Source organism: Pseudofrankia coriaricola, assembly GCF_032027725.1.
Lineage (GTDB): Bacteria > Actinomycetota > Actinomycetes > Frankiales > Frankiaceae > Pseudofrankia.
This window is the reverse complement of record NZ_JASNFO010000034.1, coordinates 1-57,671: the sequence shown is the minus strand read 5'-3', so window position 1 is coordinate 57,671 and position 57,671 is coordinate 1. Positions and strand designations below refer to the sequence as shown.

Here is a 57,671-nt window from a genome sequence, read left to right as displayed (position 1 = left end):
TCACCTCGGTGCTCGAAGGTGTCATCAACAGCGGCACCGCGACCGGCAACGGCCGCATCGGCCGGCCGGCCGCCGGCAAGACCGGGACCGCCGAGGACTTCAGCACGGCCTCGTTCGTAGGCTTCGTCCCCCAGTTGGCCACCGCGGTCACCGTCGCCGACCCGCGGGGCCCGTCGACGCACCACCTGACCAACGTGCTCGGCTACGCACACGTCTACGGCGGCGACCTGCCGACGAAGATCTGGGCGCGGACGATGACCCGGACCCTCGACGGCATGAAGCTGCCGGTCGAACAGCTACCGCCCCCGGACAACACCCAACCGGTGGTCCCGATGGCGCTGGTGCCGGACGTGACGGGCCAGTCCGTCGCCGCCGCCGCCAACATCCTGCAACAGGCCGGCTTCGCCGCCGCGGTCGCCGGCGACCCGAACGGCGTAGTAATCGCGCAGTCCCCACCCAGCGGATCAAAGGTCCCCATCAACCAGCCGGTCACGCTCTACGCCTCGGGCGGCATCATCGCCCAGTCCACCCCCATAAACCCAGGCAACGGCGACGGCAACGGCAACGGCGACGGCCGCAACGGCCCCTTCGGTGGCCCGTTCAACCGCTAGCAACCCGCCCCCGCACCCACACGTGCTCCAGGTCCCCCGCGGACCCCACACCACGTCCGCAAACGATGCGCGCAGCGCGAGCCCGGGCAGTTGTCTCTCTGGAAAGCTGCCCACCGGTCAGCGCCCAGAACGGGAAGCCCGAAAACGATGCGCGCAGCGCGAGCCCGGCCAGCACCCAGAACGGAAGCCCGAAAACGATGCGCGCAGCGCGAGCGGGGGGTGTCGGGGGCGGAGCCCCCTGACTGTGGGGGTTCCAGGGGGTCATCCCCCTGGGCAGACATTGCGGGCCCCCCGGGAAGCTGACCAACGGTCAGCGACCAGGAGGACCCGCCACGGTCGGGGTGGCGGGATTCGAACCCACGGCCTCTTCGTCCCGAACGAAGCGCGCTACCAAGCTGCGCCACACCCCGGCGCTCAACGATGGTCAGCATACCCGACAGGCGCGGGGCTGCGGCGATCCGGTCGCGGAGAATCCGTCCGACGTGATCTGTGGGGTCGCCACCGGTGGATCGGTGACGCGCTAGCTGGCGGGGACCAGAGTGAGCAGGGTCGCTTCCGGGCGGCAGCCGAGGCGGATCGGTGCGAACGGGGAGGTGCCGAGACCGGCCGAGACGTGCAGCCAGGAGGAGCGGACGGTGCCGGTTTCGGGTGCGACGTGCCAGCGGGACAGGCCGCGGGCGCGTCCGCGGTCCAGGCCGCAGTTGGTGACCAGGGCGCCGACGAACGGCAGGCGGATCTGGCCGCCGTGGGTGTGGCCCGACAGCGTCAGTTGGACACCGTCGGCGGTGAACGCGTCGAGTACTCGGGGCTCGGGGGTGTGCGAGAGGCCGAGAGCCAGGTCGACGCCGTTCTCGGGTGGTGCGGAGACGAGGTCGGCCCGGTCGCGGCGCAGCCGGGCGTCGTCGACGCCGCGTACGTCCAGCCGCAGGCCGCCGACCGCGAGGACCTCGTGAACATGTGTCATGTCGCGCCAGCCTGAGTCCAGGGTGAGGTCCTTCGCGAACCCAGGCCAGTCCAGAGCAGGTCCTTTGGGCGCAGCCTCGTCGGGGCCGAGGATGTAGTGGTGTGGGCTGCGCGGGCGCGGGACGTGGTAGTCGTTGTTGCCGGGGACGAAGACGCCCGGGAACCCGTACAGCGGTGCGAGGGCCTGGCGCAGCGGTCCGGACGCGTCGGCATGGGAGAGCACGTCGCCGGTCAGCGCGACCAGGTCGGGCACTACGCGGGCCAGTTCGCCGAGCCAGTGCAGTTTGCCGGTCTGGCGCGGTAGTACGTGCAGGTCGGACAGGTGCAGGATTCGCAGCGGCGTGGAGTCCGGCGCGAGCACCGGTACCTCCCGCCGGGTCAACGTGTAGGAGCCGCGCTCGTACAGCCCGTACCCGACCGTGGCAGCGCCAGCCGTTCCAAGCGCGGCCACGGCCCGGAGCGCCAAGGCTCGCCCTCCTGGCATGTCCCCTCGCATTGGTCCAGTCTGACCCCTCGCGACCGACAGGAGAGCCAAGGCGACATCTGGCATGGGGACAAGGCCCCGCCGCGCCCACCTTCTGGCCGGCCGCGGCGAGAATGCAGATGACCGAACCACTTGACAAGACCTAGGCTGCGATGACCATGAGCACTCTGAAAGAGCGACTGCGCGCCGACCTGACCACGGCGATGAAGGCCCGGGACGAGCTGCGGACGTCCACGCTGCGGCTTGCGCTCTCGGCGGTCAAGGAGGCGGAGGTCTCGGGCAAGGCGGCGCACGAGCTCTCCGAGGCCGAGGTCGAGAAGGTCCTGACCCGGGAGGTGCGCAAGCGCCGCGAGGCGTCCGATGCCTACGCCGCGGCCGGCCGCGCCGAGCAGGCCGCCAGGGAGGGCTCGGAGGGCGACGTGCTCGCCGACTACCTGCCCAAGCCTCTCGGCGACGACGAGCTCGCCGCGATCGTCGAGAAGGCGCTGGCCGAGGGCGGTTTCGCGGGGCCGAAGGCGATTGGCCCCGCGATGAAGGCCGTCCAGGCCGTGGTCGCCGGCCGCGCCGACGGCGGCAAGGTCGCCGCCCTGGTCAAGTCCCGCCTCGCCGCGTAGGCCGGGTCGGCGCGGCGTCGGGACCCGGCGGGCATGGACGACTACGAGGCCTCCCGTCCCTGCCAGGTCAGCGGCCGCGCCCCGCCCGGCGCAAGCTCCCGATGCAGGTCGTGTGCAGGTCGTGTGCAGGTCGTGTGCCGGGCAGTCGACCGTCGGCGGCGGTCAGTCCGGGTGGCGGGGCGGGTTGGCCGAAGGGCGGACGAGGCCGGTCTCGTAGGCGAAGACGACGGCCTGGACGCGGTCGCGCAGTTCCAGCTTGGCGAGAATGCGGCCGACGTGGGTCTTGACTGTCGCCTCGGAGAGCACGAGGCGAGCGGCGATTTCCGCGTTCGACAGGCCGGCGGCGACCTCGCCGAGAACGTCGCGCTCCCGGTCGGTGAGGCGGGCTACCCGGTCGGCGCCAGCGGCGCGGGCGCCGGATGCCGACCGGTTTCCGCCTGCGCCGGTGTTTCCGCCGCCGTCGGCCTCCGGTTCCGGCAGGCGGTGCGCGAACGCGTCGAGCAGCCGTCGGGTGACGTTCGGCGCGACGACGGCATCGCCGGCGGCGACCGTGCGGATCGCGGCGAGCAGGTCCCCCGGCGGCACGTCCTTGAGCAGGAAACCGCTCGCCCCCGCCCGTAGGCCCGCCAGCACGTACTGGTCCAGGTCGAACGTCGTCAGAATGAGCACGCGCGACGCACCGTCGGTGGCCACGATGCGCTTGGTCGCCTCGATGCCGTCGACGCGGGGCATCCGCACGTCCATCAATACGACGTCGGGCGCCAACTGCGCGGCGAGCTGCGCGGCCGCGGCGCCGTCGCCAGCCTCGCCGACCACGGTGATGTCCGGCTGCGAATCGAGCACCATCCGGAAACCCATCCGCAGCAGCGGCTGGTCGTCGGCCAGCAGGACTCGGATCGTCATCGCGGCTGCTTCTGCCGGGGGGCCTCCGCCCACGCGAGGCTTCGCCATGGTCGCGCGGGCTTCGGCTGCTTCTGCCGGGGGGCCTCCGCCCACGCGGGGCTTCGCCATGGTCGCGCGGGCTTCGGCTGGGCGCCGGGGACCTGGCGGGTAGCGGGCATCATCGCCATCCTTGCATTCGAGAGATTCTGGGTGGGCGAAGTGGTGTTCAGGGCGCGGAGGGCTCCGACGCGACGCGGGCCGCGCCGAGAGTGGATTCGTTGCTCGCGGCCCAAGGCGCGGCGCTCGCCGGTTGGTGCGCCGCCGGGGCGTTGATCCGAGCGGCGACGCGCCATCCGTCGCCTTTCCCGGCGATCGGCCCGGCGACCAGGTGGCCGTCGTGCAGCGCGGCACGTTCCCGCATGCCCTGGATGCCGCGGCCATAGGGGTTCGCCGGTTCCGGCACGTCCGATGGGCCCGGAGAGCGGCGGTCTCGCGCCGGGTCCGCGGTGCCGGCGGCCAGGTCGGGAACGCTGTCGGTGATCTCTATGTCGACCCCGCCGGGGTCGAAACTTAGCCGCACGAGCGCGCGAGACCGCGGCGCCGCGTGCTTGAGGACGTTGGTCAGCGCTTCCTGGACGATCCGGAAGACCGTGAGTTCCGCATCCGCGGGCAGGTCGTGCCGCTCGCCGGCGATGAGAAACCCGACCGTGCGCCCGGCGTGGCGAACCTGGTTGACGAGCCGGTCGAGGTCGGCGATACGCGGTTGCGGGGCCGTCGCCGACTCGTCGGGGAGCCGGCCGGAGACCGCGGCGTCGCCGCCAGCCCACCCGTTGCCGACGTCGCCGACGTCGCCGACGTCGAACGGCTCGTACACCGCGGCGGGGCGGGCGGCGCCGACGGGAGCGACGCCATGGCCCGGCGCGCTCGTGTGGACGGGCGGTAGTTTGGCGAGTCCGCTGTTGTCCCGCAGAACGCCGAGAAGACTGCGCATCTGTGCGAGCGCCTCCCGCCCAGTCGACGACACGGACTCGACCGCCCGCGCCGCCCGCAGCGCCCGATCATCGTTAGACGCTCGATCCACCCTGGCGGGGTCCGCCATGGATGTGCCAGTGCCGGTGCCCGCCGTCGGACCCGCGTCGGTCCGGTCGCCGCCGGCGAGCTCCGACGCGCGCGGACCCGGCATCGCCGGACCGCCCGATGCGGAGGTCGGAGAGTCGGATCCCGACGCCGTCGGGTCCGAGCCGGCCGCGTGGGACGCGACCAGGTCGCGCAGGGTGTAGCTCGCGCCGTCCGCAAGCGCGATCATGACGGACAGGTTGTGCGCGACGATGTCATGCATCTCCCGCGCGATGCGGGCACGTTCGCCCGCCGCCGCGAGCAGGGCCTGCTGGTCACGCTCGCGTTCGGCCCGTTCGGCGCGGTCGGCGATGGAGGCGACGTACGCGCGCCGGGTGTTGGCGTTGACGCCGAGAACTCCCGCCGCGATGGCGGCCGGCAGGAAGAGCAGCATGACGCCGATCCGGTCGACGTCACGGACGTGGGGAAGCCGGAGACTGAACCAGACGATCCAGACCGTGATGATCAGCGCGGCCCCGGCCATCGCGCGCCGCTGGGACCATTTCGCCACGGTGTAGAACGCGATCAGCATCGACGAGAACGTGCCGAAGGACGGCACCCACAGCAGGATCTGTGCATAGGACGCCGCCGCGCAGACGATGAGCGCACTGACCGGGTACCGACGCCGCAGGCAGAGCGGTGCCGCCGCCGCGCAGGTGAGCAACACCATTCTGGCCGACGGGCCGCTTGACAGCGTGAGCGGTACCAGCGCAAAGAGGCAGACCGTCAGCGCGAGAGCGGTGTCGACGAGAACGGGATGGGCGCGCAGGGTGCGGCCGATCCGGCCGTACCGCATCCGGCCGAACACAACGCCGGGCACGTCGGGCACATTCGGCGGGCTGGGCCGGCTCGTCCCGCGGCTCGACGTCGCCATGAGCCTCATAGTGCCCCCTCCGGGCCGATTGGGGGATGCCGAGACAGGACCCCACGAAGCCCCCGGGGCGTGCGATGACGACCTGGCGGGCGTCGCCTCGCACGCCCCGAGGGCGCCGTGGAGAAGCGGGCGGATCAGACGTCGCGCCGGGTGAGGACGTAGGCCGAGGCCGCGCCCAGGACGGCGATGTAGAGGCACAGCATCACGAACGCCCTGCCCGGGGAGACCAGGTCGGTGAGGCGGGCGGGGCTCGTCGACGAGATCGCGTTGCCGAGGAGCGCGGGCAGGTACCGCTGCGCCGACTCCAACCGCTCGCCGAACATCGAGAAGATGAGCGGGAGACCGAGCACCGCGCCGAGCAGCGCCGTCACCGCGCCGGCCGTGTGGCGGATCAGCGCGCCGAGGGTGAGCCCGAGCAGCGCGATGGCGGTCAGGTAGAACGCGGCGCCCAGGATCGCGCGCGCCGCGCCGTCGCTGCTGAGGGAGACGCCGACGTCGTGCGATCCGAGGATGGCCTGGCCGATGAGGAAGGACACCAGCGACGCGACGAGCATCGCCACGAACGTGACACCGGCGAGGACGGCGGCCTTCGCCCACAGCACCGGCAGCCGCCGCGGCACCAGGCCGAGCGTCGCGCGGATCATGCCGGTCGCGTACTCGCCGGTCATGGTCAGCACCCCGAGGACGCCGACCGCCACCTGGGCCAGCAGGAGGCCGGCAAGGGACTGGTACACCGGGTCCTGGCTGCCAGCCTGGACGTCCGCGACGGTCCAGTTCTCCGACGCGGAGACGCATAGCGGGAGGGCGAGCCCGATGAGCAGCAGGACAGCCAGCCCCATCGTCCACTGGGTGGAGCGGAGCGACCGGAGCTTCGTCCATTCGGACCGCATCACCCGCGCCTGCGTCACGTCACCCGCGATGGCGCCGCTCGGGGCGTCGCCCGCCCTCGCCGCGGCGGACCCTCGTCTGGACCGGGCCGACGCCCCGCGCTCCAGCGTGGCCGTTCCCGGCTGTCGGCTGGATGCCGCCGCGGCCGGGGTCGGCAGGGCGGACGCGGCGGGGGCGCGGTCACGGGACTGGCGGTCGTGCGTCTCGTTCATCGGGTTCCCTCGCTGGTCGCGGGCGCCGCGGTGTTGAACTCGACCGCGTCGCGGGTGATGTCCATGAACGCCTCCTCCAGGGAGGCCAGGCGTGGCGTGAGCTCGTACAGCGCGATCCCGTACGCACGGGCCAGCTCGCCGATCCGTTCCGACGGCAGGCCCGCCACCTCGATGGCGTCCGCCTCCGAGCCGGGTGCGCCCTCGAAAGTGCTGGCGGCCGCGGCGGAGCTCGCGCCGGCGAGGGCGGCCGAGTAGGTGACCGTCGCGCCCTCGCGGGCGGCCAGCTCGGCGAGCTCGCCGGCCTGCGGGGACCGGACGTGCACCCGGTTGCCGGAGGCGCCGCGGACGAACTCCTCGACCGACGTCTCCTGGATGAGTCGGCCGCGGCCGACCACGATCAGGTTGGTCGCGGTCATCGCCATCTCGCTCATCAGGTGCGAGGAGAGCAGGATGGTGCGGCCCTCGGCGGCAAGCCCGCGCAGCAGGTCGCGGATCCAGCGGACACCCTCCGGGTCGAGCCCGTTGACCGGCTCGTCGAGGACGAGCGTCCCGGGGTCGCCCAGCATCGCGGAGGCGATCCCCAGCCGCTGGCCCATGCCGAGCGAGAAGCCGCCGGCCCGCTTGCGAGCCACGTCCCGTAGCCCGACCAGATCGATGACCTCGTCGACGCGGCGGCGCGGGATGCCGTGTGTGTGCGCGAGGGCGAGCAGGTGGTCCTGGGCCGAGCGTCCCGTGTGGATCGCCCTGGATTCCAGGAGCGCGCCGACGTGACGCGCCGGCGACGCCAGGTCGCGGTAGCGGCGGCCGTCGACGAGCACCGTGCCGCGGGTCGGCCGGTCCAGGCCGAGAATCATCCGCATCGTCGTCGACTTGCCGGCGCCGTTCGGCCCGAGGAACCCGGTGACGACACCGGGCCTGACCGTGAAAGAAAGGTTGTCGACGGCGACCTTCCCGCCGTAGCGCTTGGTGAGCCCGCGCGCCTCGATCATCGTCTACCTCACGTCTGTCGTCGTTTTCCGCGCCGGTCGCGTTCCGGATGGTCGGCTGCCGGCTGGACACCTCAGAACGTTAGGGATCTTTGGGCTCGCCGCCGACGCCCGTGCGGCCGATCTTTGCCCGCCGCGCCATACGGCTGAAGGCGTAGGCATACGCCTTGAGAGGTACGCGGACAGGCTCGCGGCTCGCGTCGACGAGCCGAAGGAAACTCGGGCGCCGAAAGGCGGCCGCTCCGGGCATGAGCCGGCCTGACGCCAATCAGTCGGGCGGCCGCGGTCCGGGATAGTGTTGTGGACCAGCAGCGACAGCCGGAGGAGGTGAGACCCGTCAACGCCAGAAAAGGCTTGGTGCGTTCGCCTCACGGCCACGCCGTTCGTAGGTAACGGTGGCCGCGCGAGCGCCCTTCGGTGCTCCGAAAGGCTTCTGATGTCGCTTTCTCCCTCCCGCGGGCTGAGCCCGTCGAGTGACGGGTCATCCCTCGGCAACCACACGTCCTTCGACGAGGCCGGCGCGGCGTCCGGCATCGTCGCGACGCTGCGGGCCGCCGGTTGTGTCTTCGCGGAGGATGAGGCGGCGCTGCTCGTCGCGTCCGCCGACGGCCCGGCCGGTCTCGCCGACATGGTCGCCCGGCGGTCCGCCGGCATCCCGCTCGAGCACGTTCTCGGGTGGGCCGAGTTCGGCGGCCACCGGATCGTCGTCGAGGACGGCGTCTTCGTCCCTCGCCGCCGCACCGAGTTCCTCGTCGAGCTGGCGACCGGCCTCGCCAGGCAGGCTGTCACCGGCCGCGCCGCGCGCGCCGCTCGCGCGGTGGTCGTGGACCTGTGCTGCGGCTCGGGCGCCCTCGGCGCCGTCGTCGCGGCTGGCCTCGGCGTGGCCAGCGCCGGGATCGAACGCGAGGACGCCTCGCTGCCGCATCCGGTGCCGCTGCCGCATCCGGTGCCGCCGCCGCGTCCGGTGCCGCTCGATCCAGAGAGCGCGGCCACACCGCCGCCCGCTCGCCAGGTCGAGCTGCACGCCGCCGACATCGACGGGGCGGCGGTGCGCTGCGCCCGGCGCAACGTCGTACCCGTCGGCGGCCAGGTCCATGAAGGCGATCTGTACGACGCGTTGCCCGCCGAACTGCGCGGACGCGTCGACGTCCTGATCGCCAACGCGCCCTATGTGCCTACCGACGAGATCGGGCTGATGCCGCCGGAGGCACGGGTGCACGAGCCGCTCGTCGCGCTGGATGGCGGCCCGGACGGACTCGATGTCCTGCGGCGGGTGCTCGCCGGCGCGGGTGCCTGGCTCGCGCCGGGCGGCCACCTGCTCGTCGAGACCAGCGTCGACCAGGCACCCGTCGTGGCGGACGTCGCCGGCCGGTATGGCCTGACGGCATGCGTCGAACGTTCCGAGGAACACGAAGCCACCGTCCTCGTCGTGGGCAGGCCCCTCATGCGGCGAGGCGGAGTGGCCGCAACGTGACGTTCACCGGCATGGCTTGACCCAGAATGCCGCTGGTGGGTTGTATCGGGCCACCATGGCAGGGCGCAGGCGCGATACTCCGGTTTCGCCCGCGCCAAGGTCCAGATCGGACCGTGTTCGCGCACGCGCCGACCCGGCCGCAGACGGCGCCGGCCCGGGCGAGGACCAGGGAATCCGGCTGGTCGGGGTTACTCGCCGCTACGGCGACGTCGCCGCGGTCGAGCGGGTGGACCTGGCCGTTCCGCCCGGGCGGCGGCTCGCGGTCGTTGGGCCGAGCGGCTGCGGAAAGTCCACGCTGCTCGGGCTGATCAGCGGGCTGGACGAGCCGGACGAGGGCGTGATCGACGTGCTCGGCGCCATCGGTCCCGCGGCCCGGCTGGCCCGGTGCGCCCTGATGCCGCAGCGGGACCTGCTGCTGCCCTGGCGCTCGGCGCTCGCCAACGCGGCCGTGTCGCTGGAGAACCGGGGAATGTCGCGCCGTGCGGCGCGGGCGGCGGTTCGGCCGCTGTTCGCCCGCTTCGGCCTGGCAGGGGCCGAGGACTTCCTCCCCCGGCAGCTTTCCGGCGGCATGCGCCAACGCGTGGCGTTTCTGCGCACGTTTGTCGCGGGCAAGGAGGTCCTGCTGCTCGACGAGCCGTTCGGCGCGCTGGACGCGATCACCCGGGCGGAGGCGCAGGAGTGGCTGCGCGCCACCCTGGAGGCCGAGCCGCGCACGGTCGTGCTGGTGACCCACGACGTGGAGGAGGCGCTGCTGCTCGGCCATGAGGTCGTCGTCCTGGCGGCCCGTCCCGGCCGGGTGGCGGCCCGCGTCGCCGTAGACCTCCCCGCGGTTGGCTCCCGCCGTGAGCTGCTCGCCACCGCCGAGTTCGTCGGGCTGCGCGACGAGGTCCTCGCCGCGCTGGAACAGGGGTCATCGGCGTCGGTCGAGCCGGGGCACCTGTGACACCTCGTCCGGCCCGCCGGCGCGGCGCCTGGGGCCTTCGTCGCTGGGGCCCGCCCGCGGTGGTGCTCGTCGCGATCGCCGTCGCGTGGGAGCTGGCGACGGCCGTCCTGGGCGTTGAGGACTACATCCTGCCGGCGCCGAGCGCCGTGGCCCATGCGCTGGTGGACCGCTGGGACTCGACGCTGGCGAGCGCCACCTGGGTGACGCTGACGGAGGTGGTCACGGGGTTCGCCATCGCGGTCGGCGCCGGGCTGCTGATCGCCTGTGCGCTGCATTTCTCGCGGACAGCCCGGTCGGCGCTCTACCCCTGGCTGATCGGCTCGCAGACCGTGCCCGTTGTCGTGATCGCGCCGGTTCTGGCGATCATCTTCGGCTATTCGCTGACGCCGAAGCTCATCCTGGTCGCGCTGCTCTGCTTCTTCCCGATCGTCGTGGCCACCCTTGACGGCCTGTCGGCCGTCGATGACGACCTCAGGCGGATGATGCGCACCCTCTACGGCACCCGCTGGTCGATCTTCTGGCGGGTCGAGCTCCCGACGGCGCTTCCGTCGCTGTTCACCGGGCTGCGGCTGTCCGCCGCGTATGCGTCGACGGCCGCGGTGTTCGGCGAGTACTCGGGCTCGTCCGACGGTCTCGGGCACGTGATGCGCCAGGCCGTCCCACAGTTGCAGAGCGCGCTGGTCTTCGCCGCGATCCTCCTGCTGTCCGCCATGTCCGTCGCCTTGTTCGTTCTGGTCACCGCCTTGGAGACGGTGCTGGTCGGCTGGGCTCACGAAGGGAAGAGCACCAACAGATGAGAGCTGACCGATCGACATTCGGCATCGGCATCGGCTCCGCGCTGATGGCGGGAGTACTCGTCCTGTCCGCGTGCGGTGGTGGCGACCAGGGCACGAGCGGCGCACCCGGCGGCGAGAAGTCCCGGAAGACGACCGTCCTGCTGGACTGGGATCCCAACCCGGACCACGTCGCGCTCTACACGGCCCGCGACGCCGGCTACTTCCAGGCGGCCGGCCTCGACGTCACCCTCCAGCCGCCGTCCGACCCGTCGGACCCCACGAAGCTGGTCAGCACCGGCAAGATCGATCTGGGTATCTCCTACGAGCCGGAGACCGTCATCGCCGGCTCACAGGGCCTGGACGTGGTCGCCGTCGGCGCCCTGGTGCCCACCGCCCTGACCTCGGTCATGGCCACGGGCAAGTCCCGGGTGCGCGCCATCGCGGACCTCGCCGGCGCGAAGGTCGCCACCGCGGGCCTGGCCACCCAGGACGCGTTCCTGACGACGATTCTCGCCAGCAACCATGTCGACGGCGGCTCCGTGACGAAGGTCGACGTCGGCCAGGACCTGCTCGCCGCGATGGTGACCGGCAACGTCGACGCGACCCTCGGCGGGTTCCGCAACGTCGAGGCCGTCCAGCTGGCGGCCGAGGGCCTGGACCCGACGGTCATCCCGGTGACCGAGGCCGGCGTGCCGGACTATGCCGAGCTCGTCGTCATCGCCCAGGCCAGCCGGCTGAAGAGTGACCCCGCCTATCAGCGACTGGTGCGCGACTTCCTCGGCGCGCTGTCACGTGGCAACGCCGCCGTGCTGGCCGACCCGGCCGCCGCCGCGAAGACGATCGCCACGGTGGCCGACGGCTACGACCCGGCGATCCTGCCGAAGATGGTCGACGCGACCGTGCCGCTACTGCGAAACGCCGCCGGCTTCGGCCGCCAGGACACCGCGGCCTGGCAGTCGTTCGCCGACTGGATGTCCGCCGAACACCTCATCGACAAGCCCGTGAAGGCCGCCGACGTCGTCACCAACGCCTATCTCCCCGCCAGCTGACCCGGCGGCGGGGAGGCCGGCTGCCTGGTTCCTGCCACCCGCGTCGTGACCGGACGGCCGCCGGGGCGGGAGGGATCAGGCTGGCCGGGGGTTTTCGTAGGGGCCGAGGACCAGCCTGGTGACGTCCTCCAGCTGGCGGACGAGGTCGGGGAAGGTGAGGCGGCCGGCGGTCCAGGCGCCGAGGCCGGAGGCGAGAGTGGCGTTGAGGGCGATCATGGCGGGTCGGGCGACGTCGGGTGGCACGTCCTCCATGAGCGCCGTGAGGACGGCGCGGTTGTTGTCGCCGACGCCGGCGAGTTCCTCGCTCGCGAACGGGTCGCTGGAGCCTTCCACATGGGTGACAAGGCGCGCGAAGTTCGGGTGCCGCTGAAAGGCCCGCAGCTCGCGGTGCAGGAACGCGGTGACGCGGGTGCAGACGCCGGCCGGCGGGATGCCACTGTTGCCGCCGCCACGGGACTGGTCGCGGGAGACCTCGGTGCGTACCCGGTCGGTGAGCCGGCGCTGCCAGTCGGCCCAGGCAGCGGCGAGAAGGTGGTCCTTCGAGGAGAAGTAGCGGTAGGCCGTGCCGAGCGCGACCCCGGAGCGCTCGGCGACGTCCCGCATCTGCAACTGGTCCGGCGGCACCTGGTCGATCATCTCGATGACCGCGTCCGTGAGCCGGCGCCGGCGGGCCAGCTGAGCCGGCGTCATCGTGCTGACCGGTTGCGGCAGCGTCTCCTCTTTTGCCACCTTCCCAGGCTACCTGGAAGCGGGTTCCATTTCGTATACCATTTTTGATCTTGTCCTATGCACCCAGTCGTGCCCGATGCGGGCAAGACCAGGGTTGTGGCTGAAACATCGTTCTATCGGAATGGCCGGTGACGCCGGCCCGGCGGTGAATGACGCCGTCCGGCGGCGCCGTGGGACGTCGCCGGCCGGCTGTCGCGGTCAGCCGCGGGGGAGACCGAGGACGCGCTCGGCGATGACGTTGAGCTGGATCTCGATGGTCCCGCCGCCGATCAGGTGCGGCGGAACGCTCAGGTACTGGTGCACCGCCGCGGCGCCCGGGCCGTCGGCGCTGGCCGCGGCCGGGCCGAACCACCGGATCGTGCGCGTCGCGACGTCGGTGTTCAGGAAACTTGCCGCGACCTTCGCGACGCTCGCCTCGGCGCCGGGACGCAGCCCGGACAGTGTGCGCAACGTCCCGCGCAGGCTCATCGCGGACAGCGCGTACGCATGGGCGTACAGCGCGCCGATATCCCGGCGGACGTCGTCGGCCCGCGCGGCGAGCTCGCCCGAGGCGGCCATCGCGGGCATGTCCAGCCGCAGCTCGCGCATCCCGCCCATGGCGACCCGCTCGTTGCCGAGCGTGGTGCGCGCCAGCGCCCAGCCCTTGTCGACCTCGCCCACCAGCCGGTCGTCGGGCACGAGGACGTCGCCCAAGAACACCTCGTTGAACAGGTAGTGACCGTTGGCCTCGCGCAGCGGGCGTACCTCGATGCCGGGCGTCCGCATGTCGAGCAGGAAGTACGAGATGCCCCTGTGCTTGGGTGCGTCCTGGTTGGTCCGGGCGAGCAGGACTCCGTAGTGGGCCCGGTCGGCCATGGAGTTCCAGACCTTCTGGCCGTTGATCCGCCAGCCACCCTCGACCTTCTCCGCCCGGGTCGACAGTGCCGCGAGGTCGGAGCCGGCGCCCGGCTCGCTGAACAGCTGGCACCAGGTGATCTCGCCGCGCAGAGTGGCGGGGATGAGCGTCCGCTTCTGCTCCTCCGTGCCGTGCGCGAGGACCGTCGGCATCGCCCATTCACCGATGACGGTCTTCGGCTGGGCCACGCCGGACCGCTCGTACTCCTGCTGGATGACGATCTGCTCGACGGGGCTGGCCGCGAGGCCGTAGGGGCGTGGGTAGTGCGGCAGCACCAGCCCTTCGTCGGCCAGCCGGCTCTGGCGTTCGCCGTCGGGCAGCGCCGCCACCTCGTTGAGGATCCCGGCGATCCGCGCGCGGAACGCCGGGTCCTCCTCAGGGAGCTCGAGGTCGAAGTCGCGGGTCAGGCCGGAGGAGGCGCGAGAATGCTCCTCCGTCGCGTCTTCGGAGGCCTCAAGGGAGGCAGAGCCGGAGGAGGCGACCAGTTCGCCGAGGCGGTGCTCGAACGCGGCGACCGGGCCGAGCAGGCTCTCCAGCGTCATGGCGCGCCGCCAGTACAGGTGGGTGTCGTGCTCCCACGTGTAGCCGATGCCGCCGAGCAGCGTGACGGTCTCCAGCCCGAGCTCGGTCGCGCCCGCGAGGCACAGGATCGCCGCCTCGGCCGCGGCGAGCGCGAGCTGCTCGTCGCCCTGCTCGACGGCGCGGGCCGCGTCCCAGGCGGCGGCGGTCATCGTCTCGGTTCTCACCAGCATCCGGGCGGCGCGGTGCTTGACGGCCTGGAACGAGCCGACCGGACGGCCGAACTGCTCGCGTACCTTGACGTACTCGACGCCGGTGGTCAGCAGCCACCGGGCGATGCCGACGGCCTCGGCGGCGAACAGCACGGCGGCCAGGGTGCGTACCCGTTCCGTGCTGAGGGCGACGACCTGCTCGGCGCCGACGCCGACGGCGTCGAGGTGCACCCGCGCGACCCCGCGGGTCAGGTCCACCGCGTCGGCGGCCTCGACGCGGACGCCGGGCGTGGCGGCGTCGACGACGAACCACACCTCGCTGCCGGCGGCGGTGCCGCGGGCGGCGCCCGCGGCGCCCGCGCCGTCCTCGGTAACGCGCGCCCCTAGCAGGAGCAGCTCGGCGCCGGCCGCGCCCAGTACCGGGACCGTCGCGCCGGACACGGTATGGCCGCCGTCGGATCTCGGGGTGGCGCGGGGGCCGTCGGCGGTGAGCGCGCTGGCCGCCCGAGTACCGGCGGCCAGCGCGGGCAACGTCCGCTTGCGCACCTCGTCGCTCGCGTTCGCCGCCAGCAGCCCGCTGGTCAGGACCGACGGCAGCAGGTGCCCGGGCAGCAGGCCGCGGGCGGTCTCCTCCAGCGCGACGGCGAGCTCCAGGTACCCGGCGCCGGCGCCGCCGTGCTCCTCGGGCAGGTGCAGTGACGTCAGGCCGAGCTCGACCAGCCCGTCCCAGCCGGGGAACGGGGCGCCGGCTGCGTAGGCGTCGAGATCGGCGCGGATCGCGGTGGACGGGGCGTGGCGGGCGACGAAGCCCCGTATGGACGAGGCGAGCGCCTCATGGTCCTCGGTCAGGCCGATCGACACGACGACTCTCCTCGCAGTCTCAAGCTGGTCCGCCCGGCGCGCTGCGCCCTGGCGTGGGTATCAGGTCCGGCGGCGCGGGCACGGGCGTGGCACCGACCATGGCGGCCACCAGGCCCCACGTGCGGCGCGGCCGGCAGCCGCGCGGTCAGGCGTCGAGCCTGAGGACCTTGCGGGCGTTCTCGTGCAGGAACTTCGGCCAGACGTCATCGCGGAACGGCACGTTCGGCATGTCCGTCATGATCCGTTCGAGCGAGAGACCCATCGGGAAGTAGCCGGCGTAGAGGATCTTGCCGGCGCCGCGGGTGTTGGCGAAGTCGATGATCGCCTTCGGGTAGTGCTTGGGCGCGAACGCGGACGTCGAGTAGTACAGGTTCGGCCACTTGAGCAGCAGCTTCACCGCGAGGTCGGTCCACGGCTCGCAGCCATGCCGGGTGACGAAGACCAGGTCGGGGAAGTCGAACATCACCTGGTCGATCAGCTCGACCCGCTGCGGCTCGAACTTCAGCCGCGGGCCGGGGACGCCGGCGCAGCAGAACACCGCGATCCCCAGCTCCACGCACTTGGCGTAGGCCGGGTACATCTTCTCGTCGTTGATCGCGACCTGCGGGAACACGCCGGACGGGAACGCGCCCACCGCGCGGATGCCGAACTCCTCGTAGTCCCGCACGATCGAGCGGACGGTGCCCATCACGTCGTTCGGGTCGTTGAGGTTGCCGCTCGGCACGAACCGGTCCGGGAACTGCTTCAGCGCCAACCGCGCGGACTCGCCGGCGCAGCCGATCATGCCCTTCTCGATCCCGAACCGGTCCATCTCGCGCAGCGTCACGCTGACCGGGTCGTCCGTGGGCAGGTCGTGCGGGACGTTCTTGAACATGTACTGCGCCGGGAACTCGAACGCCTTGGACTCGGCGTCCTTGAGCTGGCGGCGGATGAAGTCGTACTGCGAGCTGCCCGGCTGCGGGAAACCGATCATCGTGTCGATGATCGGGACTCCGGTCGGAAAGGCCATCGCGCGTCCTCCACCCTGCTCTCGATCAGCTTTCTCGTCGCCCAGTCTGAAATCGGGTTTCACGAGAGTCAAGGTGTTCGGGTCGAAGCACCGCGTCCCTGGTGCTAGCGTCGTCGCTTCTGGTAGAAACGATGTTCTACCTGGTGCTGAGCTCGTGACGTTCAGCGGAAAGCAACCGAGCTGGGTGCGTAGGCGTGCCTCCGCGGAGGCCCCCATGGGCGCGGCGACGTGCTCTCTCCCGTAAGGTCCTGCCCCGGTCTGCGACGTTTGGGCGTTTCGCAACCGTGCTGGCCCGGAGGCGCGCCTCCGCGGAGGCCCGGCCACCGAGCGAAGCGAAGGTGGTTGGGCCGCAGCGGAGGTCGCCGGAGGGCAAGTTCGCGGAGGAGGCGGACCTCCCAGATCGACTCCGCAAGCTCCGTCGATCCGGCAGGGACCCCGCGGCGCGGAGGTCCCTTGGGAGCGAAGCGAGTAAGGGGCCGGAGCGCCGTGCCCGCACGGAGCGAACCAGAAACTCAGTAGGAGCGGGCCACCAGACAGACGAGGTCGTCGGCGTCGTCCGTGCCGTCCGGGAGGGTGCCGTCCGGGTTCTGGATGCAGCGGACGGTGAGGGCCTCGGCGGCCAGGCGCGCCTCGCCGTCCTCGCCGACCAGGCGCCACGGCAGGCGAGCGAAGCCGGTGGCGGCCGCCTCGACGGCCTCGTCCAGGGAGGTGACGTCCGTGGTGCGCGAGTCGCGCAGCGCCAGCGCCTGCTGGTAGAGGCTGTCCTGGACGTCGTCGAGCAGCGCCTGCACCCGGCCGGCCGCCTCCGACAGCGGCACGGTCGACTTCTCGCCGGTGTCGCGGCGAGCCAGGGTGGTATTTCCGGCGGCCAGGTCGCGCGGGCCGATCTCGACCCGGACCGGCACGCCCTTGAGCTCCCAGTCGGTGACCCGCCGGCCGAAGGACAGCCCCGGCCGGGCGTCCAGCGACGCCCGCACCCCGGCCGCCTTGAGCTCGGCCGTGATCTGGGCGGCCGCGGCGACGACCTTCTCGTCGTCGCGGACGGGCAGCACGACCACCTGGGTCGCCGCGAGCCGCGGCGGGATGCGCAGTCCCGCGTCATCGCCATGGGCCATGATCAGGCCGCCGACCATCCGGGTGGACGAGCCCCAGGACGTCGTCCAGGCCAGGTGGCGGGCGCCGTCGGCTCCGAGGTAGTCGATGTCGAAGGCGCGCGCGAAGTTCTGCCCGAGCTCGTGGCTGGTGGCCATCTGCAGCGCCTTGCCGTCGCCCATCATGCCCTCGCAGGTGAGGGTGTTGATCGCGCCGGCGAACCGCTCCTTGCGGGTCTTGCGTCCGACGAAGACCGGCAGCGCCAGGGTCGACACCATGAAGTCCTGGTAGACCTCGAGCGCGATCCGGCGGGCGTAGGCGGCGGCGTCGGCCTGGTCGGCGTGCGCGGTGTGGCCTTCCTGCCAGAGGAACTCGCTCGTGCGCAGGAAGAGGCGCGGGCGCAGCTCCCAGCGGACGACGTTCGCCCACTGGTTGAGCAGCAGCGGCAGGTCGCGGTAGCTCTGCGTCCACTTGGCCATGTACTCGCCGATGACCGTCTCGCTGGTCGGCCGGACGACGACCGGTTCCTCCAGCTCCTTGCCGCCGCCGTGGGTCACGACGGCGAGCTCGGGGCTGAACCCCTCGACGTGCTGGGCCTCCCGACGCAGGTAGCTCTCCGGGATGAACAACGGGAAGTAGGCGTTCACCGCGCCGGCGGCCTTGATCCGGGCGTCGACGTCGGCCTGCATCCGCTCCCAGATCGCGTAGCCGTACGGTCGAATCACCATGGACCCCCGGACCGGGCCGTTGTCGGCTAGCTCGGCCTTGGCGATCACGTCTTGATACCAGCGGGGGAAGTCCTCAGAACGAGGCGTCAGCACGGCCACGCCCCCACGATATTGCCCTGGGTAGCCATTCCGGCGGCTGCCCTCGTCAGCCGCGCAGGCGGCGGGGAGCCGGCACGGTCCCGCCGCCGCCGGCCGGGTCGTCTGGCCGGGTGGTCTGCCCGGGTTGTCTAGCTGGGCCGTCTGGCTGTCGGGGGGTGCCGGTTCCGGTCGTCGTCCCCCGCTCGGGCCTCCGCGGCCGTGGGATCGGCGCCGTGCGGCCAGACGGTGGCGCTGGCGGACGGGCGGGTGGGCTCGCGGAAGACGAGCAGGATCTCCATGCCGGCGTGGTGGCTCATCAGGGCGGTCGCGGGCGGCATGAGGACCATCGCCGCGGTGACTTCGGCGGCGGTCGCTCCGGGGGAGAGCAGCAGCCGGTGCTCGACCACGTTTCCGTTGTCGGTGCTGGTCACCTCTGCGAGCGAGCGGGGCAGCTCGGCGAGATGGCCTGGCTCCGGTGCGGGGTCCACGGCGTCGGAACCACCCTTGTCGCCAGATCCGCCCGGGTTGCCCGGGTTGGTCGCGTCAAAGTCACCGACGTCGATGGCGGTGTCCTCCATGCACTTCCTCCTTCTGTTCCTCTGCCTGCCCGCTGCCCGGCTGGCGCCAGCCGATGGCCGCGATCCGCGTCGTCGAGGCCAGGCGAACGTTCGTTCTGGGCCCCGGCTCCTGTGCCGGGGCGCGAGCGTGGCCGGGCCAGCCGTCACCCATCACCCATGGCTACAGGACGAATGCTGTCAGCAACCGCAGCCTTGCTGAACAGCAATCGGACGGGACGGACGAGGGGTGATGGGTGATGTCCGGACAGATGGGGCGTCGAGTAGCGCTTGACTCATGCTTGGTTTCTTTCCGTAGTTGAACGGCGATCTTCATGTTGGCCCTGTGGGTCGGAGGCGAGAACTACCAGATGGTGGTGGCTGTCGCTCTCGACCGGGAGTGAACAGATGGGGACGTGGAAGGCGCGAGCGCGGACGGCCGGCGTGAGTGTGGTCGTCACGTAGTCCGCCTGCACACCAACTGGTAGAAAACTGTCACGGTTCGTAGCGATTACTGGCGATCTTGGGTGGCTCGGCCCTGGATCAACTCAAACGGGTAGCTGTTCCGGTGTGTGTCCGGTTTGTGTTCGGGTTTGTTCATTTCCGGTTCACTGTGGGCCGCTTCGATGTTCCACCGGTGGTCCGGACGGGACCGCTGGGGGCAGGCGCCTCTGGGCGCCACAGAGAAGGGCTACTCGTGAAGGTAGGCAAGCGTCAGTCCGCCGCCGCCGGCATGGCCGTCGCGGCACTGCTCAGCGTCGCGGCGTGTGGTTCGGACGACAACAGCGACGAGCCGACCACTCCGGCCAGCGGGTCGGCGTCCGCGGGGGCCGCGTCGGCGATCGACTGCGCCACCGGGTCCATCAGCGGTGGCGGCTCGTCCGCGCAGAAGAACGCGATGGACGAGTGGATCAAGGCGTACCAGGACGCCTGCAGCGGCACGACCGTCGCCTACGCGTCGTCCAGCTCGGGTACCGGCCGCCAGTCGTTCATCGACAAGCAGGTCGACTTCGCGGGCTCCGACTCCGCGATCAAGGATGACCAGAAGACCGCCGCCGCGGCCCGTTGCACCGGCGGCGAGGTCGTTGACATCCCGATGGTGGTCGGCCCGATCGCGGTCGTCTACAACGTGTCTGGCGTGAGCGACCTCAAGCTGTCGCCGGGGACCGTCGCCAAGATCTTCTCGGGCGCGATCACCAAGTGGAACGACCCGGCCATCAAGGCTGACAACGGCAGCGCCTCTCTGCCGGACACGACCATCGCGTCGGTGCACCGCTCGGACAGCTCGGGCACCACGGACAACTTCACCAAGTTCCTGGCCGGTGCCGGCGGTTCGGACTGGACCTTCAGCAACGGCTCTGACTGGAAGGCTCCGGGCGGCCAGGGCTCCAAGGGCAGCGACGGCATCGCCTCCACGGTGAAGTCGACCCCGGGCGCGATCGGCTACGTCGAGCTGTCGTACGCCGAGAACTCGGGCCTGTCGACCGCCCAGCTGAAGAACGCGGCCGGCGAGTTCGTCGAGGTGAGCACGGACGGCGCCTCGAAGGGCATCTCCACCGCCACCACCGCCGCGGGCAACGACCTGGTCCTGAAGTTCGACTACACGACCGCGACCCCGGGTGCCTACCCGGCGTACCTGGTCTCGTACGAGATCGTCTGCACCAAGGGCCTCGACGCCACCAAGGCCGCCCTGGTGAAGTCCTTCCTGACCTACACCTCGTCCGAAGCGGGCCAAGCCTCGATCGCCGACCTGGGCTATGCGCCGCTGCCGAGCACGGTGGCCACCAAGGTCCAGGGCGTCGTCGCCACCCTCGGCTGATCTTCGGCCTTGAGGTGACCTCCGTCCGGATGCCCACGACCGCGCCGATGGTCGGTCTTTTACGGGGCTGGGGGGGGGCCCCGGGGGGGGGGGGGGGGGGGGGTTGTTTTGGGGGGGGGGGGGGGGGGGCCCCCCCCCCGCCCGCGGCTCGCCACGTTTGTCGGTCCCAGTCGACGTCTTGGACGCCTCCACGGTCCCGGCGACTCGGCCGGAACAGGCCGGTGAGTCTGAACCCGTGGTGGACGAGGCCCGTGTTTCGGGCGTGACACCGAGAGTCGGAACCAGATGACAAGTCTCGGAACCAGATGATCAGGAGGGGACGATGACCACGGAACCGGCTGCCCAGACGGCCGGCTCGGCGCCGTCCGAGCCAGGGGGGACTGGCGGCGGTGAGTCCCCTCCCAGTACAAGTACCAGTACCGGTCCACGCTCCAAGGCGAAGGTCAGCTTCGCCGACGCGACCTTCAAGAACGTGACGCGCCTCTGCGGCTTCCTGCTGCTGGCGCTCATGGCGGCGATCGCGCTCTTCCTCGTCCTCAAGGCGACGGACGCGCTGGGCGACAACAAGGCGAACTTCTTCACCACCGAGACGTGGTTCCCGAACGAGAGCGGCAACCCGCGGTTCGGCATCGCCGCGCTGCTGTTCGGCACGGTCGTCACGGCCGCGGTCGCGATGATCATCGCGGTGCCGGTGGCCGTCGGGATTGCCCTGTACATCACGAACTACGCGCCCCGCCGGGTCGGTGACGCGCTGGGCTACATCGTCGACCTGCTGGCGGCCGTGCCCAGCGTCATCTACGGCCTGTGGGGCTTGGCGATCCTGGCCCCGCACATGAACGGCACCCAGCTCTGGCTGAGCCAGTACCTTCCCTGGTTCCCGTGGACTCCGCTCGGTGGGGCCATCCTGGGTCTGGCCTTCGGTCTGATCCGCCGCGCCGCGCCCACGGGCAGCAGCTCCGTGGGTACGCCCATCACTCTGGGCGTGGTGCTTGGCGTCGTCGTGTCCCTGATCGCCGGAATCGCCGACGCGCCCGATGACATCGGCATCTTCAGCACCCCGAGCGGGCAGGTCGGCCGGTCGATCTTCGTGGCGGGCATCGTTCTCGCCATCATGGTCCTGCCGATCGTCGCGGCCATCTCGCGAGAGGTCTTCAAGCAGGTCCCGATCGCGCACAAGGAAGCGGCGTTCGCGCTTGGGGCGACCCGCTGGGAGATGATCCGCACCGCCGTGCTGCCCTACGGCAAGCCGGGCGTGATCAGCGCCTCGATGCTGGGCCTCGGCCGGGCGATGGGCGAGACCATCGCGGTCGCGCTGGTCCTGCCCGCGTCGTTCGGTATCTCGGTGCACTTCCTCGAGCCGGCCGGAAACACGATCGCCGCCAACATCGCGAACGGCTTCGGCGACTCCAACGACACCGGCCGCGGCGCGCTGATCGCGTCCGGTCTCGTGCTGTTCATCGTGACCATGCTGGTCAACATCGCCGCGCGGGCCATCATCGCCCGCCGGGCCGAGTTCTCTGGGGCCGCGTCATGAGCACCCTGACAGCGGCGCCCGAGGGCGCCCCCGTCACCGACAAGCTGCGCCTGCACGGCAACAAGTTGCCCGCCTTCGCGCTGCCGGTGATCGCCGTCGTGTCCGTCGGCGTCTCCCTGCTGCTGTACTTCGCCACCCCGATGGACAGCGAGATCCAGATCCTTCTGCTCTCGCTGCTGCTCTTCGCGGCCGGCCAGACGATCGCCTCCAGCCTGATCGAGGGTGGCCGGCGGGCCAGGGACCGGTTCGCGACGACGCTGCTCATCGGGGCCTTCCTGCTCGCGATGGTCCCGCTCGTCGCCGTACTGGTCACCGTGATCAGCAAGGGTGCCGCTCGCTTCGACTACGACTTCTTCACCCACTCGATGCGGGGCGTCAGCGCCCGTGACCACGGCGGTGGCGCCTACGCCGCGATCATCGGCACCCTGGAGCAGATCGCCCTCGCGAGCCTCATCGCGGTGCCGTTCGGCGTGCTGGTCTCCATCTACCTGGTCGAGTACGGCCGCGGCCGGATCAGCCGGACGATCAGCTTCTTCGTCGACGTGCTGACCGGCCTGCCGTCGATCATCGCCGGTCTGTTCATCTACGCCTTCTACCTGATCGTCCTGGGTGCTCCGCAGACCGGGTTCGCCGGCTCGCTGGCGTTGATCATTCTGATGATCCCGACGGTGGTCCGCTCCTCCGAGGAGATGCTCAAGCTGGTCCCGAACGAGCTGCGCGAGGCCAGCTTCGCGCTCGGGGTCGAGCGGTGGCGCACGATCCTGAAGGTTGTCATCCCGACGGCGCTGCCAGGCATTGTGACGGGCGTCATGTTGGCCATCGCCCGAGTGGCGGGTGAGACTGCGCCGCTGCTGCTTACGATCTTCGGAAACGACTCCATCAACAACGACCCCTTCTCGGGTCACCAGTCAGCGCTTCCGCTGTACATCTTCACCGAGGCCCAGAAGCCGCAGAGCTGGGCCGTTGACCGCGCCTGGTCGGCCGCGCTCACTCTGATCATCATTGTCATGCTGCTGAACCTGATCGCGCGCTTCATCGCGCGCCGGACCAAGGTCTGACCGGCTCGATGAGCAACGTCTCCGCAAACCGAATCACGAGCTCCGAGGTCGGCCAAGCCGACCTGGGAGGGACCCCGTTCGCGTCGACCGAGCCTCGACGGCTCAGGTAGCAGAGGTAGCAATGGCCACCCGAATCGACATCCAGGGGCTGAACGTCTTCTACGGCAAGTTCAAGGCCGTAGCGGGCGTGAACCTCGCCATCGAGCCGAAGAACGTCACCGCGTTCATCGGCCCCTCCGGCTGCGGCAAGTCCACCGTGCTGCGCACGCTGAACCGGATGCACGAGGTCATCCCGGGCGCGAGCGTCGAGGGCAAGGTCCTGCTGGACGGCGAGGACCTGTACGGGGCCGGGGTCGACCCGGTGAACGTGCGCCGCCAGGTCGGCATGGTCTTCCAGCGCCCGAACCCGTTCCCGACGATGTCCATCTACGAGAACGTCGTCGCCGGGCTGAAGCTCAACGGCACCCGCAAGAAGTCGCTGCTCGACACGCGGGTCGAGGAGTCGCTGCGCGGCGCCAACCTGTGGGAAGAGGTCAAGGACCGTCTCGGCCGGCCGGGTGCCGGCCTTTCCGGTGGCCAGCAGCAGCGGCTCTGCATCGCCCGCGCGATCGCGGTCGAGCCGCAGGTGCTGCTCATGGACGAGCCGTGCTCCGCGCTCGACCCGATCTCGACGCTGGCGATCGAGGACCTCATCGCGAAACTGAAGAGCAGCTACACGATCGTGATCGTCACCCACAACATGCAGCAGGCCTCCCGGGTGAGCGACGCGACCGCGTTCTTCTCGCTCGAGGCGACCGGCCAGCCCGGCAAGCTCATCGAGTACGACAAGACCACCAAGATCTTCACCAGCCCGACCGAGAAGCGGACCGAGGACTACATCTCCGGGCGGTTCGGCTGAGCATGCCCGCCGCGCCGGAGCCGGCCGACACGCGCCGGCCGGCGGCCACGGCGGCGAGTGCCCCCGCGGTGGCGGGGGCACTCGCCCCCGCCACCCCGCCGGGCCAATCGGTGCGGTTTACCGGCGCGGGTCATGTGACCCCGGCCGGGACGGCCGCGTCGCCCGGCCAGGCCGCTGGGCTGGTGCTCATCGCCGACGCCGACCCGGACGACGAGCTTGTCGCCGCCTTCGATGCCAGGGGCTTCAAGGTCCGGGTGGTCAGCGACGGGGCGCTAGCCCTCCTCGAGGCGGGCCGGCTTGGCCCGGACACGGTACTGGTGAGCGCCACGCTGCCGGTTCTCGACGGCATCGGCGTGGTCCGCGCACTGCGGGCGATGCGCGGCCGGGGCGAGATGACGATCCTGCTCGGGCTCGGTCCGGACGACCGCGCGCAGGCCGCGGCCGGGCTGGAAGCCGGCGCGAGCGCCTGCGTGGCCAAGCCGTACCTGGTAAGCGAGGTTCTGGCGCTGGCCGGCCCGCCGGCGGACGCGATCACGCCGGCCGCCGGCACGGTCCTGGCCGACGGCATGCACGCCGCCGGCCTGGGCGTCGCCAGCTGGGTCGGCGGCCGCGCGGGAGCCGGCCATGCTGGCGAGGTCGACCCGGAGGTGTTCCGGGTCGGCACGGTGACCCTCGACATCGGCGCGCACCAGGTGCGGGTCGACGGTGTGCCGGTGGCGGTGCCGCCTCGGGAGTTCCGGCTCCTGCGGGTGCTGCTTGAGCGCGCCGGCCGCGTGGTGCCGCGTGAGAGCCTGCTGGAGCTCGTCTGGGGTACCTCCCAGATGGACTCGAACACCCTCGCCGTCCACGTCCGCCGCCTGCGCCGTCGCCTCGGCGACACCGCCGAGACCCCCTGGTCGATCGAGAGCGTCCGCGGCGTCGGCTACCGCTACCGCCTGCCCTGACGATCCGTCCTCGTCTGCCCAGGAACGTCCGCCGAGAACTGTCAGACCGCCGCGATAGAAGTAGCGGGCAGACGGGACGAGTCGTCGGGCCGGCGGAGGTCGATGCGCGGTGGGTGCTGACAGTGCGAAGGGGCGCGACACGCGCCGGCGCGGTGTGGGGCGGGTGGTGCCGCCCGTCGGGCCACGGGCGCTGGCGAAGGTGCCTTTCGTGGAGCTGGCCGACGGCCGGCTGCGGGGAGTCGTGTCGAGCGGCTCGGACATCGAGCGGGTGTACGTCTCGTCGATCGTCGCGGGGACGCACGAGTACAGCTGCGGCACGAACAACAACCGTCCCTGCGGTGGGCTGACCGGCACCGGGCTGTGCAACCACCTGCGCGCGCTGGTCGACGCCGCGGTGCTCCAGTACGGCGGCGGGCGGGTGGCGCGGTACCTGCGCGTCGACGGAGCCGAGGACGCCATGTCCGCCGACGACGTCGTGTCGCGCATGCGGGGCCAGCGCGCGCGGCTCGAGGCGGCCTCCGTGTTCAGCGGCTTCCTGCGCCACCTCGGCTACCTGGAGCTGCCGGACGTCGCCCTGCCCGTCCCTGAGCTGGACTGGTTCCCGGCCGGACGGGCGGTCCTGTAGATGCTCGCCACGCAGCTCGACGCGCTCGCCGGCGCGGCCTCCGCCGGGGTCGCGGAGGCGTTCGCCCTGGTCGACGGTTTCGACGACGCCCTGGTGGAAGGCCTCGGGCGGCTCGACGCGGTCCGCGGTGACGCGCTCACCGCCCTGGCGGGCGCGGTGGCGGCGACGCCGATGGGTCCGGCCGTCCGCGACGCCGCCGAGAAGGTCCTGGCGGGCTCGGTCACCGATGAGGCGCTGGTCACGCTCGCCGGCGCGCGGGCCGCGGTGCTGGGCGCCGCGCACGACGCCGTGCTCGCCGGCTTCGACGGAGCTCTGGGCCGGGCCAGGCTGGACTGGGATCCGGCGGGGGAACCCGCCGCGGCGCCCCGGCCGCCGGGCCGCGAACCGGCGCTCGCCGGATGCCGCTCCTGGCTGCGCGAGCTGGCTGTCACCGGCTGGCGTGGTGTCGACGAGGACGTTGTCTCGTCGTCGGCCCAGGCGCGCCAGGCCGTGCTGGCCGAGCCGGGGCTGCGCCGGCTGGCGGTGCTGCTCGACGGGCTGGCCGCGGAGCTGCGCGCGTCCGGCCAGGCCGGGACGGCCTCCGGCCCGCCGGTCCGGCGCTGGGCCGATCTGTGGGCGCGCGCGCAGCTGCTGGCGTGGCGTGGCGACTGGTCACCGCCGGCCGGGCCAGCCGGCGGCCAGGGCGCGGGCCTGGTGTCCGGGCGGCTCCTGCCGCTGGGCGTGGAGGTGGCCGAGCATGACACCGCCGCGCGGGTCCAGGTGCACGCCGTCCTGGAACCTGCCGCGGAAGGCGGCGTGGACGGGCGGCCCCGGCTCGTGCGCACCGGTGTGACCGTCGCGAAGGTCGACACCCTGGTAGGGCCGGCGCTGTGGCGGCTGTTCGCGGACTACCCGGTGCTGCTGGGCGCACTCGCCGAGCATCGGGCGCTGGAGATCGCGGACATGGTGTCGCTGGGCAGCGGCGACCTGGTCTGGCGGGAGGACGCCGCCCGTCTCGGTGACTCCGCCGACCCGTTCGTCACCGCCCGGGTGCGGCTGGCGGAGGCGGTCGCGCCGGCGCCCGCGCCGCTCGACCGGCATCCGGTCCGGATCGCCGAGCCGGTTCTGGTCGAGGGGTACACGACCGCGTCGGACGAGGCCACCCAGACGCTGACGTTCGACCTGGCCGGGACGGCGCTGGTCGTCGAGGCCGACCCGACCGTGGACCCGGCGTCGAGCCTCGGCCCGCTGACGCCGGCCCTGCTGGCCGCCTCGTCGGCCTGCCTGGGGCTGCTGCGCTGGGACGACGGCCGGTGGTGGCTTCGGCCGCTGGCGGCTCAGGCCGTCGTCAAGAGGAAGCCGGTGACGGCGCACGCCGGCGACTGGGCGCTCGGCGCCACCGATCCGAAGATCGCGAAGGCACGGGCCAAGAACGGTGACGCCGTCGCCGTGCTGCGCGAGCGGGCCGGACGGTTGCTGCGCCGATGAACCCCGTCCCGAACATGACAGCCCAGGCCGAGGCCGAGGAAGCGGCCGCCGCGGCGCGCGAGAACCGTCGCCAGGTCCTGTACTGGCGGTTGCTGGCCCGGATCTTCGCCCCGGACGAGCAGCCGGCGTTGGAGTCGGCCAGCCTGGCCGTCGTCGAGGATCTCGGTCTGCCGGCGGCGCTGCTCGACCCGACCGTGTCCGTCGACACCATCGTCCAGCGTTTCCCCGCGCTCGCCGGACAGATCCAGGGCCTGCTAGAACGCCAGGGCACGACTGGCGATGAGCAGGGACCGCCGGGCAGCGGTGAGCCACACGCGGCCGACGCCGACGCTGACGCCGGCCCCAGTGCCGAGCCGCCTGGTGCCGACGCGGCGCCCGGACGCGGTGCCGTCGGTGGGGCCACCGTCGAGACCGGAGCGATCGTCGGCGAGGCGGAGGTGCGCAGCGCCGCGGTGATGTCGAAGCTGCTGCTGGGCGTGTTCGCGACCGGGTCGGGCGGCGTCACGGCCGCCCGGCTCGCCGGCTGGCAGAGCGATGCCGGCTGGCTCAGGCAGGCGCTCGGCGGACCGGGCGCCGGCGACGCGGCGGCCGGGCTGGGCGGCGTGCTCGGCGACATCGAGGCCGACCTCGTGCGCCGGATGCACCTGCGCGAGGTGCTGGCGAACAACGCCCTCGCCAGCCAGCTCACGCCGAGCATGTCCCTGATCGAGCAGCTGCTGCGTGACAAGAGCAACCTGTCGGGTGTCGCGCTGGCCAACGCGAAGTCCCTGATCCGCCGGTTCGTCGACGAGGTCGCCGAGGTGCTGCGCACCCAGGTGGAGAAGGCCAGCGTCGGGACGATCGACCGTTCGGTGCCGCCGAAGCGGGTGTACCGCAACCTGGACCTGAACCGCACGATCTGGCGGAACCTGACCAACTGGAACCCCGAGGACCAGCGCCTCTACGTCGACCGGCTGTACTACCGGCAGACCGCCCGGCGCACGACGCCCGCGCGGATGATCGTCGTGGTCGACCAGTCCGGGTCGATGGTCGACGCGATGGTGAACTGCACCATCCTGGCATCGATTTTCGCCGGCCTGCCCAAGGTCGACGTCCACCTGATCGCGTACGACACCCGCGCGCTCGACCTCACGCCCTGGGTGCACGACCCGTTCGAGGTCCTGCTGCGCACCAGCCTCGGGGGTGGCAACGACGGTCCGGTCGCGATGGCCATGGCCCGCCCCAAGATCGCCGATCCGCGGAACACGGTCATGGTGTGGATCTCGGACTTCTACGAGTTCGACCGGTCCCAGCCGTTGTTCGACGGCATCGAGGCGGTCCACCGGTCGGGCGTGCGGTTCATCCCGGTCGGTTCGGTGAACAGTTCCGGCCGCCAGAGCGTGAACCCCTGGTTCCGCGACCGGTTCAAGGACCTGGGCACGCCGGTGATCTCGGGTCATGTCCGCAAGCTCGTCGTCGAGCTGAAGAGCTTCCTCGCCTGAGACTGGCGCGTGACGGACGCTCCGCGCCCGCCACCGCGCCAGCCGTCGGGCGCGGAGCGCCCTCCCGCCTGTTCCGGCCCGACGCAGATGACGGTGGCCCGACCGGCCCCAGGTCGGCGAGGTGGTTGCGTCGGCATGGCGCTGATGCGCCGTCACCACCGGTGGCCGGGTCGCGCGAATGGCTCACCAGCTCAACGTCACATTCACATCATCCTGTATCCGAAGGCCGACACCTGTGGAGATCCGCGAATGACCGCCGAGATGCTGCGCGCCCCCGCCGAGGTCAAGTACGCCGACGAGCTGGACTGGCTGGAGTCCGTCGACGACGGGCCGAAGCCGTTCTCCTGGCGGCTCAGCCCGCGGATGGTCCGGCTGTTCATCCTCGGCTCCCAGCGCTCCGACGGCTCTGCCTCTTTCAGGGCCTCCGGAGGTGCGAGGGAGAAGCATCTTCGCACCTCCTTTGGCCTGGACCGCGGCGTCGACCAGAAGTGGTTCGGCGAGGCGAGCCTGGTCGAGCGCGCCATCGTGACGCTCGCGTCCGACCGTGGCCTGCTGCTGATCGGGGATCCGGGGACCGGCAAGAGCTGGCTCGCCGAGCTGCTCGCCGCGGCGATCAGCCGTGACTCGACGCTGGTCGTGCAGGGCACCGCCGGCACCACCGAGGACCACATCAAGTACTCGTGGAACGTCTCGATGGTGATCGCGCAGGGGCAGTCCAGGAAGTCGATGATCCCCTCGCCGATCATGACCGCCATGGAGCGCGGCATGATCGGTCGGTTCGAGGAGCTCACGCGGTCGACCAGTGACGTCCAGGACGCCCTGATCTCGATCCTGTCGGAGAAGTACGTCTCGATTCCCGAGCTCGACAGCGACAACACCGTGTTCGCCCAGCCCGGATTCTCGATCATCGCGACGGCGAACAGCCGCGACCGGGGTGTCAACGACCTCTCCTCGGCGCTCAAACGCCGGTTCAACTTCGTCCGGATCCCGGTGGTGACGAACAAGCGCAGCGAGGCCGACATCGTCCGGTTCCGCACCGCCGAGCTGCTGCGCCGCCACCAGATCGAGCTGGACGTCCCGCCCACGCTGCTCGACATCCTGCTGCAGAGCTTCGCCGACCTGCGGGCGACCGCGGCCTCGGCGACCAGCGACGACGAGAAGCTCGAATCGGCCCTCTCCACCGCCGAGCAGATCGGTGTGCTCGAGGACGCGATCCTGCACAGCCAGTTCTTCGGGGAGAGGGTGCTGGGCGCCGGCGCCCTCGCGGGCTCGCTGGTCGGCTCGCTCGCCCGCCGCAGCCCCGAGGATCTCGCCATCCTCAACAAGTACTGGCACGGTGTCGTCGAGCCGCGCAGCAAGAAGGACGGCGGGCTGTGGCCGGACTTCCTCGAGGGCGGCCGTCAGGCGATCGCGACTCTGTCGTGAGCCCGGCGCGCGTGAACGACGGACCGGCGAGCGGCCTCGACGCGGATCGCGCCCATGGGCCTACCAAGGTCACGACCGGCTCCAACGGCTCCACCGGAACCGACGGCCCGTTCGGCGTCCTTCGGGAAAGGCTCATCGACGCGGCGGCGGCGTTCGCGGCGGATTCCACAGCCCTCGCCGAGATCATGGCCGGCCTGGTGGATGACGTCGGCTGGGCGCTGCGCGAACCGCTCGAGATCTTCCCCGTCTGCCACCATTCGCCGGCGTCGGCGCTGGCGATGGCCGGCCGGTTGCGGGAGAAGCGGCCGAAGGTCATCTACCTGGAGCTGTGCGAGGATTTGCGGCCCCTGTTGGCTGAGCTGCGCAACTGCCGGCTGCCGGTGGCGCTGCAGGCGTTCGCCCATGACCTGGCCGGCTTCCCCGCCGGCTCGGGCCCGCTGAGCATCGTCGCGCCGATCACCGAGGCCTCCGCCGAGTACCAGGCCATCGCCTATGCGCTCGAGACGCCGGACGTCGAGCTGGTGCTCGTCGACTGGTCGGCCGACCACCTCTTCCAGTGGGAGGAACGCGTGTCGGCCGAGGCACCGGCCAGCTCGAGCCCGGCGCCGCGGGACGCGCCGGGCGGGGGCGCCGGCGACCCCGACCCCGATCATGGCGACGAGGCGGCCCTGCACGGCGACGCGGTCGGCATCGAGATCGGCGACCTGCGCCCTCGGTTCGCCGAGCTGGAGGAGTTCCTGCTGCGGCACGGCCGGGTCCGGCACTGGTCGGAATGGTGGGACCAGTACGTCGAGCAGCCCCTGGCGGCCGCCGACCACGACACCTACCGGCAGGCGATGACGCTCATCGGCAGCCTGTTCCGCCGGATGACGCCCGCGGACGACGGCCGCCGGCTGGCGCGGGACGAGGAACGCGAGCGCCACATGTGGACCCGGATCCGGGAGCACCTGGCCCGGTCCGGCGCCGACCGGTCGGAGTGTCTCTACGTCTGCGGCGCATTTCACGCCGTCAGCCGCGTCCCCGAGTTCGGCACGCTCGCGGATCCGCCCCGGTCGGAGCCGGCCGGCGAGCCGTCTGGCCACGAGATCTACGAGATCGGCCCGGTGACGGCGACCCGTTGGATGTACGGGCTCATCCCGTCCAGCCACTCGGCCATCGAGGCCCAGTTCGGGCTTGCCGGCGGATCGGTGTCGATCGCGCGGGCCACCTGGGCGAAGGCGTTGACCCGCTCGGGCATCGCCCCGTTCCACCTCACCGGCGGGCGTGGCGCGGGCCGCCCAGCACGGCCCGCGAAGGCGGGCAGGACGGGTAGGACCGGGCTGGGCGGCCAGGCCGGCGCTGAAGGCCGACACGGGCCGGGCGCCGCGGCCGAGCCCTTGGCGGGCTTCCTCGAACGGCCGCCGGCGCTCGACGGGCTGGACGAGGCCGAACTGCTCGGCTGGTCCGTGGACATCGTCAGGCTGGCCCGCCGGAACGGTTACCTCGCCAGCACCGCCGACGCGATCGCGGTGTTCGAGACCTCGATCCTGCTCGCCGGCCTGCGCAACCGAGCTCGCCCCACGCCGTACGACTTCCAGGACGCGGCGATCACCTGCATCGAGAAGGACGGCGTTCCCGGCCGCCGTGACGTGCGCCGGCTGTGCGAGATCCTGCTCGGCGGGGACCGGATCGGCCAGGTCGGCTATGACGCGCTCCCGCCGCTCGCCCAGGACGTCTACAACCGGCTTGCCCCGCTGGGGCTCGACCTGGACAAGCGCACCGTGCAACGGGCGCTGCTCGACCTCGCGGCCGCCCCCGAGCTGGCCGAGTGCTCGCACCTGCTATGGATGTTGCGTTATCTGCTGCCCGACGGGGCGATCCGCCCCATTCTCGGTGTGTGGCGGCTTGGCGAGCGTTCCCCCCAGGAGAGCTGGGACCTGGTGATCGGCCGGCACCAGCGGGCGCTGATCGAGCTGGGCTACGAGGCGGTCACCATCGAGCAGGCGGTGGAGCAGCGGCTGCGGCGCGCCGCCTGGGCGCCGACGGCCACCGCGGCGGTCGCGCTCGCCGCCGTCGAGGACGCGATCGTCTATCTCGACAGCCGCCGCCTCGCCGAGGAGCTGGGGGCCCGCGCCGTCGAGCTGCTGACCGCCGAACGGACGGTCGACGACGCACCGGAGGTGCTACGCCGCATCCGCCGGCTGCTGGACCACTACCGGGTCAACGAGCCGAGCCTGCCGGCCTGGAGTGAGCAGTTCGTCAAGGGCGGGTACGCGCACTACTGCACGCTGCTGCCGACCGCATTCACCGCCGAGGACGTCGGTGTCCGCCAGGTGGCCTCCATGCTCGGCTTCCTGCTGACCTTGGAAAACCTCGCGCTCGCCCTCGGCTGTGATCGTGCGCAGCTGGAGCTGGCCGTGCGCCAGTCCCATCCCGAGGAGCCCGGCCGGGTCGCGCTGCTGTGGTCCGCCCAGACCCGGCTCGGTCAGCTGTCCATGGCCGAGCTGCGAACGCGGTGCGACGACCTGCTCGCCAACCCGCTCACCGTCCCGGCGTTCCCGCGCTACCTGGCGGGTCTTGTGCAGGCTCTGGAGCCGGTGCCGACGCTCACCCCGTTCGCCGTCGAGATGATCTCCAAGGCGTTCGCGCGGCTGCCCGACCCAGTCCTGCTTCCGTGGCTGCCGACACTGGTCACGACGCTGCGCGACCAGGCCGGCGAGCTGGTGCCGACGCTCGTGCGCGAGGCGGGCCGCACCTTTCCCGGGAGCCTGGCGGACCTGGACATATGGGTCGCGCCCTGGTCAGGCCGACCGGCCTCCACCATGCCTCCGGTGGACCCAGCCGCGCCTCCGGTGGGCCCAGCCGCGGCCGGGCGTACCGGTCCGGGCGGAGCGCGGGTGGGAATGGCCGGCTCGACGAGCACGGCCGACTCCGCGGCGAAGGACGCGGTGGCGGCGCTGCTTGCCGGCTATCCGGCCGGCACACAGGCCGTGGCGGCGCTGCTCGGGTTCGCCGAGGAGTGGGCCGGACCGCGGACTTCCCGGACCGGCGACCTGGTTCCTGCCGGATCAGCGGAGTCCGGTCAGTGGCCGAACTGGTCTGATTCGCGCGGTTCCGGGGTCGTACGGCTGCTCGCGGACCACCCGGCGACCGCCGACGCGGTCCACAACCTGATCGCGCCGCCGGTCAGCGCGCCACTGGTCAGACCGACAGACTTGCGGTGACGTCGCCGGGAAGCGCGTACCTGCCGGGCCCGACGGCGACGGCGAGGCCGTCGTCGAGGAGGCCCCGTAGGGCGCGGTCTCGCTGGACCGGCTCGTCCCAGACGGCGTCGAGCAGGGCCGCGTCGACCGGGCCGTCCGCGTCGCGCAGCACGGCGAGCAGCCGGCCGCGCACCTGGCGGTCGGTGCCGGCGTAGCCCTGCGGGCGACGGGCCGGGCCGTCGGACGGCGGGCTGCCGGCCAGTAGCCACGCGCATCGCTCCCGGACCGGGCAGCCGGCGCAGCGCGGCGCCCGGGCCACGCAGACCAGCGCGCCGAGCTCCATGAACGCGGCGCTGGCCCGGGCCGCGGTCTCCGGGTCGGCCGGCAGCAGGTTCTCGACCGTGGCCAGGTCACGGCGGCTGACCGCCGCGGGACCCTCCGCCGCGCCCTCGACCGCGCGGGCGACGAGGCGCCGGACATTGACATCGACGACGGCGTGGCGTTGCCGGAATGCGAACGCGGCGACCGCGCGGGCGGTGTAGGTGCCGATACCGGGAAGCGCTAGCAGATCGTCGAGGCGGTCCGGGATGGCGCCGCCGTGCCGCTCGACGATGGCGGCCGCCGCCTGGTGCAGGCGCAGCGCCCGGCGCGGGTAGCCGAGGCGGCCCCACATCCGGACCGCCTCACCGGCCGGCTCCGCCGCGAGCGCGGCCGGGCCGGGCCAGCGCGCCAGCCACGCCTCCCAGACGGGCAGCACCCGGTTCACGGGCGTCTGTTGCAGCATCACCTCGCTGACGAGTACCCCCCAGGGCCCCGCCTCCGGCCGCCGCCACGGCAGATCCCGCGCCACCAGCCCGTACCACTCGAGCACATCGTCCGCGAACGGCCGCTCATCGACTGCCCAGCTAGCTACCGCGCCCGCCGTATCCTGGTTTCCGTCCATCACCGCCATCGTGCCAGCCGCCGGGCCAGGCCCGTCCAACCGGGCAGGCACCCGCCTCTCGTCGCTGGACCGGTCCACTGGACCGGATCCGGGCATGGCGAAGCGGGCCGCCTCAACAACTGTCAGCAGTCGAGACGGCCCGCTTCGTCTGACCCGGAGGGTCAGCGAGCTGGGTCGGGCGTGATCAACCGGCGAGGACCTCGTCGAGCATGGCCTCGGCCTTGTCCTCGTTGGTGCCCTCCGCAAGGGCGAGCTCACTGACGAGGATCTGCCGAGCCTTGCTGAGCATCCGCTTTTCGCCGGCCGACAGGCCGCGCTCGCGGTCACGGCGCCACAGGTCGCGGACGACCTCGGCGACCTTGTTGACGTCGCCCGAGGCCAACTTCTCGAGGTTGGCCTTGTACCGGCGCGACCAGTTGGTCGGCTCCTCGGTGTGCGGTGCGCGCAGCACCTCGAAGACGCGCTCGAGGCCGTCCTGGCCGACTACATCGCGTACGCCAACCATGCCGATGTTGTCGGCCGGTACGCGTACGGTCAGGTCACCCTGAGCCACCTTGAGCACGAGATAGAGTTTCTCTTCACCTTTGATGACGCGCGTTTCAATCGCATCGATGAGAGCAGCCCCGTGATGCGGGTAAACGACGGTCTCGCCGACTTGGAAAGCCATGTGTCACGTGCCCCTTCCGCCTCTACTAGCGTAACACGCACGCATCGCTGCAGGTCAGACGCATGCTGGGTCCCGTGCGGCTGGCAGGGGCGCCGTGGTCGGGCGCAGCGGAGCGTTCTGGCCACGCTCCGCCCACCACGAACACCGCCCGTCGCCGGCTTGCGCCGCTTCGGTCAAGCCGTCCAGCTGGTCTGACCGAACTGTCCGACCTGGCGTCCGACCTGCTGAAACGCTCGCCACACTCGCGCGTCCATGAGCCGGTCAAGTCCAGATCCGAAGGTCGGGGGGCGGCTGACTCACGAACACACCGCGTCGCCTCGAGTCGAAGGCCGCGGCATGGGCAGCTCAGTTCCGCCACCGCGAACCGCACCGGTGCTCGGCGCGTCATATTCCGTCGCCTCGCGTGGAGGCGGGCGTGCCTGCCTGGCGCCGACAAAACGGTGGCGCGGTGTAGCGGACTGGTTGGCAATCGCGAGATTCCGACTGGCGTCGACACCCGCCCTGATCCGCCGACACCCGCCTCGATCCACCGAGGCGGCGCGGGACCGGTGGGCGCGCGCACTCGGCCGCGGTCCGGGACACGGCCACGCCGGGGAGGCAGCGGTCACACCGCGCCGGGGCTCGCGGCCCGCGCGAGGCACGTGCGCATACCAGGTGGCTAGTCTTAGCGCCGAGCAGCCAAAGGCGCCCCCTCGCGGCCGTCCCCGTGCCCGTATCGTCGTCCGGCTGCGCTACTGGACCAGCGCGGGCGCCCTGTTCGGGGTGCCGCGCCCGCACGACAGGAGTCACCGAGCCGTGAGCCGCCGTCCGGGGGCGCGCAGCGCAGCCATCTCGCGCCGTCCCGCCGTCTCGTCCGCCCAGCCCACCTCGCGCGCCGCGGGCGTCGCCCCGGCCCGCTCGCTGCGCCGCGGAGCGGCGGCGCTGGCCGCCGCCGCGCTGCTGTGCACGCCGGCGCTGGCGGCCTGCGCCAGTGGCACGGATGCGATGACGGGCCTGGCGCGCACGACGACGAACACCGCCAACGGCGCCGTCGGCACCATCGACCTGCGCAACGTCTACGTCGCCGGCCCGGCCAAGTCCGGTGAGGACGCTCAGGTCATCTCGGCCCTGTTCAACGGCGGCGGCGAGGCTGACGAACTGGTCGGCGTCTCGTCGCCCGACGCCGCCGGGGGCAGCCCCGGCAGCCCGGCGACGCTGCCCCCGGCCGGAGGGCAGATCTACATCGCCAACGGCTCCGCGCCGAGCCTCACCGGCCTGAAGAAGGACCTGCCGGTGGGCTCCGCGACGAAGGTGACCTTCACGTTCGCCAAGGCCGGCTCCGTCACCCTGGACGTGCCCGTCGAGGAGCCGCTGCCCGGCGCGTCCGGCACGCCCACGGCCACACCGTCCGCGTCCGCGACGCCCACCGCGACCCCGACGACGGTGACGACCGAGTCGCCGACCGCGGGCTCGACCGCCTCGCCGACGGCCGGCTCCACCGCCACGCCGACCGTGGGGACCAGCGCCACTTCCACCGCCGGCTGACGCCGCACCGTCGTCCACCGGTCCTGTCCGAGTCACATCACTGACTCGGCGCAACAACCTTCCCGCCCAACCCCGGGGCTTGTTCCGGAGCGAACCAGAAATACTGTCGCACCCGGTGGCTACTTTCGGGCCATGGCGGTTTCGCGGTCCAGTGGGAACGAGTCGGCCGGCGGCGGGGGAAGCCGGACGCGGGCCGGCGGCGGGTTCCGGTGCGGTGAGTGCGGCGCCGAGTCGATCCGGTGGGCCGGGCGCTGCTCGCGCTGCCAGGCGTGGGGGACGCTGGAGGCGCAACGGGCCGCGCCGCGGAAGGCGGCCGTGGGCGGCTCCGGCGCCACCGCCGCCGCCACGGTGACCATTCCGGCCAAGCCCATGACGGAGGTCGACCCGACACCGGCGACCCGCCGCGCCACCGGCGTCGACGAGCTCGACCGGGTGCTCGGGGGCGGGGTCGTGCCCGGCGCCGTGATCCTGCTCGCCGGCGAGCCGGGGGTGGGCAAGTCGACGCTGTTGCTGGAGGTCGCCGCGCGCAGCGCCGAGGCCGGTCACCGGGCGCTCATCGTCACCGGGGAGGAGTCGGCCGCCCAGGTCAGGCTGCGTGCCGGGCGCACCGGCACGCTGCACCACGACCTGTGGCTCGCGGCCGAGACCGACCTCGGGGCGCTGCTGGGCCACGTCGAGGAGGTCCAGCCGACACTGCTGGTGGTCGACTCGGTGCAGACGATCTCCGCTGCCGGCGTCGAGGGCGTGGCGGGTGGCGTGACCCAGGTCCGCGAGGTCGCCGCGGCGCTGATCCGCACCGCCAGGGCGCTGGGCCTCGCGACCGTGTTGGTCGGGCACGTCACCAAGGACGGCGCGGTCGCCGGCCCGCGGCTGCTCGAGCATCTCGTCGACGTGGTGCTGCACTTCGAGGGCGACCAGCAGACCGCGCTGCGGATGGTCCGCGCGATCAAGAACCGCCACGGGCCGACGGACGAGGTCGGCTGCTTCGAGATGAACGAGAACGGCATCTGGGGCATCGCCGACCCGAGCGGCCTGTTCCTGTCTCGCGGCGCGGCCGCGAGCGCTGTACCGGGCGTGTGCGTCACCGTGATGGTCGAGGGCCGCCGGCCACTCGTCGCCGAGGTGCAGGCGCTCGTCGCGCCGCAGAGCGTCGTCGCCAGGACCGGCGGGGGCGGCGGGCCGGGCGGCGCCTCGCCGGCGCCGCTGCCGCCACGGCGGGCGGTGTCCGGGCTCGACGGCGCCCGAGTCGCGATGATCACTGCCGTGCTGCAGAAGCGGTCCGGATTCTCCAGCCTGGGGGCCAGCGACATCTTCACCGCCTCGGTCGGCGGCGTGCGGCTCTACGAGCCCGCCTCGGACCTGGCCGTGGCGCTGGCGATGGTGAGCTCGGCGCAGGAGCGGGCGATCCCGCCCGACCTGATCGCGCTCGGTGAGGTCGGGCTCACCGGTGAGATCCGCTCGGTCAGCGGCGTCGAGCGTCGGCTGGCCGCGGCGTCGCGGCTCGGCTTCCGGCGGGCGCTCGTGCCTCGGCTGTCCGGGATGACTCCAGAGGGGATGACGGTGACGGAGGTGACCGATCTACCCACCGCGATCAGCAAGATGTATGCCGGATAGCGGTGCTGGAACGGCCGCGTGCGGCCGGGTTCACGAAGATGCTCACCCGGCGGGTTGCCCGGCGCCGGCTGTCCGGAGTGGCCAGGCGGATCCGTCGGGTTTCGACGGGGAGATGCCCGCTCGACCAACAAGGCGCGGTTAGGGCGACCTGCTCACCAGGTCAAATGTTTTTCTGACCACCGGGCGGAGGCTCTCCATGGTGGTACCCGCGGGCTCGATAGCATTACCACCGTGGTAAGAGACCTCGGTCGCGGTGCCGGCGCATAAGCGGTGGCATAGTCGCTCGTCCGGAGGGTCTCGGCAGGAGGAGTAGAGGAGCCCGATGGCAGGACCACCCGGGGATGACGTCTTCCGGGCCACGCTGGCCGCCGTGGCGCCCGGAACCCCCTTTCGTGACGGCCTCGAGCGCATCCTCCGCGGCCACACCGGCGCGCTGATCGTCCTCGGTCGCGACAAGGTCGTGGAGGGGATCTGCACCGGTGGTTTCGAGCTGGACGTCGAGTTCTCGGCGACCCGGCTGCGCGAGCTCGCCAAGATGGACGGCGCGATAGTGCTGTCGTCCGACCTCACCCGGATCGTGCGCGCCGCGGTCCACCTGGTGCCCGACCCGATGATTCCGACGGAGGAGTCCGGGACGCGCCACCGCACCGCCGAGAGGGTGGCCAGGCAGACCAGCCTGCCGGTGATCTCGGTGAGCCAGTCGATGCACATCATCGCGCTGTACGTCGTCGGCCGTCGCTACGTCCTCGATGGCTCGGCCGCGATCCTCTCCCGCGCGAACCAGGCGCTGGCGACCCTGGAGCGCTACAAGATGCGCCTCGATGAGGTCGCCGGCACGCTGTCGGCCCTGGAGATCGAGGATCTCGTCACCGTGCGCGACGCGATCTCCGTCCTGCAACGGCTGGAGATGGTCCGCCGGATCGCCGACGAGATCGAGAGCTACGTCGTCGAGCTCGGCACCGACGGCCGGCTGCTCTCGCTGCAGCTCGAGGAGCTGATGGCCGGCGTCGAGACCGAGCGCGAGCTGACCGTGCGCGACTACCTGCCCGCCAGCACCAAGGTCGGCGGCCCGGCCGAGGTGCTCACCGACCTGGCCGCGATGTCGGCGACCGATCTGCTCGACCTGACCGCGCTCGCCCGCGCCCTCGGTCTCGGCGGCGGCGCCGAGGTGCTGGACCGCCAGATCAGCCCGCGCGGCTACCGCATGCTCGCGAAGATCCCCCGCGTGCCGCGCCTGATCGTCGACCGGCTGGTGGACCACTTCGCCACCCTGCAGAAGCTCCTCGCCGCCGGCGTCGACGATCTGCAGGCCGTCGACGGCGTCGGCGAGACCCGGGCCAGGGCCGTCCGCGAAGGCCTCTCCCGCCTCGCCGAGTCCTCCATCCTCGAGCGCTACGCATAAGGCTGGCGGACGCTGAGTGCGCCGCCAGCCATCGGACGCTGAGCGTCCTCCCCACGTGGTGCCCGATACATGTGTATGGCCGTGGTTGCTGTGGTGCCGGGGCGAGGACGTGGCTGGGTTGGCGCTGCGCTTAAGCGCTGTCACCTGCTGTGGTTGCGTGTTGCCTCGACCTGGGGGCACTCCTGGCCGCCGGAGACCAGGTGCGGGGAGTGCTGGGGCGGTGCGCGTTTGTGGTGGGCCGGGGTGGCCGGTAGGTTCGGGGCGAGCTGCCTCGGCCCGGAGGGCCCTGGGGTGGCCCGGCGGGATGGTTCCTCTTGTCTCGGGACGTGGCTGACTGGCCTGGTGGGGATTGCCGGTCGTCGGCGGGGTCCTGATCGGTCTGGATTCTGGTGAGGTCTGAGATCAAGCGAGGTCAGCGGTGACCGCGGTGAACGAGGCTGGCGCGCGGGTTGCCGTCGTCGTGCCGGCGGCCGGCCGAGGAGAGCGGCTCGGCGGCGGGGTGCCGAAGGCGCTTCGGCCGCTCGGCGGCCGTCCCATGCTGGTGCACGCGGTGCAGGCGCTGTCGGCGGCCGAGCTGGTGTCGCAGATCGTCGTGGCCGCCCCGCCGACCCTGGTGGAGGTGGTGAGCCGGCTGCTGGGTCCAGATGTGCGGGTGCTGCCGGGCGGCGCCGAGCGGGTCGACTCCGTGCGTGGTGCGCTGCGCGCCCTGGACGACGACATCCGGGTGGTACTGGTACACGACGCGGCCCGCCCGCTCACCCCGCCGTCGCTCGTCGACGCGGTCGCGCGTGCCGTGCTCGGCGGGCATCCGGCCGTCATCCCGGTGCTGCCGCTCGCGGACACGGTCAAGGAGGTCGACGCGGACGGGCGGGTGCTGCGCACCCCGCCGCGTGGCGGCCTGCGCGCGGTCCAGACCCCGCAGGGCTTCCGCCGGGAGGTGCTGGAGGCGGCGTACGCGAGCCAGGACGGCGACCTGCCGGCGGTGACCGACGACGCCGGCCTCGTGGAGCGTCTGGGGGTGCCGGTGGCGACCATCCCGGGCGCTGACGAGGCGTTCAAGGTGACCCGGGCCGCGGACCTCCTGTTCGCCGAGGCGCTGCTGGCTCGGCGCCCGCTGGCCGAATCGGGGCGGTCGTCGTGACCGCGCCCGCCTCGGCGCCAGGCCCGGCGGCGCCCCCCGTCCCGGTCGCGCTGCCGCGCGTCGGCGTCGGTGTCGACGTGCACCCGTTCGAGCAGGGCCGGCCCTGCTGGGTCGCCTGCCTGCTCTGGGAGGGCGAGACCGGCCTCGCCGGCCACTCCGACGGCGACGTCGCCGCGCACGCGGCCTGTGACGCGCTGCTGATCGCCTCGGGGCTGGGCGACCTCGGCAAGGTGTTCGGCACCGACCGCCCGGAGTGGGCTGGCGCGACCGGCGCGGCGCTCCTCGGCGAGACCGCCCGGCTGCTGGCCGTCGATGGCTGGACGGTGGGCAACGTCGCCGTCCAGGTCGTCGGGAACCGCCCGCGGATGGCGAAGCGGCGCGACGAGGCCGCGGCGGTGATGTCTGCGGCACTCGGTGGCGTGCCCGTCAGCGTGTCCGCGACGACCACCGACGGTCTGGGGCTGACCGGCCGAGGCGAGGGCCTCGCCGCCATCGCCACGGCCTTGGTGGCGCGGCTGTAGGCCGAACGCGCGGCCCGTCGGCGTCGCCGGGCCGGGGCCTGGGACGGCATGGAGATGCCAACTTGGCATTCTTTGTCCGGCGTCAGGCCCGTAATGGGGAAGGTTGACCGAAAAGGTCAACCCTTGCTGGATGCAAGTGGCCGAGGCGGGTCTTCGCTGGGCGCCGCTGCTGCCGGGTGGTTCCTCTTGGAGCGCACTGATGGATGTACGCCTACCGGAGACGGTCAAGGTGCTGGCGGACGCGCCGACGTACGTCACCCTGGCGACGCTTCGGCCGGATGGCTCGCCACGGTTGACCGTGCTGTGGATCGAGCGTGACGGTGACGACCTGCTGCTCTCGACGGTCCGCGGCCGGGCCAAGGAGCGTGATCTCGCGCGCGACGGGCGCGTCGCGCTGATGTTCCTTGACCAGAGAGACCCGTACTCCTATGTCGAGGTACGCGGCACGGCGACCCTGTCCGAGGACGGTGGGCGTGAGCTGATCGACCGTCTCGCCGTGAAGTACACCGGCGAGCCCTACAAATGGGACGAGCCAGACGCCGTCCGCGTCGTTATCCGGGTGACCCCCACCCGGATCCTCACGACCGGTTAGCCCGCGTCCACGCGGATAGCGGCACCGGCCAAGAAATCCGACCGATAGTCCGGCGGTTGGGCGGTGGGCGCCCATCGCCCGACACGCCAGTGAGCGCCCGCGGCGCCAGTAAGCGGTAGCCAACCCGCGATGGTGACAGCGCATCAGCGCTGGCGCCAACTTAGCCACCTCGTCGACCCAGGACCAGGCCGGCCACCGCCATATGCCTGGATCCGGAACCACGTTGCAGGGCGCTCAGCGCCCGATCGGCGGGCGCCCTGGCGCCCGCCGGTATTCTTGACAGGTGAGCCTGCACCTATACGACACGCGTACGCGGCGTGTGCGGCTGTTCGAGCCGCTGCGCCCCGGCCACGTGGGCGTCTACGTGTGTGGGCCGACCGTCCAGTCCGGCCCGCACGTCGGCCACCTTCGCTCGGCGGTCGCCTTCGACCTGCTGCGACGCTGGCTGCTCGCGTCCGGATACGCCGTCACGTATGTGCAGAACGTCACAGACATCGACGATAAGATCATCGTAAACGCGGGCCGGGAGGCTGTCTCCGTCTGGGAGCTGGCGACCCGCGAGACCCGGGCGTTCGACGACGCCTACCGGTCGGTCGGCATCCTGCCACCGACGATCGAGCCACGGGCGACGGCACACATACCCGAGATGCACGCCATGATCGCCCGCCTGATGGCGGGCGGCTTCGCTTATGAGGGCGACGGCTCGGTGTGGTTCCGCGTCGGGCGTTATGCCGACTACGGCGCCCTGTCCAACCAGCGGCCCGACGCCATGCAGGCCTCCCCCGAGGCCGAGCCCGGCAAGGCCGACCCGCGTGACTTCGCCCTGTGGAAGGCCTCGCGCCCCGGCGAGCCTGCCTGGGACTCGCCCTGGGGCCCTGGTCGGCCCGGCTGGCACCTCGAATGCTCCGCGATGGCCGGCAAGTACCTGGGCCAGGTGTTCGACATCCATGGCGGCGGCCTGGACCTGGTGTTCCCGCACCACGAGAACGAGCTGGCACAGACGGTGTGCGTGACCGCCGGCCACGGTGGCCTGCCCGCCGAGCCGGAGATGGCCAGGTACTGGATGCACACCGGGCTGTTGACGACCGGCGGCACCAAGATGTCGAAGTCGCTGGGTAACTCGTACTTCGTCACCGACGTGCTCGCGCAGGTGCGCCCGCAGGTGCTGCGTTACCACCTGCTCTCCGCGCACTACCGCTCGACGCTGGAGTTCAGCGCCGCGACGCTCGCCGAGTCGGCGGCGGCGTACGACCGGGTGGAGACGTTCGTCCGCAACGCCCTGGACATCCTTGGCGGGCCGGAAACCGCGGCCGCGCTGGCGGCCGAGGCACCCGCCGCGCCGCCCGTGCGCACAGCGCCCAGAACCCGGGGCAAGGGCGCCAGGGGCGGTCCGAGCGCCGAGGCTCCGGCGGGCGCGGGCGCGGGCGCGGGCGCGGGGGTGGCGTCGCCGGCGGCGACGTGGGCCGCCTTCGCCGAGTCGCTCGACGACGATCTCGGTATCGCCCGGGCGCTCGCGGCGATCTTCGGCGCGGTGGGCCAGGGCAACCAGGTGCTGGCCAAGGCTCACAGCCGCGAGCTCGCCGGATGGGCGGTGGTCGCGCGGCGCATGCTCGCCGTCCTCGGGCTGGACCCGGTCGAGCAGTGGCCGGCCGCTGGCGCGGAGCTTCGCCCGGCACTCGACGGCGTCATGGAGATCGTCCTGGACCTGCGCTCGTCCGCGCGGGCCCGGCGTGACTTCGCCGAGGCCGACTCGATCCGCGCCCGCCTCGCCGCCGCCGACATCATCGTCGACGACACACCCGAGGGACAGCGCTGGCATCTGCGTTGATGGTTCGCTCTGTCTCTGGTTCGCTCCGTGCGGGCACGGCGCTACGGCCCCTTACTCGCTTCGCTCCCAGCCAAAGTGGTTGGCGGAGGTAGGTCGGGGTCGGCCGGGGTCGGGGTGGAAGGTTGTTGCTGGTTCGCTCCGTGCGGACACGGCGCTACGGCCCCTTACTCGCTTCGCTCCCAGCAAGATGGTTGGCGGAGGTGGGTCGGGGTCGGCCGGGGTCGGGGTGGAAGGTTGTTGCTGGTTCGCTCCGTGCGGGCACGGCGCTACGGCCCCTTACTCGCTTCGCTCCCAAGGGACCTCCGCGCCGTGTCCTCCTGCGCTCACGGGCGCTCCGGCGACCTCGCTGCGGCCCGCCTACTTCGCTTCGCTCGTAGGAGGGCCTCCGCGAGGTGCGCCTACGCGCCCAGCTCGGTTGCGTCCCGCTGAACGTCGTGAACCCGAGGCTGCTGTCTTGGTGGGGTCACGTCGCTTCGCTCGTGGCCGGGCCTCCGCGGAGGCGCGCCAGCGTGGGTGCGTTTCGCTGGAACGGCACGAATCCAAGACCGGCCCCGATCTGCGGCTAGATCCCTGCGGGAGCCGCCGACCCGACGCGAAGCCCACCCCACGAGCGCAGCGACGTGCCCCGGCGGCACCAGCCCTGACCCGGGTCCTGCACGGTCCAGCGCAAGGCGACCGCGCTGGGCGCGGAGGCGCACCTCCGCGCCAGCTCGGTTGCGATCCGCTTGAACAGCACGACTCCGAGACCGGGCCGATCCGGAGCTAGATCCTTGCGGGAGCCACCGATCAGGCGTGAAGCCACCCCACGAGCGAAGCGAAGTGGCCCCCGGCAACGGGCCTGACCTGGTCTTGCACGGTCAAGCGAGAGGTGACCGTGCTGGCGCGGAGGCGTGCCTCCGCGGAGGCCCTCCTACGAGCGAAGCGACGTAGGGGGGCCGCAGCGGAGGTCGCCGGAGCGCACGTGAGCGGAGGAGGACGGCGCGCGGAGGTCCCTTCCCGCCGCGAAGCAAGGGAAGGGGCCGTAGCGCGCCGCCCGGACGGAGCGAACCAGAAACTCAGCGAGCGCGGATGGTGACGCGGGTCCAGGCACCCAGGTAGACGCGGTCACCGTCCTGGAGCGGAATCCGGCCGTTCGGCTCCACCGGGTCCGGCTCGTCGTTCAGCCGGGTGCCGTTCGTGGAGCCGGGGTCGAGCAGGGCGTAGCTGCCGTCCGGCTGCCGCTCGAAGATCGCATGTGCCCGCGAGATGCCCGGGTCCTCGGGAGCACCCGACAGGTCGATCTCCGGGTGGATGCCGCGGGACTCGCTGCGCCGCCCGACGAGCAGCCGAGGGCCGCTCAACGGGAACACCCGGCGCGGGTAGAACGACGGGAACGGCACACGGTGGTCGTCGCCGCTGTCGTAGTACTCCCGTTCCGCCTCGACGACGGCCTCCCAGGTCGTCGCCACCGCCCCGCCACCGCCGCCGTTCCAGTTGGCGGCGGAGCCGGTGATGACCGGCTGGCCGTAGTCGGCGTCCTCCCTCGGCGGGCCGGTCTGGCGCCGCCCGGTCGCGCCGGGGGCGCTGCCGGGCACATGGCCGGTGGTGAAGTCCAGGCCGCAGTTCTCGCAGAACCGGGCGCCCGGCTCGTGGAACGCCCGGCAGTTCGGGCACTGCGGGTAGCGGCCGCCGGCGCCAGGCGCGGCCCGGTCGGGGCGCGCGGCGCGCTCACCCCGGTCGTCGACGCCGAGCGGGTCCGCCTCGTAGCCGTAACCACGCTCGCCTGGCACGCCGGCGCTGTCCCGGCCGCCGCGGCCTCCGTACCCGTCCCGGTCCACGACGGCATCGTCCCGGCCGCCGCGCGCATAGCCACCGGCGCCAGTACCAGTACCAGTACCAGCGCCGGCGCCGGCGCCGGCGTCACGACCGTACTGGTCGCGGCCGTAGTCATCCCGCTCGCCGACGCGCGGCGCATACCCGCCGGAGCCGCTGTCACGGCCGCGGGCGTACGCGTCGCGATCCCGGCCGTCCGCACCGTCGCGGCCGCGCGCTGGGTAGCCGGCGTCCGGGTCGTCCCGGCCGTCGCGACCACGCGGCGCGTAGCCGCCGGGGTCCCGGCCCTCCAGGCCGTCGCGGCCCTCGACGCGGCCACGCGGCGCGTAGCCGCTGTCCGGGTCGTAGGCGTCCGGGCTGTACGCCGAGCGCGCAGGGCGTTCGTCGTAGCCGCTCGCGGCGCCGGGCCCATATCCACCGCCGTACTGGTCCCCGGCATATGGGTCGGCGCCGCGGGCTGGGCCGCGACCGTCGGGGTCGGTGTCGCGGCGGATGCCGAGGGGGTCGTAACCGCCCGCTCCGCCGCCGCCGTGGCTCGATCCGCCCCCGTAGGAGCCGACTTGCGCGCCACGGTCGTCCGACCGATAGCTGTAGCTGTCCTGACCACTCGTGATGCGGAGACCGCACTGATCGCAGTAGTCGGGATCCTGGGACAGGTGCCCCTCCGGGCAGCGTGCGCTCACCTGATCACCTTCACCCGGACGGTCCTGGCCGGCCGGGCGCCGAGAGAGCCCCCGTCACGCTGGCCGACCTCGCTTCCTCTGACGAACCGTACCCGTTGTTGGATTATGGATCTGCTCCGGCTTTTGTAGGAGCCGCCGGGTTGCGTTGTTGCCTGACTGGTCGCCGTGGCCTCCGGCTGGCTGGCCGACGGCAACGCCTCCAGTGTCGCAGCGGCTTCCGGACGGCCCGCACTGACCCGTCCGTGCTTACTCGCGCGGACGGTCAGGTGACCGCCGGGTAGCGGCGCGCTCAACGGTCCACGCGGACCGCGACCACGGTGATGTTGTCGTGCCCACCCTGGTCGATCGCGAAGTCCACGAGGTGGCGGCCCACCTCGACCGCCTCGGCCTCCGGCGGCAGCTGGTTGATGATCGCCGCCATGACGTCCGGCCGGGATGCGTAGTTCCACAGCCCATCGCTGCAGACCAGTACCGTCGCGGGCGCCTCGATCGGGAACACCGCCGTGTGCGGTGCCACGTCCTCCGCGTCGCCCCCGAGCCACCGGGTAAGGGTATGGGCTCGCCGGTGCGTCTCGGCCTCCGAGGCCGGGATGAGGCCGGCCCTGGCGGCCTCCGCGGCCCAGGTGTCGTCCGCGGTGAGCCGCTCCGACCAGCGCGGGCCCAGCAGATAGACCCGGCTGTCACCCACCCAGCCGACGGTGACCGTGCTCGGTCCGTCGACGGTCGGCGGTGAGATGATCGCGGCGGCGATCGTGCATGAGGGTGCCATCCGACCCTCGGCGGCACTGAGCTCCGCGATCACCTCCTGCGCGGCGTGCACGGCGTGGTGCAGCGCGAGCTCGGCCTCCTCGGGACCGAACCCGCCGACCAGGGCGCTCGGGACGGTGACCGCCTCGTCGCCGTACTCGTCGTCGGACGGCCCAAGGACGTCGAGCATCTCGTCGCCAGGGCTACGCCCGCCACCGCGGCTCACCGGCACGGGGCGCCCCGGGCCGTGCGCACGGATCGCGTCGGCGAGGATCGCGGTCGCGGTCGCGGCGGCGGCCGACGACGCCTGCGCGGAGCCGGGTGTCGTCGACACCCCGTCGCAGACGACGGCGATCAGCGTCCCGTACACCTCGGCGACGCCCATGGCGTCCTCGTTGCTCGTGTGCCGCACACCCCGGTCGCTGACACCGGCGATCGCGCCGAGGTCCTTCTCCCGGTGGTCGGAGTCGCCGCTGGTCACCGGCGGGCCGACCAGCGAGAGCCCGCAGGCCTCGCAGTACCGGTCGTCGTCGTAGATGGCAGCGGCGCAGCGTGGGCAGCGGCCGGTGCGCTCGTCGATCAGGGACCGTCCTCTCTCCGGCATGCCGCGCTCACGCGGGTCATACCCGGACCCGCCTCCATAGCCGGACCCCCTGGCATAGCCGGACTCGCCGACGTCGTAGCCTCCAGCGGCGTCGTGCTCCACGGTCATCCCGTTCTCCGGCGTCCCATGCATCGGCTGTGTCGGCATACCGCGTCGGGGAGTCCCGTCGCGTTGGTCACTCCGGGCCGGGGCGAGGCAGGTGTCGACGGCATGGCTGCCCGACCCCCGCCGCGTCCAGACGGTGTGCGCGCAGCCATTGTCGTGCCTCCCGCCCGCCGCGGTGCTTGCGGCGTCTCCCCGACCGGCTCGGATACCCAGGGCCGGCTAGGGGAGAATCTTCGCAGCATAGGGCCCGATCCGTCGATGCCCGCGATCACGAGGTAAGGCGTCGCGTATGCGATCATCGCCTCGCCTGGCTTCGAGGAGTGATCGTCCCGACCACGCGTAGGTATGGGTGGCCCGGAGGGCGCGCTGACATGCCGCCAATGATTACTGATCGTGGTGGGCATAGGCAATTTCCCTGGTATGGGGTGCGCGTTCGTCCACTCTGGCGACCGTCCGGTCTCGCCACGTCGCGACCAGCCCTGACGAGATCAGCTACCCTGAGGTGCTTGGGCAACCGCAGGTGGCGGCGCCCGGTCAGGGACAGCGGTCCGGGCGAAGCTGATGACGAGGGGTGACCCAGCGATGGCGACGGGACGGCGCGGCGGCGGAGGCGGCGGAGTGGCCCGCGGCGGTCAGGGTGGCCGGGCGGCGAAGGCCGGGTCGCACCGCAAGGGTGCCGCGGCCGGCTCCGGCGGCCTGGGCCGCCGGGCGTTGAGCGGCAAGGGGGCGACCCCACCGGCGGAGATGCGCAAGGGGCACCCGGCGCAGCGCCGTGCCAACGCGGCCGCCAGGGCCGACGACGCCGGCACGCGGACGGGTACGGCCGGTGCCAGGACGGGCCGGGACGGCGCGGCCTCGCGAGGAGCGGCGGGCGGCGCGTCCGCGGCCGGTGCCGCCGCGCGCGGCATGAGCGGGCGGCGAGCTGGTGAGGCCGACGAGTTCGTCGTTGGCCGCAACGCCGTCGTCGAGGCGCTGCGGGCCGCCGTCCCGGCGACGACTCTCTACGTCGCCGGCGGTCTGGATTTCGATGAGCGGCTGGCGGAGGCACGCAAGCTCGCCGGCCGGGCCGGGATGTCCGTCGTCGACGTCGGCCGGGCCGAGCTTGACCGGCTGTGCGGCGTGGCGCCGCACCAGGGCCTCGCGCTGGTCATCCCTCCCTACCGTTACGCGCACCCCGACGACCTGCTGAAGCGGGCGCGGGCCGCGAGCCCCGGATTGCTCGTCGCCCTTGACGGGGTGACCGACCCGCGCAATCTCGGCGCGGTGGCCCGTTCGGCGGCGGCCTTCGGCGCCCAGGGGGTCGTCGTGCCGGAGCGGCGCGCCGCCGGGATGACGGCCGCGGCCTGGAAGACATCGGCCGGCGCGGCGGCTCGGCTGCCGGTCGCGCGCGCCACCAACATGACCAGGACGCTGCGTTCGTTCGCGGACGGTGGGCTGGTGGTCGTGGGGCTCGCCGCCGACGCGGACGTCAGCCTCGACGACCTGGAGGCCGCTACCGACCCGCTCGTCCTCGTCATCGGTTCCGAAGGGCGGGGCCTGTCCCGGCTGGTGGGCGAGACCTGTGACCTGCTGGTCAGGATCCCGATGGCTGGCGAGGTCGAATCGCTGAACGCCGGCGTGGCCGCAGGCGTCGCCCTGGCCGAGATCGCTCGGCGCCGGCGCGTCTCCTCTCCGACCGGCTGACCGGGAGCCACGGCCCTGCCGGCGCGCGCGTCCGGCCCCGTATGTCCGGCGGGTGATCCGACCTTCCGAGATCGGTTCCCGCCGATCCGGCGCTCCGAGGAGCCCGTAGAAGGGCCGGCGTACGTAACGGTGCCACCGGGAAGTCCGGCACGGGACGCGGATGAACCCAACGGGTGCGGCCCCGCGCCCCGGAGGGCACGGGGCCGCGTCGCGGCGCCGTGAGGCCGGCCTGTCAGGCCAATGCCACTCGGCCGCTGCCGTGGTGACGTGATGGGCCGTCGCTCAGCCGGTACGGGTCCAGCAGGGCCGGGTGAACGCCGAAGAGCCGTTCTGGGATGCGGCGTGGTGCGCCGGTGTGACGGAGCGCAGGATGTCCGGGTCGGCCGCCGACTTACAGGGGACGACGACCGAGAGGAACCGGGGCGCGGATACGGCGGCGTCCGCCGGCTGAGCCGCGGCGAGCCCGGCACCGATGCTGGCCGCCAGGACCGGGGCGAGGACAGCCGCCCGGAGGCGGCGTGACGATGGCGAAGCCTGGCGCGGCAGGAGGCGCCTCAGCCAACGCGAACTGACGTGGTTGCGCGCAGTGGACACCAGAGTTTCCCTCCCCACGTCGCCAAGGAATTCGTCCGGCCCAGCCGCGGGTTGAGGCTTACTGACCCGCTCGTGACTGTTTCGTGACCGCCGGACGGCCACCCGTCGCCGGCCATCGGCCGCCGACCGGCGCTCGGCCCTGTGGGCCGCTCGGCGTCGCGCTGCCGGTATATGCCGGTCCGCGAGCCGTTTCGGCGCTTAGCCGCGCCGTCATTCCTCGGGCCTGCCGCATGTTCGTTCAACCGGACGGGGCAGGCACGCGACGTGCCGCCCGGTAGGTGCCCAACCCATCGCCGGGCACGGCAAACACCATGCCCCGGGGCCGGGCCGCACGTAAAATCTGAAACCGCGGGTGACGCAAATCACGTCCCACTCGGGGCATGTACGCGATCGATGGGCGGCTTAGGCGCGCCTGTGGATGATACGGACAGTGGCGGCACGCCTTTCCTTCGCGGCGACGGGCACGGCGCGTGGCCGGGCCGGTGTTGCATTGGCCATTGGGTGGCCGAATGGCCGCGCATAGTCGTCGGCGTGACAAACGCCATTCCTGGATGGCTCGAAAACATCAATGCAGTAGAAATCGGCAATTATCAGGCGAGTGCGGGAGCGGTCGTGAAGCGGCCGGTCGGTCACCTGGCGGGACGTTCGGTCCCGGCCCGGCCCGGCTCCGGCCGAATGCCGAAGCCCGGATCACTGACGCATCGCGTTACCGAGCCGCCCGGGCTGGACTGGGCCGGGCGGCCGCTCGTCACAATTCGGGCGCCCCGGGCTCGACGACGCGGATGCGCACGGCGCGGAACTGGGCGGCCGACTCGTCGAGAACTCGACGGCGTGGATCCGGGACGGTCAGGAACGGCGGCACGACCAGCCCACGCAGCGGCATGAGCCGCGGATCGTCGAGAACCTGTGCCGCCGCGCGCCGCTCACCACCGAGGACGACGGCGTTCAGCTCGGCGGCCACGGGCAGCAGGACGGCTACCGCCACGTCGGCCGCGGCGGCGAGGGCCACCCTGACCTGGCCGTCGCGGCGCCGGGCGAACCGCTGCTGCGACCAGCCGCCGGCCGCGCTGCGCCCGTGCACCTGCCGTGTCCCCACCTTCGACGCGATCAGGCGGGGCCCGTCGAACACCCCCGCCGCATGGCCGCCCAGCCGGACCAGCAGCACGCCGACCCGCCGGTCGGCCAGCGCATGCGCGGCGAGCTGGTGCCCGGGGGAGCCATCCGCTGTGGCTGTGGCTGTGGCGGTCTCGGTGGTGGGGGCTGTCTCGGTGGCGGTGGGCGCGGACGGCAACGGTGGAAAGGGCACCTGGCAGTCGGCCACGGCGCCGTCGGCCGCCGTCACGGTGACGGCCCGCGGCGACACCGTCCAGGCGACGGGCCCATGCCGCTCGACGAACCGGTCGAACCAGCCGGCCAGCCGCTCGGGGGCGACGTTCACCCATCGGCCTCCACCAGCGGCCGGAAGCCCAGGTCCCATCGTCTCATCCTGACCTACGTCCGCTGGTCGACGGATCACCACCCCGCGTCGCGGGCGGCGCCAGCCGTGGGGCTGACCCGTGGGCTGTCCGAGCACGACCCAGCCTGGTTGCCGCGACATTGCGACATTGCGCAGGGTTACGCCGCGACGCCGCGACGCCGCGACGCCGCAACATTGCGACGTTGCGACGCCGCAACGTTGCGACGTCGTGCCGCGACAGCGGCCGAGGCAACGGCGGTCTCGTCGCGGCCCGCCTCGACATGGGCGTCGGTGATGTCAGGGAAGGCGCCGTGGAACTTGATCTCAATCCGATGGCGACGGGGCGCGCCGCCTCCGCTGAGACCAGTGCCACGGCTGCCGCCGGGCGGTCCGACAGCGGGTCTACCGGGCCTGAGGCTGGCTGGCCTGAGGCATGGACGCCGTGACGGTGCGTCCAGGCGGCCGATCCATCAACGTGACGGGTTCACCACCTACAGTGGCGAATTGTCTCCGTCTTGTGGCACTCGGGAACCTCTAACGTATTGTCCCGTGCGGTATCGCCACCAGATCACAGGGCGTCGGGCGTCGCGGGAGCCGTCCCTCTGGTCGCACACCTGGCCCGGCGCCGTGGTGCGGCGGCCCGCCGCGCAACGTCGCCCTAGGCGGGGGACACATGGGCAACGGGTACGACCAGCCATCGTGGCGCGACGGCGCGCGAGACTCCGCCGCGGGTGACAACGCGGGTGGCTTCTCCGCGAGGGCCGCGCGCTCCGGGTCTGGCGTGGGAACCCGGTGGGGGCCCGGCGGCGTGGACCTGGACGGTGAGGTCTGGGAAGCGGAGCTCGTCGATGAGCCGTGGGACCCCGCCTACGCATACACGGCCGACGACGTGGAGATCGTGGATCCGGACGCCCTCGAGGCGATCGTCGGCCGCGGGTCGGCCGGCGCCACCGCGGAGCCCACTGCTGCGGCCAGCCTCCCAGGTCCGGGAACCGGCCTGGGGGGTCCGACCGGGTCGACCGGTCTGATGGGTGTGAAGACCCCGCCGACGGCGGCGGGTTCGGTGGAACCAGGCCGATCCGCCGGGCTGGCTGACCCGCTGGGCAGCGCGTTGGCGGGCGCGGATCCCGCGAGTGGTCCGTCGCCCGTCCCCTCCGGATCGGCGGCGGCCGGCCGGGTGGTGTCGGCGGGGGCGCGGAGGCGGCGGTCGGGCGGCCGCCAAATGGCGTGGGGCTGGGTCGACAGGCTGTTTCGCCGGCGGATGGGGCCGCTCCCGCTCGTGGTGGTGGCCGGCGCCGTGGTGCTCGCCCTGCTGATCGGCGGGCTCTCCATCGTGGCCGCCGGCCGTGACGCCGACACCGATGGTGGCGGCGGGCGCGGGCCGGGGGCTGGACCGGGCGGGGTCGCGGCACCCGGCGTCGCTGGCTCGGCCGACGACGGAGGTGCTTCCGACCCGGGCGACCTCGACGGCGCAGCCATGGCCGACGGATCGGTACCCGGCGCGGGTGCGGGACCGGCCGACGGCGGTGGCGGGGCCGGAGGAGCGGCCGCCGCGCCCGGTGGCACCGCGGGGCCGTCCGCTGCGACCGCCGAGGAGCAGGCAGCCCTGGTCCCCGCGCCGGCATCCGGTCAGCCCGTCGCGGTCGCCGGGCCCGGGTCTGACGATGGTTCGGACGGTACGAGCGGCTCGGGCGGTGGCACCCAGCCATCCGCCGGGCCGAGCGCCGCGCCGGCACCGTCCGCGTCGCCGACCTGCTACCGCGCCAACTTCTTCACGGCTGTCGTGCTCGGCTTCTCGGACGTGCCGACCTGCTGACGCGCGCCGCTGAAGGCACGGCAGCTCGGCGGTGCGGCGGGTAGTACCGCGTACGGCGGTAGTACCGCGGTACAGCGGACAGATCAGGATGTTGGGATCTGGGCGGCCAGCTCGCGCAGATGGCGGTGCAGGCCGTCGTAGGCGGTGGCCGGCGGGAGGTATGTCTTCGCGACCTTGGCCAGGGCGCTGTAGTTCACGTCGACGACGTTGGCCAGCGGAGCCTCGCTGAGCTGGCTGAGTAGCTGGTAGCTGTCGAGCGTCTCCAGTCGGTACAGCTCGGACAGCCAGTTGACCATCTCCACCTGGCTGATCCGCCAGGCGTCCTCCAACGGCCGGCTCGATCCGACCGTGATCAGATGGGTGTCGCTCTCCAGCCGTGGCCACAGCGGGGCCCGTCCCTTGACCAGCTCGACGATCAATGTCACGTCCATCGCGCCCTCGACGGCTGTCCCGCAGGCTTCGCCCTCGCCCTGCCGATAATGGCCGTCACCGATGGAGAACAGCGCGCCTTCGACGTTGACTCCGAGGTAGCAGGTCACCCCGGCCCGCATCTCCGGAGTGTCCATGTTCCCGCCGAACCGGTCGGGGACCAGCGCCGATCGGGCCTCGAAGGCGGCGGGCGCGACGCCGACCGTGCCGAGCATGGGCGACATCGGCAGGTCGAGCTGGAATTCACTTGTCAGGGCGCTGAAGGTGACGGTGCCGCGCGAGCGGTCGACCTCGTAGATCCAGGTCCGCTCGGGCAGCGGCGGCTGAAGGGTCGCCGTCCGGTCCGTACCGGTCAGGCCACCGAAGAACGGGATCGTCGTCGACGCGCCCCAACCGCGCGCCGGAGTGAGATCGACGAGGTGCAGAACCAGCGTGTCGCCAGGTTCGGCGCCTTCGACGTAGAACGGACCGGTCTGCGGGTTGACGAACGGCATCATCAGCGCGCTGCTCGGCAGGTCGGACGTCGTCCGCAGCCGTCCGCAGAACGCGTCCTCCGTCCACAGCCGCAGGACGGTACCCGGCCGCACCCGCCGGATCGGTGACACGCCACCGAACGTCCACGCGAACTGCTCGGGTTCCGGCCGGAACTCGACAACCTCCACCCGCGCCGCCTCCTCGTTCCCTGGCGCCGTTTCGGGACGCCGTCCACGATGTGCCGTTCCCGCGAGGTCGCTCCCACGACGCACCTTCGCGCCGCGTCGGCCGCGGTCGGACCCTCCGATGCCGTGACCCACCTACACCTGCTCAGGTACGTCGGCTGCTCAGGTGCGTCGGCGCGAATCTACGACCGTCCCGTTACGCCGTCGCTATTGGCCGGCGAAGGTCACAGGAGGCACCCGGCGGCTCTCGGGCAGGGGGCGCCGGCGCACTGCGGGCCGGCGTGCGGCCGAGAAGTCGGCTCTCCGGGCGCCCATGCCGGCCCGTGAACATTTCCGGCGGGCATGCGCCTGTGCGCGGCGGCCGGCCGTCAACCGGCACCGGCGTGAGGACGAGCCGAAATTGACTGGCCGGGGGAGTGGTTTCTCCGCGTTGTGCGGGCTGAATATGTCGCCCGCCTGACAGGTACCCGGACGAAGTCTTCGGACGATGTTCCCGAGCGCATCTGACCAGGGGTTTTCCCGGTCCAGCCGTGGCGGCCGTAGGGGCCTGCTCCCACATAATCCCGAGCCGCCCGGGAACGCGTTCCCTTCCACCGGGAACGTGGCGGCCGCCAATATCGAGACGTCGCCGGCCGGATACATCGGTCGTGAACCGGGGGTACTGGCCTCCTTCCGCGTCGCGGCACTGAAAAGCGTCGCGTATCTGACAGGAGAAGTAATCATGAACCGAATTCTTGCTCCGCTGTCCCGGCGGGCCGGCACGGCGCTGGCCGTGAGCGCCCTGGCCCTGGGCCTGGCCACGGCGGCGTGCACGGCGGAATCGACGAGCACCGACGCGGCGGCGGCGGCAGCCAACTCGACCGCCCCGGCCTCCGCCGCCACGTCGGCGGACGTGACCGCTGCGACGACGCCGAAGCCGGCCGACCAGTCTGTCCCCACCGCATCGGCAGGGGGAGCGGCGTTCGCCGGGGGTGGCGCGAAGACGAGCTGCCCCACCAACTCCCCCGGCTCCGCATATGCCGGCGTCTGGGTGGCAAACGACTCGAAGGCCTTTCTCGCCAGCGTCACCCTCTCCTTCACCGACTGCAACAAGCTCAACACTGGGCGGATCCGCATCGTTTCCCACGGCTGGATGGGCCTGTCCAGCAACTACGCCGACTGGGGCACCGCGAAGAACGTGAGCTGGGGCTACATGGGTATCTCGGTCACCGCGACCTACTACTTCGACGGCCTCACGGAGAAGGTCCGCATCCTCCCGGGGAGGAACGGCGGCCCGATCACGACCGACGGCCACGAGACCTACGCCAACGGCGGCGGTCGTGACCTGCCCACCCAGCGCTACCACCGCTACTGATCGTCCCGGTACTCGGCTTGGCGCGCCGGCCCTCGGGGGGGCTGGCGCGCCAAGCCGTATCGCGGGCCGTACTGACTGCCGGTCTCGGTGCCGGTCCGGTCCCGGTCTCAGTCTCAGGACCGGACCGGCGGGGTCCGGGGCGGGAGGGGTGGCGGCGCGGATCGCGGTCACACGGTTCCACCAGCTTGGCCTCAGGCGCATATCCCAGGCACACTGCCTGGGATTTCTGTCGTATTCGGGAGGGATGCTGGAAGCATGGCGCGTTCTGATTCCGCTCCTGCTTCGGCTGCCGCCCAGGCCGGGTCCGCGGATGTCGCGCCGGTGGTGGCGGTGCGGCGGCTTACGTCGCAGCTGCTAGCCGATCCGCTGCTGGCCGGGCCGAGCGCCGACGCGCGGGTCTCGGCCGTCGTCGGGGCGGTCGGGCGGGTGCTCGCGGTGCAGGCGCAGGACCTACGCGGCCTGCGGCTCGCGGTGCGTTCGCGTACCACTGGCCTGACGGTCGCGGACGTCGACCGGGCCTTCGCCGAGCGGAAGATAGTGGTGACCTGGCTGAACCGGGGAACACTGCACCTAGTCCGCGCCGAGGACTACCAGTGGTTGCACGCGCTCACCGCGCCTCGGCAACACGCCTTCGTCCGCCGACGGCTCGCCGAGGAGGGCGTCTCGCCAACCGAGGCTGATCGCGCGGTCAGTCTTGTCGAGCGCGCGCTGGCCGACGAAGGCCCACTGACCCGTGGGCGGCTGCGTGACCTGCTCGGCGCGGCCGGAGTGCCGGTCGCGGGGCAGGCACTCATCATGATCCTTGTCCATGCGAGTCTGCGGGGCATGGTGGTCCGTGGCCCGATGGCAGGCACGGAGCAGGCCTACGCACTGGCTAGCGACTGGCTCGGCGAACTGGCGGCTCCGCCAGCGCCTTCCTCGCCGTCCGCGCCTGACCCGGGGCCCGCGTCTGACCCGGGGCCCGCGTCTGACCCGGGGCCCGCGCTTGACCCGGGGCCCGGGTCTGACCCGGGCGTCGATCGCGACGCGGCCCTCTCGGAGCTGACAGTGCGCTACCTCGCCGGCCACGGCCCCGCCGATGACAGGGACCTGGCCACCTGGTCGGGCCTGCCGCTGCGCGATATCCGGCGCGGCTTCGCCCTGGCGGCCGAGGCGGGCAGGATCGAGACGTCGGACGACGGGCGCGCGATCACGCGAAACCATCCGGCCGGTTTCGGCGCCGACGAGCCGGACGACCCGGATGCACGCGGCACCGCGGACCGAGCTGGTCGCGGCGCCACCGGCGGCGGTGGCGGAGGCAGCCCGGACGAGATGGGCCTGGAAACACTGCGGTCCCGGCTGCTCGGCCCTTTCGACCCGGTCCTCCACGGCTGGGCCTCCCGGGACTGGGTAACGGGCCCCTACCGCGGCATCGTGACCGTCAACGGGATATTCCGCCCGATCGCCCTGGTCGCCGGCCGCGCCGCCGCCACCTGGACGATGCCGGCCGGCAAGGTCGCCTTGTCCCCCTTCGCCCCCCTCACCCCGGACATCGAGTCCGCCCTACACGCCGAGGCGACCGACATCCAACGCTTCTTCGTCGGCGCGGCTGACTCGCCCGCTGACGTCCCCGACAGCGCCGGCTGAAGACTGTGCGTCGACCAGCTGCCGTCCCTCGGCTCGGCGCCGGCTAGGCCCAGACTCGACCTGAGCTGAGGGACGGGCCGCGGAAACTCGAGCGAGCCACTCGGGCCGAGCGCACCGGGCGGAGCCAGCCGCCCCTGCGCGGTGTCAGCCAGCGGCCTCCCGCCACTCGTCATGGCCTGCCGCCGCTCCCGGCCAGACGACCGGGCACGGCCGGTCGGGTATCGTAGAGATCCACGCCGGCGTGGCGCAATTGGTAGCGCACCCGACTTGTAATCGGGCGGTTAGGGGTTCGAGTCCCCTCGTCGGCTCGATCAACATCCCGCTGACCTGCGGAGTTGCGATTTTGATCTAGCCTTCAGGTATCGATGATCGTCGATGTGAGCTCATTGTGTGCTCATTTCGCACGACCGTGCCAAACCGCATGATCGTTTACGGTCGGACGGTGCTAGTTTCCGTGACGCTCCGTCACACGGGGCGTTTACAGACGGTAGTTGGTGCTTGCGTGCCAGACGAAAACGTGAGCGAATCGGATAGACGCTGATCGACGTCATCTCCTCACGAGATCAGGTCTCCGGACACGCCGGGGCGGTTCAGACTGTCGTGGCGCTGCCCGCCTAGTGCCTCGTGATTCCGCTTCCTTTATTTATCATTGTTGTCGACCAATTTCTTGATGTTGGTCTGGACCATTTTGACCTTGGCGAGGATCTCGTCGGCGGTCGCGGTCCAGACGAACGGCTCCGCGTCGGCGTTCCAGTAGGCGATGTAGTCCTGGATCTGCTTGATAAGGACTTTTACGGAGCTGAACGTGCCACGCCGGATCGACTGGCGCGTGATGATACCGAACCAGGTCTCGACCTGGTTGATCCAGGACGAGCCTTTGGGGGTGAAG

Annotated in this window: 45 protein-coding genes and 2 tRNA genes (1 of these 47 running past the window's edge); 28 read left to right on the top strand and 19 right to left on the bottom strand. The window is 72.1% G+C overall.

Annotated features, from left to right (window positions below):
* Positions 1-611: the end of a penicillin-binding protein gene (locus QOZ89_RS19435; protein WP_083419544.1), read on the top strand. Its footprint begins 1,807 nt before the window's first position; 611 of the gene's 2,418 nt are visible here — the last part of the coding sequence; its start codon lies off the left edge, out of view; it ends in the stop codon at positions 609-611.
* A 336-nt stretch (positions 612-947) separates the two neighbouring features.
* On the opposite strand, the gene QOZ89_RS19430 is transcribed toward QOZ89_RS19435, so the two are convergent.
* Positions 948-1,021, bottom strand: a tRNA-Pro gene (locus QOZ89_RS19430).
* A gap of 110 nt (positions 1,022-1,131) precedes the next feature.
* A complete protein-coding gene (locus QOZ89_RS19425) occupies positions 1,132-2,058 on the bottom strand; it encodes a metallophosphoesterase (protein WP_071052158.1) in 927 nt (308 codons plus the stop codon).
* A gap of 158 nt (positions 2,059-2,216) precedes the next feature.
* On the opposite strand from QOZ89_RS19425, the gene QOZ89_RS19420 reads away from it, so the two are divergent.
* On the top strand, positions 2,217-2,672 hold the full coding sequence (locus QOZ89_RS19420) for a GatB/YqeY domain-containing protein (RefSeq protein ID WP_071052230.1): 456 nt from the start codon (positions 2,217-2,219) through the stop codon (positions 2,670-2,672).
* A 162-nt stretch (positions 2,673-2,834) separates the two neighbouring features.
* Here the strand turns inward: QOZ89_RS19420 and QOZ89_RS19415 are convergent, their stop codons facing one another.
* The 4 genes from QOZ89_RS19415 to QOZ89_RS19400 all read right to left on the bottom strand — a co-directional run bounded on the left by QOZ89_RS19415 (position 2,835) and on the right by QOZ89_RS19400 (position 7,633).
* Entirely contained in the window at positions 2,835-3,575 is a 741-nt protein-coding gene (locus QOZ89_RS19415) for a response regulator (protein ID WP_071052157.1), read from the bottom strand.
* 205 nt (positions 3,576-3,780) lie between these two features.
* Positions 3,781-5,490 carry a sensor histidine kinase gene (locus QOZ89_RS19410; RefSeq protein WP_312624413.1) on the bottom strand — a complete coding sequence of 570 codons (1,710 nt, stop codon included), beginning with the start codon at positions 5,488-5,490 and terminating at the stop codon, positions 3,781-3,783.
* A 188-nt stretch (positions 5,491-5,678) separates the two neighbouring features.
* Positions 5,679-6,644: an ABC transporter permease gene (locus QOZ89_RS19405; RefSeq protein ID WP_083419519.1), complete on the bottom strand. Its 966-nt coding sequence runs from the start codon at positions 6,642-6,644 to the stop codon at positions 5,679-5,681.
* The gene (locus tag QOZ89_RS19400) at positions 6,641-7,633 is read right to left on the bottom strand and encodes an ABC transporter ATP-binding protein (protein WP_071052156.1); all 993 of its coding nucleotides are present in this window, start codon (positions 7,631-7,633) and stop codon (positions 6,641-6,643) included. The genes QOZ89_RS19405 and QOZ89_RS19400 overlap by 4 nt, the downstream gene beginning before the upstream one ends.
* Positions 7,634-8,066: 433 nt before the next feature.
* Here QOZ89_RS19400 and QOZ89_RS19395 point away from each other — a divergent pair, with 433 nt between their 5' ends.
* The 4 genes from QOZ89_RS19395 (at position 8,067) to QOZ89_RS19380 (ending at position 11,872) form a co-directional block, all read left to right on the top strand.
* Positions 8,067-9,104: a class I SAM-dependent methyltransferase gene (locus tag QOZ89_RS19395; protein WP_312624412.1), complete on the top strand. Its 1,038-nt coding sequence runs from the start codon at positions 8,067-8,069 to the stop codon at positions 9,102-9,104.
* Positions 9,105-9,330: 226 nt separating this feature from the next.
* Positions 9,331-10,047: an ABC transporter ATP-binding protein gene (locus QOZ89_RS19390; RefSeq protein WP_241842162.1), complete on the top strand. Its 717-nt coding sequence runs from the start codon at positions 9,331-9,333 to the stop codon at positions 10,045-10,047.
* The gene (locus QOZ89_RS19385; protein ID WP_071052154.1) at positions 10,044-10,844 is read left to right on the top strand and encodes an ABC transporter permease; all 801 of its coding nucleotides are present in this window, start codon (positions 10,044-10,046) and stop codon (positions 10,842-10,844) included. Before QOZ89_RS19390 ends, QOZ89_RS19385 begins: the two co-directional genes overlap by 4 nt.
* Positions 10,841-11,872 (top strand): ABC transporter substrate-binding protein, encoded by a 1,032-nt coding sequence (locus tag QOZ89_RS19380; RefSeq protein WP_071052153.1) that lies wholly within the window; start codon positions 10,841-10,843, stop codon positions 11,870-11,872. Before QOZ89_RS19385 ends, QOZ89_RS19380 begins: the two co-directional genes overlap by 4 nt.
* Positions 11,873-11,947: 75 nt before the next feature.
* On the opposite strand, the gene QOZ89_RS19375 is transcribed toward QOZ89_RS19380, so the two are convergent.
* From QOZ89_RS19375 to QOZ89_RS19355, 5 genes are all read right to left on the bottom strand, one after another.
* Positions 11,948-12,601 carry a TetR family transcriptional regulator gene (locus tag QOZ89_RS19375; RefSeq protein ID WP_083419517.1) on the bottom strand — a complete coding sequence of 218 codons (654 nt, stop codon included), beginning with the start codon at positions 12,599-12,601 and terminating at the stop codon, positions 11,948-11,950.
* A 198-nt stretch (positions 12,602-12,799) separates the two neighbouring features.
* A complete protein-coding gene (locus tag QOZ89_RS19370) occupies positions 12,800-15,088 on the bottom strand; it encodes an acyl-CoA dehydrogenase family protein (RefSeq protein ID WP_071052151.1) in 2,289 nt (762 codons plus the stop codon).
* A gap of 145 nt (positions 15,089-15,233) precedes the next feature.
* Positions 15,234-16,097: an amidohydrolase family protein gene (locus tag QOZ89_RS19365; RefSeq protein WP_312624411.1), complete on the bottom strand. Its 864-nt coding sequence runs from the start codon at positions 16,095-16,097 to the stop codon at positions 15,234-15,236.
* A gap of 512 nt (positions 16,098-16,609) precedes the next feature.
* The gene (gene proS / locus QOZ89_RS19360; protein WP_071052149.1) at positions 16,610-18,016 is read right to left on the bottom strand and encodes a proline--tRNA ligase; all 1,407 of its coding nucleotides are present in this window, start codon (positions 18,014-18,016) and stop codon (positions 16,610-16,612) included.
* Positions 18,017-18,144: 128 nt separating this feature from the next.
* The gene (locus tag QOZ89_RS19355; RefSeq protein ID WP_071052148.1) at positions 18,145-18,573 is read right to left on the bottom strand and encodes a hypothetical protein; all 429 of its coding nucleotides are present in this window, start codon (positions 18,571-18,573) and stop codon (positions 18,145-18,147) included.
* Positions 18,574-19,246: 673 nt separating this feature from the next.
* Between QOZ89_RS19355 and pstS the strand changes: the two genes are divergently transcribed.
* The 10 genes from pstS (at position 19,247) to QOZ89_RS19305 (ending at position 33,003) form a co-directional block, all read left to right on the top strand.
* On the top strand, positions 19,247-20,368 hold the full coding sequence (gene pstS / locus QOZ89_RS19350; protein WP_071052147.1) for a phosphate ABC transporter substrate-binding protein PstS: 1,122 nt from the start codon (positions 19,247-19,249) through the stop codon (positions 20,366-20,368).
* A gap of 322 nt (positions 20,369-20,690) precedes the next feature.
* The gene (locus tag QOZ89_RS19345; protein ID WP_071052146.1) at positions 20,691-21,902 is read left to right on the top strand and encodes a PstC family ABC transporter permease; all 1,212 of its coding nucleotides are present in this window, start codon (positions 20,691-20,693) and stop codon (positions 21,900-21,902) included.
* Positions 21,899-22,960, top strand: a complete 1,062-nt coding sequence (pstA, locus tag QOZ89_RS19340; protein ID WP_071052145.1) for a phosphate ABC transporter permease PstA — start codon at positions 21,899-21,901, stop codon at positions 22,958-22,960. Before QOZ89_RS19345 ends, pstA begins: the two co-directional genes overlap by 4 nt.
* Before the next feature lie 121 nt (positions 22,961-23,081).
* Positions 23,082-23,858, top strand: a complete 777-nt coding sequence (gene pstB, locus QOZ89_RS19335) for a phosphate ABC transporter ATP-binding protein PstB (RefSeq protein ID WP_071052144.1) — start codon at positions 23,082-23,084, stop codon at positions 23,856-23,858.
* A 2-nt stretch (positions 23,859-23,860) separates the two neighbouring features.
* A complete protein-coding gene (locus QOZ89_RS19330; protein WP_312624410.1) occupies positions 23,861-24,802 on the top strand; it encodes a response regulator transcription factor in 942 nt (313 codons plus the stop codon).
* A 208-nt stretch (positions 24,803-25,010) separates the two neighbouring features.
* Positions 25,011-25,427, top strand: a complete 417-nt coding sequence (locus QOZ89_RS19325; RefSeq protein WP_241842161.1) for a hypothetical protein — start codon at positions 25,011-25,013, stop codon at positions 25,425-25,427.
* Entirely contained in the window at positions 25,428-26,894 is a 1,467-nt protein-coding gene (locus QOZ89_RS19320; protein WP_312624409.1) for a hypothetical protein, read from the top strand.
* Positions 26,891-28,375, top strand: a complete 1,485-nt coding sequence (locus QOZ89_RS19315; protein ID WP_312624408.1) for a VWA domain-containing protein — start codon at positions 26,891-26,893, stop codon at positions 28,373-28,375. The genes QOZ89_RS19320 and QOZ89_RS19315 overlap by 4 nt, the downstream gene beginning before the upstream one ends.
* A 249-nt stretch (positions 28,376-28,624) precedes the next feature.
* Complete coding sequence (locus QOZ89_RS19310; RefSeq protein ID WP_071052141.1) at positions 28,625-29,800, top strand: ATP-binding protein; 1,176 nt, start codon at positions 28,625-28,627, stop codon at positions 29,798-29,800.
* A gap of 11 nt (positions 29,801-29,811) precedes the next feature.
* Positions 29,812-33,003 carry a hypothetical protein gene (locus tag QOZ89_RS19305; RefSeq protein WP_312624407.1) on the top strand — a complete coding sequence of 1,064 codons (3,192 nt, stop codon included), beginning with the start codon at positions 29,812-29,814 and terminating at the stop codon, positions 33,001-33,003.
* Here the strand turns inward: QOZ89_RS19305 and QOZ89_RS19300 are convergent.
* Entirely contained in the window at positions 32,981-33,934 is a 954-nt protein-coding gene (locus tag QOZ89_RS19300) for an HhH-GPD family protein (protein ID WP_071052226.1), read from the bottom strand. The two genes, QOZ89_RS19305 and QOZ89_RS19300, sit on opposite strands and share 23 nt — an antisense overlap.
* Positions 33,935-34,109: 175 nt before the next feature.
* A complete protein-coding gene (locus QOZ89_RS19295) occupies positions 34,110-34,592 on the bottom strand; it encodes a CarD family transcriptional regulator (protein WP_007512332.1) in 483 nt (160 codons plus the stop codon).
* A gap of 795 nt (positions 34,593-35,387) precedes the next feature.
* Between QOZ89_RS19295 and QOZ89_RS19290 the strand changes: the two genes are divergently transcribed.
* The 7 genes from QOZ89_RS19290 to cysS all read left to right on the top strand — a co-directional run bounded on the left by QOZ89_RS19290 (position 35,388) and on the right by cysS (position 43,214).
* Complete coding sequence (locus QOZ89_RS19290; RefSeq protein ID WP_071052140.1) at positions 35,388-36,116, top strand: copper chaperone PCu(A)C domain-containing protein; 729 nt, start codon at positions 35,388-35,390, stop codon at positions 36,114-36,116.
* Positions 36,117-36,248: 132 nt separating this feature from the next.
* On the top strand, positions 36,249-37,730 hold the full coding sequence (gene radA / locus QOZ89_RS19285) for a DNA repair protein RadA (protein WP_071052139.1): 1,482 nt from the start codon (positions 36,249-36,251) through the stop codon (positions 37,728-37,730).
* A gap of 322 nt (positions 37,731-38,052) precedes the next feature.
* Positions 38,053-39,132 carry a DNA integrity scanning diadenylate cyclase DisA gene (disA, locus tag QOZ89_RS19280; protein WP_071052138.1) on the top strand — a complete coding sequence of 360 codons (1,080 nt, stop codon included), beginning with the start codon at positions 38,053-38,055 and terminating at the stop codon, positions 39,130-39,132.
* 418 nt (positions 39,133-39,550) lie between these two features.
* Positions 39,551-40,273, top strand: a complete 723-nt coding sequence (gene ispD, locus QOZ89_RS19275) for a 2-C-methyl-D-erythritol 4-phosphate cytidylyltransferase (RefSeq protein WP_083419514.1) — start codon at positions 39,551-39,553, stop codon at positions 40,271-40,273.
* Positions 40,270-40,794: a 2-C-methyl-D-erythritol 2,4-cyclodiphosphate synthase gene (gene ispF, locus QOZ89_RS19270; RefSeq protein ID WP_071052137.1), complete on the top strand. Its 525-nt coding sequence runs from the start codon at positions 40,270-40,272 to the stop codon at positions 40,792-40,794. The genes ispD and ispF overlap by 4 nt, the downstream gene beginning before the upstream one ends.
* A gap of 199 nt (positions 40,795-40,993) precedes the next feature.
* The gene (locus QOZ89_RS19265) at positions 40,994-41,386 is read left to right on the top strand and encodes a PPOX class F420-dependent oxidoreductase (RefSeq protein WP_071052136.1); all 393 of its coding nucleotides are present in this window, start codon (positions 40,994-40,996) and stop codon (positions 41,384-41,386) included.
* A 283-nt stretch (positions 41,387-41,669) separates the two neighbouring features.
* Complete coding sequence (cysS, locus tag QOZ89_RS19260; protein ID WP_312624406.1) at positions 41,670-43,214, top strand: cysteine--tRNA ligase; 1,545 nt, start codon at positions 41,670-41,672, stop codon at positions 43,212-43,214.
* A 1,055-nt stretch (positions 43,215-44,269) separates the two neighbouring features.
* Here the strand turns inward: cysS and QOZ89_RS19255 are convergent.
* Positions 44,270-45,709 (bottom strand): FHA domain-containing protein, encoded by a 1,440-nt coding sequence (locus QOZ89_RS19255; protein ID WP_312624405.1) that lies wholly within the window; start codon positions 45,707-45,709, stop codon positions 44,270-44,272.
* A 289-nt stretch (positions 45,710-45,998) separates the two neighbouring features.
* Entirely contained in the window at positions 45,999-47,168 is a 1,170-nt protein-coding gene (locus tag QOZ89_RS19250; RefSeq protein ID WP_083419513.1) for a protein phosphatase 2C domain-containing protein, read from the bottom strand.
* Between the two features lie 579 nt (positions 47,169-47,747).
* On the opposite strand from QOZ89_RS19250, the gene rlmB reads away from it, so the two are divergent.
* Positions 47,748-48,848, top strand: coding sequence for a 23S rRNA (guanosine(2251)-2'-O)-methyltransferase RlmB (gene rlmB, locus QOZ89_RS19245; protein ID WP_071052131.1), 1,101 nt, complete (start codon positions 47,748-47,750; stop codon positions 48,846-48,848).
* Between the two features lie 282 nt (positions 48,849-49,130).
* Here the strand turns inward: rlmB and QOZ89_RS19240 are convergent, their stop codons facing one another.
* Both QOZ89_RS19240 and QOZ89_RS19235 read right to left on the bottom strand, forming a co-directional pair.
* On the bottom strand, positions 49,131-49,442 hold the full coding sequence (locus QOZ89_RS19240) for a hypothetical protein (RefSeq protein ID WP_312624404.1): 312 nt from the start codon (positions 49,440-49,442) through the stop codon (positions 49,131-49,133).
* A gap of 748 nt (positions 49,443-50,190) precedes the next feature.
* Positions 50,191-50,880 carry an acVLRF1 family peptidyl-tRNA hydrolase gene (locus tag QOZ89_RS19235; RefSeq protein WP_083419512.1) on the bottom strand — a complete coding sequence of 230 codons (690 nt, stop codon included), beginning with the start codon at positions 50,878-50,880 and terminating at the stop codon, positions 50,191-50,193.
* A gap of 691 nt (positions 50,881-51,571) precedes the next feature.
* Between QOZ89_RS19235 and QOZ89_RS19230 the strand changes: the two genes are divergently transcribed.
* Positions 51,572-52,714 carry a hypothetical protein gene (locus QOZ89_RS19230; protein ID WP_312624403.1) on the top strand — a complete coding sequence of 381 codons (1,143 nt, stop codon included), beginning with the start codon at positions 51,572-51,574 and terminating at the stop codon, positions 52,712-52,714.
* Between the two features lie 83 nt (positions 52,715-52,797).
* On the opposite strand, the gene QOZ89_RS19225 is transcribed toward QOZ89_RS19230, so the two are convergent.
* Positions 52,798-53,805, bottom strand: coding sequence for an acetamidase/formamidase family protein (locus QOZ89_RS19225; RefSeq protein WP_071052127.1), 1,008 nt, complete (start codon positions 53,803-53,805; stop codon positions 52,798-52,800).
* Between the two features lie 718 nt (positions 53,806-54,523).
* Here QOZ89_RS19225 and QOZ89_RS19220 point away from each other — a divergent pair.
* The 3 genes from QOZ89_RS19220 (at position 54,524) to QOZ89_RS19210 (ending at position 57,090) form a co-directional block, all read left to right on the top strand.
* On the top strand, positions 54,524-55,156 hold the full coding sequence (locus tag QOZ89_RS19220) for a hypothetical protein (RefSeq protein ID WP_071052126.1): 633 nt from the start codon (positions 54,524-54,526) through the stop codon (positions 55,154-55,156).
* A 255-nt stretch (positions 55,157-55,411) separates the two neighbouring features.
* Positions 55,412-56,782, top strand: a complete 1,371-nt coding sequence (locus tag QOZ89_RS19215) for a winged helix DNA-binding domain-containing protein (RefSeq protein WP_312624402.1) — start codon at positions 55,412-55,414, stop codon at positions 56,780-56,782.
* Between the two features lie 235 nt (positions 56,783-57,017).
* Positions 57,018-57,090, top strand: a tRNA-Thr gene (locus QOZ89_RS19210).
* 331 nt (positions 57,091-57,421) lie between these two features.
* On the opposite strand, the gene QOZ89_RS19205 is transcribed toward QOZ89_RS19210, so the two are convergent.
* The coding region (locus QOZ89_RS19205; RefSeq protein WP_312624401.1) for an IS3 family transposase at positions 57,422-57,671 on the bottom strand (250 nt) is incomplete at its 5' end.

Bases quoted from the DNA above. Each gene is read 5' to 3' on its own strand.
- QOZ89_RS19425 (WP_071052158.1), bottom strand. From the start codon at position 2,058: ATGCCAGGAGGGCGAGCCTTGGCGCTCCGGGCCGTGGCCGCGCTTGGA.
- QOZ89_RS19420 (WP_071052230.1), top strand. From the start codon at position 2,217: ATGAGCACTCTGAAAGAGCGACTGCGCGCCGACCTGACCACGGCGATG.
- QOZ89_RS19415 (WP_071052157.1), bottom strand. From the start codon at position 3,575: ATGACGATCCGAGTCCTGCTGGCCGACGACCAGCCGCTGCTGCGGATG.
- QOZ89_RS19405 (WP_083419519.1), bottom strand. From the start codon at position 6,644: ATGAACGAGACGCACGACCGCCAGTCCCGTGACCGCGCCCCCGCCGCG.
- QOZ89_RS19400 (WP_071052156.1), bottom strand. From the start codon at position 7,633: ATGATCGAGGCGCGCGGGCTCACCAAGCGCTACGGCGGGAAGGTCGCC.
- QOZ89_RS19395 (WP_312624412.1), top strand. From the start codon at position 8,067: ATGTCGCTTTCTCCCTCCCGCGGGCTGAGCCCGTCGAGTGACGGGTCA.
- QOZ89_RS19380 (WP_071052153.1), top strand. From the start codon at position 10,841: ATGAGAGCTGACCGATCGACATTCGGCATCGGCATCGGCTCCGCGCTG.
- QOZ89_RS19365 (WP_312624411.1), bottom strand. From the start codon at position 16,097: ATGGCCTTTCCGACCGGAGTCCCGATCATCGACACGATGATCGGTTTC.
- QOZ89_RS19355 (WP_071052148.1), bottom strand. From the start codon at position 18,573: ATGGAGGACACCGCCATCGACGTCGGTGACTTTGACGCGACCAACCCG.
- QOZ89_RS19345 (WP_071052146.1), top strand. From the start codon at position 20,691: ATGACCACGGAACCGGCTGCCCAGACGGCCGGCTCGGCGCCGTCCGAG.
- pstA (WP_071052145.1), top strand. From the start codon at position 21,899: ATGAGCACCCTGACAGCGGCGCCCGAGGGCGCCCCCGTCACCGACAAG.
- pstB (WP_071052144.1), top strand. From the start codon at position 23,082: ATGGCCACCCGAATCGACATCCAGGGGCTGAACGTCTTCTACGGCAAG.
- QOZ89_RS19330 (WP_312624410.1), top strand. From the start codon at position 23,861: ATGCCCGCCGCGCCGGAGCCGGCCGACACGCGCCGGCCGGCGGCCACG.
- QOZ89_RS19320 (WP_312624409.1), top strand. From the start codon at position 25,428: ATGCTCGCCACGCAGCTCGACGCGCTCGCCGGCGCGGCCTCCGCCGGG.
- QOZ89_RS19315 (WP_312624408.1), top strand. From the start codon at position 26,891: ATGAACCCCGTCCCGAACATGACAGCCCAGGCCGAGGCCGAGGAAGCG.
- QOZ89_RS19310 (WP_071052141.1), top strand. From the start codon at position 28,625: ATGACCGCCGAGATGCTGCGCGCCCCCGCCGAGGTCAAGTACGCCGAC.
- QOZ89_RS19300 (WP_071052226.1), bottom strand. From the start codon at position 33,934: ATGGCGGTGATGGACGGAAACCAGGATACGGCGGGCGCGGTAGCTAGC.
- QOZ89_RS19295 (WP_007512332.1), bottom strand. From the start codon at position 34,592: ATGGCTTTCCAAGTCGGCGAGACCGTCGTTTACCCGCATCACGGGGCT.
- radA (WP_071052139.1), top strand. From the start codon at position 36,249: ATGGCGGTTTCGCGGTCCAGTGGGAACGAGTCGGCCGGCGGCGGGGGA.
- disA (WP_071052138.1), top strand. From the start codon at position 38,053: ATGGCAGGACCACCCGGGGATGACGTCTTCCGGGCCACGCTGGCCGCC.
- QOZ89_RS19265 (WP_071052136.1), top strand. From the start codon at position 40,994: ATGGATGTACGCCTACCGGAGACGGTCAAGGTGCTGGCGGACGCGCCG.
- QOZ89_RS19250 (WP_083419513.1), bottom strand. From the start codon at position 47,168: ATGACCGTGGAGCACGACGCCGCTGGAGGCTACGACGTCGGCGAGTCC.
- rlmB (WP_071052131.1), top strand. From the start codon at position 47,748: ATGGCGACGGGACGGCGCGGCGGCGGAGGCGGCGGAGTGGCCCGCGGC.
- QOZ89_RS19230 (WP_312624403.1), top strand. From the start codon at position 51,572: ATGGGCAACGGGTACGACCAGCCATCGTGGCGCGACGGCGCGCGAGAC.
- QOZ89_RS19220 (WP_071052126.1), top strand. From the start codon at position 54,524: ATGAACCGAATTCTTGCTCCGCTGTCCCGGCGGGCCGGCACGGCGCTG.
- QOZ89_RS19215 (WP_312624402.1), top strand. From the start codon at position 55,412: ATGGCGCGTTCTGATTCCGCTCCTGCTTCGGCTGCCGCCCAGGCCGGG.